This is a genomic window from Mesorhizobium robiniae (assembly GCF_040545535.1).
Classification (GTDB): domain Bacteria; phylum Pseudomonadota; class Alphaproteobacteria; order Rhizobiales; family Rhizobiaceae; genus Mesorhizobium; species Mesorhizobium robiniae.
This window is the reverse complement of sequence record NZ_JBEPMC010000002.1, coordinates 456,133-513,402: the sequence shown is the minus strand read 5'-3', so window position 1 is coordinate 513,402 and position 57,270 is coordinate 456,133. Positions and strand designations below refer to the sequence as shown.

50 protein-coding genes (2 of these 50 cut by a window edge) are annotated in these 57,270 nt (G+C 62.0%); 26 read left to right on the top strand and 24 right to left on the bottom strand.

Features of this window, described 5'->3' with window-relative positions; genetic code table 11:
• The 5 genes from truB to ABID19_RS06805 form a co-directional block, all read left to right on the top strand.
• Positions 1–432, top strand: the 3' end of a protein-coding gene (truB, locus tag ABID19_RS06825) for a tRNA pseudouridine(55) synthase TruB (protein WP_354489055.1). Its footprint begins 549 nt before the window's first position; only the last 432 of its 981 coding nucleotides appear in the window; its start codon lies beyond the left edge, outside the window; the stop codon is at positions 430–432.
• A 45-nt stretch (positions 433–477) separates the two neighbouring features.
• On the top strand, positions 478–1,572 hold the full coding sequence (gene corA, locus ABID19_RS06820) for a magnesium/cobalt transporter CorA (RefSeq protein ID WP_354489053.1): 1,095 nt from the start codon (positions 478–480) through the stop codon (positions 1,570–1,572).
• 183 nt (positions 1,573–1,755) lie between these two features.
• Positions 1,756–2,025 (top strand): 30S ribosomal protein S15, encoded by a 270-nt coding sequence (gene rpsO / locus ABID19_RS06815; RefSeq protein WP_006337962.1) that lies wholly within the window; start codon positions 1,756–1,758, stop codon positions 2,023–2,025.
• A gap of 414 nt (positions 2,026–2,439) precedes the next feature.
• Positions 2,440–4,587: a polyribonucleotide nucleotidyltransferase gene (gene pnp, locus ABID19_RS06810; RefSeq protein WP_354489049.1), complete on the top strand. Its 2,148-nt coding sequence runs from the start codon at positions 2,440–2,442 to the stop codon at positions 4,585–4,587.
• 91 nt (positions 4,588–4,678) lie between these two features.
• Entirely contained in the window at positions 4,679–5,692 is a 1,014-nt protein-coding gene (locus ABID19_RS06805) for a class I SAM-dependent methyltransferase (protein WP_354489047.1), read from the top strand.
• A gap of 40 nt (positions 5,693–5,732) precedes the next feature.
• Here ABID19_RS06805 and fabI read toward each other — a convergent pair whose 3' ends face one another.
• The 3 genes from fabI to fabA all read right to left on the bottom strand — a co-directional run bounded on the left by fabI (position 5,733) and on the right by fabA (position 8,425).
• Positions 5,733–6,545, bottom strand: coding sequence for an enoyl-ACP reductase FabI (fabI, locus tag ABID19_RS06800; RefSeq protein WP_354489045.1), 813 nt, complete (start codon positions 6,543–6,545; stop codon positions 5,733–5,735).
• Between the two features lie 28 nt (positions 6,546–6,573).
• A complete protein-coding gene (fabB, locus tag ABID19_RS06795; RefSeq protein WP_354489043.1) occupies positions 6,574–7,794 on the bottom strand; it encodes a beta-ketoacyl-ACP synthase I in 1,221 nt (406 codons plus the stop codon).
• Between the two features lie 112 nt (positions 7,795–7,906).
• On the bottom strand, positions 7,907–8,425 hold the full coding sequence (fabA, locus tag ABID19_RS06790; protein WP_352934021.1) for a 3-hydroxyacyl-[acyl-carrier-protein] dehydratase FabA: 519 nt from the start codon (positions 8,423–8,425) through the stop codon (positions 7,907–7,909).
• A 242-nt stretch (positions 8,426–8,667) separates the two neighbouring features.
• Here fabA and irrA point away from each other — a divergent pair, with 242 nt between their 5' ends.
• The gene (irrA, locus tag ABID19_RS06785; protein ID WP_006337949.1) at positions 8,668–9,099 is read left to right on the top strand and encodes an iron response transcriptional regulator IrrA; all 432 of its coding nucleotides are present in this window, start codon (positions 8,668–8,670) and stop codon (positions 9,097–9,099) included.
• A 66-nt stretch (positions 9,100–9,165) separates the two neighbouring features.
• On the opposite strand, the gene ABID19_RS06780 is transcribed toward irrA, so the two are convergent.
• The gene (locus ABID19_RS06780; RefSeq protein WP_354489041.1) at positions 9,166–9,723 is read right to left on the bottom strand and encodes an SH3 domain-containing protein; all 558 of its coding nucleotides are present in this window, start codon (positions 9,721–9,723) and stop codon (positions 9,166–9,168) included.
• A 157-nt stretch (positions 9,724–9,880) separates the two neighbouring features.
• On the opposite strand from ABID19_RS06780, the gene ABID19_RS06775 reads away from it, so the two are divergent.
• On the top strand, positions 9,881–10,882 hold the full coding sequence (locus ABID19_RS06775) for a 2-hydroxyacid dehydrogenase (protein WP_352934016.1): 1,002 nt from the start codon (positions 9,881–9,883) through the stop codon (positions 10,880–10,882).
• Between the two features lie 18 nt (positions 10,883–10,900).
• Here ABID19_RS06775 and ABID19_RS06770 read toward each other — a convergent pair whose 3' ends face one another.
• From ABID19_RS06770 to ABID19_RS06715, 12 genes are all read right to left on the bottom strand, one after another.
• Positions 10,901–11,383 (bottom strand): GNAT family N-acetyltransferase, encoded by a 483-nt coding sequence (locus ABID19_RS06770; RefSeq protein WP_435528696.1) that lies wholly within the window; start codon positions 11,381–11,383, stop codon positions 10,901–10,903.
• Positions 11,384–11,386: 3 nt separating this feature from the next.
• Positions 11,387–12,139: a molybdopterin-synthase adenylyltransferase MoeB gene (locus ABID19_RS06765; protein ID WP_354489040.1), complete on the bottom strand. Its 753-nt coding sequence runs from the start codon at positions 12,137–12,139 to the stop codon at positions 11,387–11,389.
• Positions 12,140–12,170: 31 nt separating this feature from the next.
• On the bottom strand, positions 12,171–13,346 hold the full coding sequence (recF, locus tag ABID19_RS06760; RefSeq protein WP_354489038.1) for a DNA replication/repair protein RecF: 1,176 nt from the start codon (positions 13,344–13,346) through the stop codon (positions 12,171–12,173).
• A gap of 25 nt (positions 13,347–13,371) precedes the next feature.
• A complete protein-coding gene (gene dnaN, locus ABID19_RS06755) occupies positions 13,372–14,490 on the bottom strand; it encodes a DNA polymerase III subunit beta (RefSeq protein ID WP_123146529.1) in 1,119 nt (372 codons plus the stop codon).
• A 295-nt stretch (positions 14,491–14,785) separates the two neighbouring features.
• On the bottom strand, positions 14,786–16,258 hold the full coding sequence (gene dnaA / locus ABID19_RS06750; protein WP_354489035.1) for a chromosomal replication initiator protein DnaA: 1,473 nt from the start codon (positions 16,256–16,258) through the stop codon (positions 14,786–14,788).
• Between the two features lie 912 nt (positions 16,259–17,170).
• Positions 17,171–17,437, bottom strand: coding sequence for a 30S ribosomal protein S20 (gene rpsT, locus ABID19_RS06745; RefSeq protein WP_023802137.1), 267 nt, complete (start codon positions 17,435–17,437; stop codon positions 17,171–17,173).
• Between the two features lie 180 nt (positions 17,438–17,617).
• Complete coding sequence (locus tag ABID19_RS06740; protein ID WP_354489032.1) at positions 17,618–18,391, bottom strand: enoyl-CoA hydratase; 774 nt, start codon at positions 18,389–18,391, stop codon at positions 17,618–17,620.
• 56 nt (positions 18,392–18,447) lie between these two features.
• The gene (gene mutM, locus ABID19_RS06735; protein ID WP_354489030.1) at positions 18,448–19,356 is read right to left on the bottom strand and encodes a bifunctional DNA-formamidopyrimidine glycosylase/DNA-(apurinic or apyrimidinic site) lyase; all 909 of its coding nucleotides are present in this window, start codon (positions 19,354–19,356) and stop codon (positions 18,448–18,450) included.
• Positions 19,340–20,587, bottom strand: a complete 1,248-nt coding sequence (locus ABID19_RS06730) for a phosphopentomutase (protein ID WP_354489028.1) — start codon at positions 20,585–20,587, stop codon at positions 19,340–19,342. Before ABID19_RS06730 ends, mutM begins: the two co-directional genes overlap by 17 nt.
• 301 nt (positions 20,588–20,888) lie before the next feature.
• Positions 20,889–21,509 carry a TadE/TadG family type IV pilus assembly protein gene (locus tag ABID19_RS06725; protein ID WP_354489026.1) on the bottom strand — a complete coding sequence of 207 codons (621 nt, stop codon included), beginning with the start codon at positions 21,507–21,509 and terminating at the stop codon, positions 20,889–20,891.
• 36 nt (positions 21,510–21,545) lie between these two features.
• Positions 21,546–22,109 carry a TadE/TadG family type IV pilus assembly protein gene (locus ABID19_RS06720; protein WP_354489024.1) on the bottom strand — a complete coding sequence of 188 codons (564 nt, stop codon included), beginning with the start codon at positions 22,107–22,109 and terminating at the stop codon, positions 21,546–21,548.
• Between the two features lie 151 nt (positions 22,110–22,260).
• Entirely contained in the window at positions 22,261–22,683 is a 423-nt protein-coding gene (locus ABID19_RS06715) for a pilus assembly protein N-terminal domain-containing protein (protein WP_352933982.1), read from the bottom strand.
• Positions 22,684–23,037: 354 nt separating this feature from the next.
• On the opposite strand from ABID19_RS06715, the gene ABID19_RS06710 reads away from it, so the two are divergent.
• From ABID19_RS06710 to ABID19_RS06670, 9 genes are all read left to right on the top strand, one after another.
• The gene (locus tag ABID19_RS06710; RefSeq protein WP_354489023.1) at positions 23,038–23,232 is read left to right on the top strand and encodes a Flp family type IVb pilin; all 195 of its coding nucleotides are present in this window, start codon (positions 23,038–23,040) and stop codon (positions 23,230–23,232) included.
• 154 nt (positions 23,233–23,386) lie between these two features.
• A complete protein-coding gene (locus ABID19_RS06705) occupies positions 23,387–23,905 on the top strand; it encodes an A24 family peptidase (protein WP_354489021.1) in 519 nt (172 codons plus the stop codon).
• A gap of 218 nt (positions 23,906–24,123) precedes the next feature.
• On the top strand, positions 24,124–24,933 hold the full coding sequence (gene cpaB / locus ABID19_RS06700) for a Flp pilus assembly protein CpaB (protein ID WP_354489019.1): 810 nt from the start codon (positions 24,124–24,126) through the stop codon (positions 24,931–24,933).
• Positions 24,930–26,459, top strand: coding sequence for a type II and III secretion system protein family protein (locus ABID19_RS06695; protein WP_354489017.1), 1,530 nt, complete (start codon positions 24,930–24,932; stop codon positions 26,457–26,459). Before cpaB ends, ABID19_RS06695 begins: the two co-directional genes overlap by 4 nt.
• A gap of 13 nt (positions 26,460–26,472) precedes the next feature.
• Positions 26,473–27,210: a CpaD family pilus assembly protein gene (locus tag ABID19_RS06690; protein ID WP_354489015.1), complete on the top strand. Its 738-nt coding sequence runs from the start codon at positions 26,473–26,475 to the stop codon at positions 27,208–27,210.
• Between the two features lie 34 nt (positions 27,211–27,244).
• Positions 27,245–28,528 (top strand): AAA family ATPase, encoded by a 1,284-nt coding sequence (locus tag ABID19_RS06685; RefSeq protein WP_354489013.1) that lies wholly within the window; start codon positions 27,245–27,247, stop codon positions 28,526–28,528.
• 29 nt (positions 28,529–28,557) lie between these two features.
• Positions 28,558–30,048 (top strand): CpaF family protein, encoded by a 1,491-nt coding sequence (locus tag ABID19_RS06680; RefSeq protein ID WP_352933960.1) that lies wholly within the window; start codon positions 28,558–28,560, stop codon positions 30,046–30,048.
• A 29-nt stretch (positions 30,049–30,077) separates the two neighbouring features.
• A complete protein-coding gene (locus tag ABID19_RS06675; RefSeq protein WP_354489011.1) occupies positions 30,078–31,091 on the top strand; it encodes a type II secretion system F family protein in 1,014 nt (337 codons plus the stop codon).
• 12 nt (positions 31,092–31,103) lie between these two features.
• Positions 31,104–32,120: a type II secretion system F family protein gene (locus ABID19_RS06670; RefSeq protein ID WP_352933954.1), complete on the top strand. Its 1,017-nt coding sequence runs from the start codon at positions 31,104–31,106 to the stop codon at positions 32,118–32,120.
• A 96-nt stretch (positions 32,121–32,216) separates the two neighbouring features.
• Here the strand turns inward: ABID19_RS06670 and ABID19_RS06665 are convergent, their stop codons facing one another.
• On the bottom strand, positions 32,217–33,038 hold the full coding sequence (locus ABID19_RS06665) for a tetratricopeptide repeat protein (protein ID WP_354489488.1): 822 nt from the start codon (positions 33,036–33,038) through the stop codon (positions 32,217–32,219).
• Between the two features lie 123 nt (positions 33,039–33,161).
• On the opposite strand from ABID19_RS06665, the gene ABID19_RS06660 reads away from it, so the two are divergent.
• From ABID19_RS06660 to pdeM, 5 genes are all read left to right on the top strand, one after another.
• A complete protein-coding gene (locus tag ABID19_RS06660; protein ID WP_354489009.1) occupies positions 33,162–34,526 on the top strand; it encodes a leucyl aminopeptidase family protein in 1,365 nt (454 codons plus the stop codon).
• Between the two features lie 70 nt (positions 34,527–34,596).
• On the top strand, positions 34,597–34,947 hold the full coding sequence (locus ABID19_RS06655) for a MarR family winged helix-turn-helix transcriptional regulator (protein ID WP_095487941.1): 351 nt from the start codon (positions 34,597–34,599) through the stop codon (positions 34,945–34,947).
• Between the two features lie 32 nt (positions 34,948–34,979).
• A complete protein-coding gene (locus ABID19_RS06650) occupies positions 34,980–35,840 on the top strand; it encodes a C40 family peptidase (RefSeq protein ID WP_354489007.1) in 861 nt (286 codons plus the stop codon).
• Between the two features lie 97 nt (positions 35,841–35,937).
• Positions 35,938–38,481 (top strand): ligase-associated DNA damage response DEXH box helicase, encoded by a 2,544-nt coding sequence (locus tag ABID19_RS06645; RefSeq protein ID WP_354489005.1) that lies wholly within the window; start codon positions 35,938–35,940, stop codon positions 38,479–38,481.
• Entirely contained in the window at positions 38,456–39,172 is a 717-nt protein-coding gene (pdeM, locus tag ABID19_RS06640) for a ligase-associated DNA damage response endonuclease PdeM (RefSeq protein ID WP_354489004.1), read from the top strand. The genes ABID19_RS06645 and pdeM overlap by 26 nt, the downstream gene beginning before the upstream one ends.
• A gap of 6 nt (positions 39,173–39,178) precedes the next feature.
• On the opposite strand, the gene ABID19_RS06635 is transcribed toward pdeM, so the two are convergent.
• The 3 genes from ABID19_RS06635 to ABID19_RS06625 are packed head-to-tail and all read right to left on the bottom strand — an operon-like array spanning position 39,179 to position 43,794.
• Positions 39,179–40,114, bottom strand: a complete 936-nt coding sequence (locus tag ABID19_RS06635) for a dimethyl sulfoxide reductase anchor subunit family protein (RefSeq protein ID WP_354489002.1) — start codon at positions 40,112–40,114, stop codon at positions 39,179–39,181.
• A 15-nt stretch (positions 40,115–40,129) separates the two neighbouring features.
• On the bottom strand, positions 40,130–40,864 hold the full coding sequence (locus ABID19_RS06630; RefSeq protein WP_354489001.1) for a 4Fe-4S dicluster domain-containing protein: 735 nt from the start codon (positions 40,862–40,864) through the stop codon (positions 40,130–40,132).
• Positions 40,861–43,794 (bottom strand): molybdopterin oxidoreductase family protein, encoded by a 2,934-nt coding sequence (locus ABID19_RS06625; RefSeq protein WP_354488999.1) that lies wholly within the window; start codon positions 43,792–43,794, stop codon positions 40,861–40,863. Before ABID19_RS06625 ends, ABID19_RS06630 begins: the two co-directional genes overlap by 4 nt.
• Positions 43,795–44,068: 274 nt before the next feature.
• On the opposite strand from ABID19_RS06625, the gene ABID19_RS06620 reads away from it, so the two are divergent.
• Entirely contained in the window at positions 44,069–44,971 is a 903-nt protein-coding gene (locus ABID19_RS06620) for a LysR substrate-binding domain-containing protein (protein WP_354488997.1), read from the top strand.
• Between the two features lie 6 nt (positions 44,972–44,977).
• Here the strand turns inward: ABID19_RS06620 and ABID19_RS06615 are convergent, their stop codons facing one another.
• The 4 genes from ABID19_RS06615 to ABID19_RS06600 form a co-directional block, all read right to left on the bottom strand.
• Positions 44,978–46,234 carry an Hsp70 family protein gene (locus ABID19_RS06615; protein ID WP_354488995.1) on the bottom strand — a complete coding sequence of 419 codons (1,257 nt, stop codon included), beginning with the start codon at positions 46,232–46,234 and terminating at the stop codon, positions 44,978–44,980.
• 107 nt (positions 46,235–46,341) lie between these two features.
• The gene (locus tag ABID19_RS06610; RefSeq protein WP_354488993.1) at positions 46,342–47,133 is read right to left on the bottom strand and encodes a TIGR02186 family protein; all 792 of its coding nucleotides are present in this window, start codon (positions 47,131–47,133) and stop codon (positions 46,342–46,344) included.
• Positions 47,133–48,056 (bottom strand): sulfite exporter TauE/SafE family protein, encoded by a 924-nt coding sequence (locus ABID19_RS06605; protein WP_352933918.1) that lies wholly within the window; start codon positions 48,054–48,056, stop codon positions 47,133–47,135. Before ABID19_RS06605 ends, ABID19_RS06610 begins: the two co-directional genes overlap by 1 nt.
• 192 nt (positions 48,057–48,248) lie before the next feature.
• Entirely contained in the window at positions 48,249–52,184 is a 3,936-nt protein-coding gene (locus tag ABID19_RS06600) for a peptidoglycan-binding protein (protein WP_354488991.1), read from the bottom strand.
• A gap of 488 nt (positions 52,185–52,672) precedes the next feature.
• Between ABID19_RS06600 and ABID19_RS06595 the strand changes: the two genes are divergently transcribed.
• The 4 genes from ABID19_RS06595 to ABID19_RS06580 all read left to right on the top strand — a co-directional run.
• The gene (locus ABID19_RS06595) at positions 52,673–53,134 is read left to right on the top strand and encodes a MerR family transcriptional regulator (protein ID WP_354489486.1); all 462 of its coding nucleotides are present in this window, start codon (positions 52,673–52,675) and stop codon (positions 53,132–53,134) included.
• 308 nt (positions 53,135–53,442) lie between these two features.
• Entirely contained in the window at positions 53,443–55,239 is a 1,797-nt protein-coding gene (locus ABID19_RS06590; protein ID WP_354488989.1) for an acyl-CoA dehydrogenase, read from the top strand.
• Positions 55,240–55,293: 54 nt separating this feature from the next.
• Complete coding sequence (locus ABID19_RS06585; RefSeq protein WP_354488987.1) at positions 55,294–56,466, top strand: acyl-CoA dehydrogenase family protein; 1,173 nt, start codon at positions 55,294–55,296, stop codon at positions 56,464–56,466.
• Positions 56,467–56,498: 32 nt separating this feature from the next.
• Positions 56,499–57,270 carry the 5' portion of an acetyl-CoA C-acetyltransferase gene (locus ABID19_RS06580; RefSeq protein WP_354488985.1) on the top strand. 437 nt of this gene lie beyond the right edge of the window, so 772 of the gene's 1,209 nt are visible here — the first part of the coding sequence; it begins with the start codon at positions 56,499–56,501; its stop codon lies beyond the right edge, outside the window.

The window sequence follows — 57,270 nt, the reverse complement described above, 5'->3', positions numbered from 1 at the left end:
CTGGCCCGCGACATGGGCCGCGACCTCGGCTGTTTCGGCCACATCGCCGAACTGCGCCGGATCGAGGTCGAGCCGTTCACGCAGGAAGACTTCGTCACCATCGCCGAGCTGGAAGCCGCCCGCTTTGGCGAACGGGGCGACGAGGATCCGGATACGGCCGATGACGCATCTGACGCTCCCGATCTGCCGGTCGATTTCGACGCCATCGATGCGCTTCTGGTCGATACATCAGCCGCGCTCGACTGCCTGCCGCAGATCGCGATCAGCGACGACGCGGCAACAAAAATCCGGCTCGGCAATCCGGTTATCATTCGTGGCCGCGACGCGCCGGTGGAAGCCGAGGAAGCCTGCGCCACGGCACGCGGCAAACTCGTCGCCATCGGCGCCATCGAGCAAGGCATGTTCAAGCCGAAGCGGGTCTTTGCCGGGTGAGCCCCCTCGTCTAATCTCGACGAGACTTAAACATCCGAGGGGCACATGGCAAAGGCCGAGACGATCAAGAAGCGGGCGCCGGTGACAGCACGGCGGCCGCCGGTCGGCGCATCGCCGGGCACGCTCATCGCCGACCCGGCCGCGCGGCGTAGCGAACTGCGACTGACACTGATGTCGCCCGACAAATTCGAGACAATCGACGATGCCAGCATCGACGACGTCAAAGCCAATTGCGACACGTGGCCGGTCATCTGGCTCGATTGCACCGGCCTCGCCAATATCCCGCTAATCGAGGAGATCGGCCGGATTTTCAGCCTACACCCGCTGGCGCTTGAAGACGTCGTCAACACCGGCCAGCGGCCGAAGGTGGACTTCTTCGAGGACCATGCCTTTGTCGTCGTCAGGATGATCGACGACGTCACCGCGCATCGTTACGAGCAAATCGCCGTCTTCTTCGGCAAGAACTTCGTCGTCACCTTCCAGGAGCGCGAAGGCGATCCGTTCGATCCCGTGCGCAAGCGCATCGAAAGCTCGATGCCCAATCGGTTGCGCGCACGCGGCGCAGACTATCTCGCCTATGCGCTGATCGACGCCATCGTCGACAGCTATTTCCCGCCGATCGAGACTGCCGGCGAATTGGTCGACAGCATCGAGGACCAGATGCTGCGCGCGGCGGACAAGCACCAGATGCGGCGGCTTCACGAGTTGCGGCGCGACGCCAATGTGCTGAAGGGAGTGCTTTGGCCGATGCGCGATGCGCTGGCGACGCTGATCCGCAACGATGTGCCTTATGTGAAGGCCGAAACCAAGGTCTTCCTGAACGACACGCTCGATCACTCGCTCAGGCTCATCGAACTGGTCGAAACCCAGCGCGACATGCTGACCGGCCTGATCGAAATGCACCTGTCGCTGAGTCAGGCGCGCACCAGCGACGTCATCAGCGTCCTGACGATCGTTTCGGCAATTTTCATCCCGCTCACCTTTCTCGTCGGCGTCTGGGGCATGAATTTCGATCCCGAAAGCTCGCCGTGGAACATGCCTGAATTGAAGGCCCAGTACGGCTACCCGGCGGCGCTCGTGTTCATGGCGCTTATCGCGCTCGGGCTTATCGCTTTCTTCAGATGGAAGAAGTGGTTATAGCCGAAGGGAAATCTTCGTTTGGGCATCAAAAAGCCGGCTTGTGAATTGGGCTGGTGTTTTTGCCTGAATTGCACTATATGCGCCGCAGCATCGTGCAATGACACGTTGCTTGTACCGGCCCCTGCTGGACGACATCCCGGCTGAGGGCGTCCCGTTTCCTCAAACAGATAAAGGAAAAACACGATGTCGATTACTGCCGAGCGCAAAAAAGAATTGATGGGTGAATTCGCAACCGCCAAGGGCGATACCGGGTCTCCGGAAGTCCAGGTGGCCATCCTTTCCGAGCGCATCAAGAACCTGACCGACCATTTCAAGGACCACAAGAAGGATAATCATTCCCGCCGTGGTCTGCTTGCTCTCGTCTCCCAGCGCCGCAGCCTGCTTGACTATCTCAAGCGCAAGGATGACGCGCGCTATCAGACGCTGATCGAGAAGCTCGGTCTGCGCCGTTGACGAATTGACCGGCGGGCTCTTTCGAGAGCCCGCCGGTCGCGCATTGGAGCATCGGATTTATCCGACGCTCCGATCAAGGAACAGGGCGCCGTGTGTCACCTGGACGCGCAGAGGGACGCTCTGAAAGTTTGAATTTGCGCATGGTGCCTTCCGAAGGCCGCGGCTTTCGGGATCATGCGTAAGGCCAGTTGAATCGATTGGCCAGACCCGGTTTCGAAATAGCACAGGGCCTTTCGAAACCGCCCATGGACGGTCATGGGGCAGGATTGCAGGACGCTCGCACGGCAATCGCGCCGGATTTACCTGAGCTTCCCGTTGTCTTGCCCGTGGCTGCCCGAGAAACGAAGCCAAGGGGGAAGGGGCATTCGCGCACGGTGAAACGGCGCGGCCCTTTCCGCATATAAAGGACAAGATATGTTCAATCACCACAAAGTGGAAATCGAATGGGGCGGTCGTCCGCTCATCCTCGAAACCGGCAAGATCGCGCGCCAGGCTGACGGCGCAGTGCTCGCCACCTACGGCGAAACCAAGGTTCTCGCCACCGTCGTTTCGATGAAGGAGCCGAAGCCCGGCCTCGATTTCTTCCCGCTGACCGTCAACTACCAGGAAAAGACCTATGCCGCCGGCAAGATCCCAGGCGGTTATTTCAAGCGCGAAGGTCGTCCGAGCGAGAAGGAGACGCTGGTCTCCCGCCTCATCGACCGCCCAATCCGCCCGCTCTTCGCCGACGGCTACAAGAACGACACGCAGATAGTCGTCACCGTCGTCCAGCACGACCTTGAGAACGATCCGGATATCCTGTCGATCGTCGCCACCTCGGCGGCCCTGACGCTGTCCGGCGTCCCCTTCATGGGCCCGATCGGCGGCGCCCGCGTCGGTTACATCAACGGCGAATATGTGCTCAATCCGCATGTCGACGAGATGCAGGAATCCAAGCTTGACCTGGTCGTCGCCGGCACTGCCGATGCTGTGCTGATGGTCGAGTCCGAAGCCAAGGAACTCGGCGAGGATCTGATGCTCGGCGCCGTCATGTTCGGCCATCGCGGCTTCCAGCCGGTAATCGACGCGATCATCAAGCTGGCCGAGGTTGCCGCCAAGGACCCGCGCGATTTTACCGCGCCGGACTATTCGGCGCTTGAAGCCGAGATGTTGAAGATCGTCGAAGGCGAGCTTCGCGATGCCTACAAGATCACCGACAAGCAGAAGCGCTACGCCGCCGTCGACGCCGTCAAGGCGAAGGTCAAGGCTGCGTTCGTACCTGCCGAAGGCGAGGAAGCAAAATACACGTCCGAACAGATCGGCACCGTATTCAAGGAGCTCCAGGCCAAGGTCGTGCGCTGGAACATCCTCGACACCGGTTCGCGCATCGACGGTCGCGACCTGAAGACGGTCCGCAAGATCGTCTCCGAAGTCGGCGTCCTGCCACGCACCCACGGCTCGGCGCTGTTCACCCGCGGCGAGACCCAGGCTCTGGTCGTTGCCACGCTCGGCACCGGCGAGGACGAGCAGTACGTCGATTCGCTGACCGGCATGTACAAGGAGAAGTTCCTCCTTCACTACAACTTCCCTCCCTATTCGGTCGGTGAAACCGGTCGCATGGGTTCGCCCGGCCGCCGCGAAATCGGCCACGGCAAGCTCGCCTGGCGCGCCATCCGGCCGATGCTGCCGAGCGCAGACCAGTTCCCCTACACGCTGCGCGTCGTCTCGGAGATCACCGAATCCAACGGTTCGTCGTCGATGGCCACCGTCTGTGGCACCTCGCTGGCGCTAATGGATGCCGGCGTGCCGCTGGCCAAGCCGGTCGCCGGCATCGCCATGGGTCTGATCAAGGAAGGCGAGCGCTTCGCGGTGCTCTCCGACATCCTCGGTGATGAGGATCACCTCGGCGACATGGACTTCAAGGTTGCCGGCACCGCCAATGGCATCACCTCGCTGCAGATGGACATCAAGATCGAGGGCATCACCGAGGAGATCATGAAGATCGCGCTGGACCAGGCCAAGGACGGCCGCCAGCATATTCTCGGCGAAATGGGCAATGCGCTCTCCGGCGCGCGTTCCGAACTCGGTGAGTTCGCGCCGCGCATCGAGGTCATGCATATCCCGACCGACAAGATCCGCGACGTGATCGGCTCGGGCGGCAAGGTCATCCGCGAGATCGTCGAAAAGACCGGCGCCAAGATCAACATCGAGGACGACGGCACGGTCAAGATCGCTTCGTCCAACGCCAAGGAGATCGAGGCGGCGAAGAAGTGGATCCACACCATCGTCGCCGAGCCGGAAGTCGGCGAGATCTACGAGGGCACGGTCGTCAAGACTGCGGACTTCGGCGCTTTCGTCAACTTCTTCGGTCCGCGTGACGGCCTCGTCCATATCTCGCAGCTCGCCAACGATCGCGTCGCCAAGACCTCCGACGTCGTCAAGGAAGGCGACAAGGTATGGGTCAAGCTGATGGGCTTCGACGAGCGCGGCAAGGTCCGCCTGTCGATGAAGGTCGTCGACCAGGCCACGGGCAAGGAAATCGCCCGCGACAAGAAGGCCGAAGGCGAAGAAGACGCCGCCTGAGCGATCTGACACTATAATCGAAGCGGGCGCGCCGACAGGGCGCGCCCGTTTTCATTTTCAAGACAAGCCAGCTGCATTTCGAGATCGAAAAATGTCCGCCGAGCCGCTGAAAACATTGTTCCACCCATTCGAGGCCGGGGCTGCCTCCGTGCCGCGTGAAGGCGAGCGCGTGCTCTTTCTGGGCGCTGAACCGGGTTTCCGCCTGCCCGAAAGCTTCGATGCAACACTGCATCTGGTGCAAGGCTTCCGCCCGCATTTTCGCACGCTGCAGAGGGCCGGCTTCACGGTCACGCCGCGCCTGGAGGGCGAAGGTTTCGATGCGGCACTGGTGCTTGCCGGCCGTCATCGCGGGCAAAACGAATTGCGCATCGCTGAGGCGATTGAGCGTGTGAGGCCGGGCGGATCGATTATCGTCGCTGGCGCCAAGGACGATGGCATTGCCAGCCTGCGCAAGCGCACCGACGAACTTGTGCCGCTCGATGGCCATTTGCCGAAACATCACGGCATCGCCTTCTGGTTCCGTCGGCCGGCCGATGCCGCGGCCGCTGCAGCACTTTACGCCGCCAATCCAGCCCTTCTGGTCGAGGGCCGTTTCCGCACCGCACCGGGCATGTTCTCTTTCGACAAGATCGATGCAGGTTCGAGATTGCTGGTGGACAATCTGCCCCGCGACCTGCGTGGCAATATTGCCGATTTCTGCGCCGGCTGGGGCTATGTGGCGGCCGAGGTCGCCGCCCGCTCACCCGGCATCTCGGCGCTCGATCTCTATGAGGCGGAGTTCGATGCGCTGGAGGCGGCGAAGGGCAATATCGGCAACACAGCGGCCGAACCAAATTTCTTCTGGATCGATCTTTTGAGCGAGCCGGTCGAGCGCCGCTATGACGCCATCGTCATGAACCCGCCCTTCCACCGCAGCCGCGCGGCAGAGCCGGAGATCGGCGCCGGTATGATCCGCGCAGCGGCGAAGGCGCTGAAGCCGGGTGGGCGGCTGTTCATGGTGGCGAACCGTCAGCTGCCCTACGAGCCGGTGCTGGCGGCCGCCTTCTCCAGCCATGCCGAGATCGCCCGAGACGGGATGTTCAAGATTCTCGCAGCGCGATGCTGAGGCGAAGTTTTACCGGACCAAGGCATCTTCTACGGCCGAATTATTCCCGGCCGTTGTCGGCCTGCTTCAACTCGTCAAGCGCCGGCATCGAGACAATGTGGTAGCCGGAATCGACATAGTGGATTTCGCCGGTGACGCCCGACGACAAGTCTGACAGGAGGTACAGCGCGGAACCACCAACTTCGTCGATGGTCACGGTACGGCGCAGCGGCGAGTTCCGCTGCTGGTAGGAAAACATGTGGCGTGCGTCGGAAATCCCGGCGCCGGCCAACGTCCGCACCGGTCCTGCCGATATGCCGTTCACCCTGATGCCGCGCGGGCCGTAGTCGTTGGCGAGATAGCGGACGCTGGCTTCCAGCCCGGCCTTGGCCACGCCCATGACGTTGTAGTTCGGCATGACGCGGACCGAACCCGCATAGGTCAGCGTGATCATCGAGCCGCTGTCCTTCATCAGCGTCGCGGCATGACGCGCGACCTCGGTGAAGGAGTAGCAGGAGATGACCATAGTGCGGACGAAATTGTCACGGCTGGTGTCGGCGTAAAGGCCCTTCAGCTCGTTCTTGTCGGAAAAACCGATGGCATGGACGACAAAGTCCAGCCCACCCCAGGCCTTGCCCAAGGTCTCGAAGGTAGCGGCAACCGATGCGCTGTCCTCGACATCGCAAGGCACCACCAGCGTGGAGCCGAGCTTATCGGCAAGCGGCTTGACCCGCCGCCCGAAGGCTTCGCCCTGATAGGTGAAGGCGAGTTCCGCCCCATGTTCGGACAGTTTCCGAGCGATCCCCCAGGCGATGGAATGGTCGTTGGCTACACCCATGACAAGCCCGCGCTTGCCCTTCATCAATCCGTCCATGGTTGGCAATCCTTAAAAAACGCGGGCCTTATGCGGAATAACGCTGGAAAATCAGCGTTGCGTTGGTGCCACCGAAGCCGAACGAATTGGACAAAACAGTGTCGATCCTCGCGTTGTCGATACGCTCCCGCACGATCGGCATGCCTTCGAATTCCGGATCGAGCTGCTCGATATGGGCGCTCTCGCCGATGAAGCCGCCTTGCATCATCAGGATCGAATAGATCGATTCCTGCACGCCGGCCGCACCCAGCGAATGGCCGGTCAGCGATTTTGTCGAGGTGATGAAAGGCATCTTTTCGCCGAACACCTCGCGGATCGCGCCCATTTCCCTGGAGTCACCGACCGGCGTCGAAGTGCCATGTGTGTTGATGTAGTCGACTGGCGAAGAGGTGGTCGCCAGCGCCTGCCGCATGCAGCGCACCGCACCTTCGCCGGAGGGCGCCACCATGTCATAGCCGTCCGAGGTAGCGCCATAGCCGACGATCTCGGCGTAGATCTTGGCGCCGCGTGCCTTGGCGTGCTCGAGCTCTTCCAGGACCAGAACACCGGCGCCGCCGGCAATGACGAAGCCATCGCGGTCGGCGTCATAGGCGCGCGAAGCGGCCGATGCCCTGTCGTTGAATTTGGACGACATGGCACCCATCGCGTCGAACAGGTCCGACATCGTCCAGTCGAGATCCTCATGGCCGCCGGCGAAGACCATGTCCTGCTTGCCCCACTGGATCAGTTCGTAGCCATTGCCGATGCAATGCGCCGAGGTCGAGCAGGCCGAAGAGATCGAATAGTTGACACCGTGGATCTTGAACCATGTGGCGAGCGTCGCCGAAGCGGTCGACGACATCGCCTTCGGCACGGCGAACGGGCCGATGCGCTTGGGGCTGCCGTTCTTGAGCGTGGTCTCGGCCGCTTCGACGATGGCTCGGGTCGATGGTCCGCCCGATCCCATGACGATGCCTGTGCGCTCATTGGTGATGTCGCTCTCGCCAAGTCCCGCGTCCGCGATCGCCTGGTCCATGGCGACATGGTTCCAGGCCGCACCCTGCGACAGGAAACGCATGGCGCGACGGTCGATCATCGCGGAGGGGTCGAGCGTCGGCGCTCCCCACACCTGGCAGCGGAAACCATGTTCTGCGAATGAATCGGAGAAGCTGATGCCGGACTTGGCATCGTGGAGCGAGGCCTGCACCTCGTTGGCATTGTTGCCGATCGACGACACGATGCCGAGGCCTGTCACTACGACCCGTCTCATTCGCAACTCCTTCCAGTGCATGAAACCTGTCGGACAAGGATCATGCGCAAATTAAAGTTCTACAGCTTCCTTTTGCGCGTCCCGTGGACTCGCGACGCTGTGGCGGCGCCGGTCAGGCGGCAGCCGATTGCTTGGACAGACCCACCTTTAGATCCGTTGCTGCGTATATGGGTTCGCCATCCGCCTTCAGCCAGCCATCGGCGATACCAAGCACCAACCGCCCGCGCATTACGCGCTTGAAGTCCACGCCATACTCCACCTTCTTGACCGACGGCGTCACCATTCCCTTGAACTTCACCTCGCCGGTCGACAGCGCCATTCCCTTGCCCGGCTCGCCGAGCCAGCCGAGGTAGAATCCCGTCAATTGCCACATGGCGTCGAGGCCCAGGCATCCCGGCATGATCGGATTGCCGATGAAATGGCAGGCGAAAAACCACAGGTCCGGCTTGATGTCGAATTCTGCGCGGATGAACCCCTTGTCGAAGGCACCGCCCGTCTCGCTGATTTCGGTGATGCGGTCGAACATCAGCATCGGCGGATAGGGGAGCTGGGCGTTTCCAGGTCCGAACAGCTCGCCGCGGGCGCAGGCAAGCAGTTCTTCGTAGCCGTAACTGGATTTCGAAACCGCCATCAATCTCTTCCCCGTAATCGTCCGGGCGGTAGTGCGCCCTTGTCGTTGGTTTCCTAACACAATCTATTTCAGGCCGGAAACCGGCGTTTGCGCTTAACCTGCCCGTCTGCCTGGGTCAATGCGCGCTATTGATCGTATTCGGCCGACAGAATATATGTCGGGGTGTGTCCAGTTTCGGCCAACGCTCGTTTTTTGCCATTCTGGGCATACGTTGGGGCGAAACTGTGAGCTTGGACGGATAGATGGATCTGGGCTGCCGGAAGGAAAACGTCGCTGTGGACAAGCGGGTTCGCGAAGCTGGCCTGAGGCCGACGCGTCAGCGCATTGCGCTGGCCGATCTGCTTTTCGCCAAGGGCGACCGCCATCTGTCGGCCGAGGAGCTGCATGAGGAGGCGATTGCCGCCGGCGTGCCGGTGTCGCTCGCCACCGTCTACAACGCCCTTCACCAATTCACGCAAGCGGGCCTTCTGCGCATCCTGGCCGTCGAGGGGTCGAAGACCTACTTCGACACCAACACCTCTGATCACCATCATTTCTACATTGAAGGCGAAAACAGGATCTTCGATATCGCCAGCGGTCCTGTGACGGTTTCCAACCTGCCGGAGCCGCCGGAAGGCATGGAGATCGCCAATGTCGATATCGTGGTGAGGCTGCGTCCCAAACGCTGCGATTGACCGGCGCTTCATTGGGCGAGATACTTCCCGGCCGCGGGATCATGATCCCGACCCGACGAGAAGAAGTCAGTTCTTGACCCGTTCGCCCGGATAGGCGCCCCAGACAAGCGACTGAGCCAGCCAACCGGTGTGGCCGTCGAAGGTCATTTCGCACCACTGGCCGTCACAGGACTTGATCGTGCCCATAACGCCCGGCTCGATGATCGCAACGATGCTGGCGTCCTTTTGCGGGTCGTCGAGAAGATTGATTCGGGCATCCTTGCCGCGCTGCCAGGGTGCCACGATCGCCGTGCGGCGGCCTGAAAGCAGCGACTGGTTGATCCAGCCTTCCGAGCCGTCGGCATCACGCACACGACGCCAGGTGTCGAATTCCTGGATGATCTCCATCGGTAGGCCGGGCTTCATGTACATCCAGTCGACGGAATAGTTGACGCCCGGTCCAACGCGGGAGTTGACGCGGGCCGATTTCAAGCTGACGAAACGCGGTAGCGGCAGGCCGCTCGGCCCGAGCGTGACACTCTGGGCGGGTGCTGCGGCATTCTGTGCCGCCGCATGCGGAGAACAAAGAAGGGCGCCGAGAAATGCTGCGCTGAGGGCCAGGCGGAGCGACGCGAAACCAGACACTTTCATTCCTTTCGGCGCCGGCTCATCGGCCTTGGCGCCCCTTTTTCTTTGTCTTCGGCGGAACCTCTTGTTACATGGAGAACTGGCACCGCGACCGGCCTCCAGTTTCGCCTGTCTTGGTTAAAGAGGTCTCAACGAGGTCGGGTTCGAGGAAACAATGGTAGGCAGAAAAAGGCCCCTCGTCGTCATCACACGCAAGCTGCCCGACCCGGTCGAGACCCGCATGCGTGAGCTGTTCGACGCCCGGCTGAATGTCGAAGACAGGCCGATGACGCAACCGGAACTGGTTGCGGCGGTCAAGGAAGCCGACGTGCTGGTGCCGACCATAACCGATCATATCGACGCAGCGCTGATCGCCCAGGCCGGCGACAACCTCAAGCTGATCGCCAATTTCGGCAACGGCGTCGACAAGATCGACGTGGCGGCGGCTGCGAAGAAGGGCATCACCGTCACCAACACGCCGAACGTGCTGACCGAAGATACAGCCGACATGACCATGGCGCTGATGCTAGCGGTGCCGCGCCGGTTGGCAGAAGGCGCCAACGTTCTGACCGGCGACAAGAAGTGGGCGGGCTGGTCGCCAACCTGGATGCTCGGCCGGCGCATCTGGGGCAAACGTCTCGGTATTGTCGGCATGGGCCGTATCGGCACCGCTGTCGCCCGGCGCGCCAAGGCTTTTGGGCTGTCGATCCACTACCACAACCGCCATCGCGTGCTGCCGGCGGTCGAGGACGAGTTGGAGGCGACCTACTGGGAAAGTCTCGACCAGATGCTTGCCCGCATGGACATCATCTCGGTCAATTGTCCGTCGACGCCGGCAACCTTCCATCTGCTCTCGGCGCGGCGGCTGGCGCTTCTGCAGCCGTCGGCTTACATCGTCAACACGGCGCGCGGCGACATCATCGACGAAGACTCTCTGGTCAAGCTGATCCAGGACGGCAAGATCGCCGGCGCCGGCCTCGACGTCTACGAGCATGAGCCAGCGCTGAACAGCAAATTGCTGAAGCTCGCCGCCAAGGGCAAGGTCGTGCTGTTGCCGCATATGGGATCGGCGACGCTCGAAGGCCGTATCGACATGGGCGAGAAGGTGATCATCAACATCCGCGCCTTCTTCGATGGCCACCGCCCGCCGGACCGTGTACTGCCGCTGCGGACGTGACTTAACGTCAGCGCAAACTTACGAAAGCACCTTGCGCATGGTGATCGAGGTCGGACGGTAGTAGCCCTTATGCGCCGTCCGCTCCGTTTCGCGAAAGCCGAGGCGGGCAAAGGCCGCGTGATTTGCGGTCAGTTCGACCCGCGTCTGAAGCTCGATAGCAGGCTTGCCGCGATGGCGGGCAAGATCCTCGACCGCCTGCATCAGCTGCCTGCCAATCCCTTGTTCCTGAAAGCCGGGTTCGACCGCGAGCTTTCCGACATAGAAATCATGGGCCCGTTCCAGAACGAAAACGCAGCCGACGACGCCGTCGCCGTTCAGCGCTGCAAAAGCCGTTTCTTGCCTGGCCTTGTCCCGGAGGTTTTCCACCGTGAGCCGATGCGCCGAGGATGGTGGATCGATGACGCCGTCCATCGAGGCGAAGGCGCGCATGATCAGCGCCAGCACCTCGTCCCAACGATCGAAATCGGCCGGAAGCTGCTCGACGGAAACCGGGCTGCCCAAGATCTAGTTTCTCTTGTAGCGGATCGTATCAAAGCGCGCCGTCAACGCATCGTAAAGCAGCAGCCGGCCGACCAGCGGCTCGCCGATGCCGGCAATCAGCTTGATCGCTTCCATCGCCTGCAGCGTGCCGACGACGCCGGTCAGCACGCCGAGCACGCCGGCCACAGCGCAGGACGGCACCAGGCCAGATGGCGGCGGCTCCGGAAAAAGATCGCGATAGCTTGGGTTCGGCCTGCCGTCCGCGCCGGTCTCGAACGGTTTCAGCACGGTTACCGAACCGTCGAAGCGGCCGACAGCGGCATGCACCAGCGGCCGCTTTTCGGCGGCGCAGGCATCGGCGACCGCATAGCGTGTTTCGAAATTGTCGGAACCGTCGACCACGATGTCGTAGAGGGCGACGAGGGCAGGGGCGTTGTCCGCCGTCAGCCTGAGATTGTGCAGTTCCACGGCTACGTTGGGATTGATGCGGGCGATTGCCGCTTTGGCACTGTCGGTTTTCGCCATGCCGACGGTGTCGGTGCCGTGGATCACCTGTCTTTGCAGGTTTGACAGCGAGACGCTGTCGTCGTCGATGATGCCGAGCGTGCCAACACCGGCGGCGGCAAGATATTCGAGCACCGGCGCTCCCAGCCCGCCGGCACCGATGACCAGGACCCGCGCACGCTTCAGACGCTGCTGGCCGGCGCCGCCGATTTCGGGCAGCACGATGTGGCGGGCGTAGCGTTCAAGCTCTTCGTCGGTGAGGGTGGTCGTCATTGCTAGACAATATAGCTGCCGAGATATCTTGTCAGGCGTCTTTGGTTGGCTCAACCGTACCATGATCGACCGTCAGGAACTGCGCGCGTCCTTTGAGACTGGAAAACAGCGCTGCATCGGTTCCGGTCATGAAAGCCTGGCAGTTCAGCTCTTCCAGGATCGAGAACAGCGCGGCACGCCGGCCGCTGTCGAGGTGTGCGGCTATCTCATCGAGCAGCAAGATCGGCGTCATGCCCGACATCTCGCCGGTCAGCCGGGCATGCGACAGGACCATGCCGACCAGCAGCGCTTTCTGCTCGCCGGTCGAACAAAGTTCAGCCGGCATCGCCTTGGGCCGGTGCCGCACCACGAGATCCGAACGGTGCGGGCCGTCGAGCGTGCGCCCGGCGGCGCGGTCGCGCTCGCGGCCCTCGGCAAGAGCGCGGCGGAACCGCTCCTCGACATCGACAGCTGCGGAAGTGGCGACTTCACTTTCCAATGCACCCGACAGGCCGATGTCGGCTTGCGGAAACGGACCGGCGCTTGGCAGCCTGTCGATCATCGCGGCAAGCAGGCGTACCAGTTCGGCACGCGCGGCGGCAATCGCCACACCGGTTTCGGCCATTTGCGCCTCGATCGCATCGAACCAGGCGCCGTCACGCGAGCCTTCGGCGAGCAAGCGATTTCGGCCGCGCATGGCTTTCTCGTAGTCGAGCGCGCGGTGGCCATGGCCGGGATCGATCGCCAGCACCTGCCGGTCGAGAAAACGCCGGCGGTCTGCGGCCGGCCCGGTGAACAGTGCATCCATCGCCGGTGTCAGCCAGACGACACGCAGCCATTCCAGCATGTCCTCCGCCGAGCGCGCTGCCGCGCCATTGATCCGCACCCGCCGGCCGCCCTCGCCGGCGGTGTCGCCGCCGGCAAAGCCGGTGCCGATCTCGACCGCGCCGTCCGGCCCATCGAGCCGGGCATGGAGGGCAAAGCCGCCGTCGCCTCCTTCGCGCGCCACATCGGCATAAGGTGCACGGCGCAGGCCGCGACCCGGTGTCAGCAGGGAAATCGCTTCGAGCAGATTGGTTTTGCCGGCGCCGTTGTCTCCGGAAAAAACCACGGCGCCAGGATCGAGATCGATCGACAGCGTTGCATAATTGCGGAAATTCGTAAGTGATAACTTACTTATGTGAGTCTGCTGCTGGTCGCGCTCAGCTTGCTTCGCAGCTCCGGTCATGACAGCAAGATGGCCTCGTTCAGGCCTATACCCGCATCGGCATCAGCACGTAGAGCGTGGTTTCATCGGCCATATCGTGGATCAACGTTGGCGAGCCGGCATCCGCCAGCATGAATTTCGCCTCAGTGCCGGTCAACTGGGCGGCGACATCGAGCAGATATTTGGCATTGAAGCCGATTTCAATCGCGTCGGACGAATAATCCGCAGCCAGTTCTTCGGTGGCGCTACCCGAATCCGGGTTGTTGACCGCAAGCGTGACCTGGCCTTCCCCAATCGAAAGCTTCACCGCCCGGCCACGTTCGGAAGAAATGGTCGAGACGCGGTCGACGGCGGCCGCGAAACTCTGACGGTCGATGATCAGCTTCTTATCGTTGCCGGTGGGGATGACCCGCTGATAGTCCGGGAAGGTGCCGTCGATCAGCTTCGACGTCAAAACGACGCTGCCGATGGTGAAGCGGATCTTGGTGTCGGACAATTCGGTGGTGACGGCGACATCGGGGTCATCGACCAGCTTTTGCAGCTCGCTGACCGTTTTGCGCGGAATGATGATGCCCGGCATGCCTTCGGACCCTGCCGGTGCGTCGATCTCGGCGCGCGCCAGCCGATGGCCGTCGGTCGCGACCGAGCGCAGCTTCAGCTTGCCGTCTGCGTCATGCGTGTGCAGATAGATACCGTTCAGGTAATAGCGTGTCTCTTCGGTGGAGATGGCGAACTGGGTCTTCTCGATCAGCCCCTTGAGCGCGACCGAATCGAGCCGGAAGATGTGCGAGAACGATCCGGCCGAAAGCTCGGGGAAATCGGATTGCGGCAGGCACTGGAGACGGAAGCTCGATCGGCCCGAGGTCACCGTCATGGCGTTGCCGTCCTCGTCGGTCTTCAGCATGACCTCCGCACCGTCGGCGAGTTTGCGCACGATGTCGTAGAGCAGATGCGCCGGAACTGTCGTCGCCCCGCCGCGCTCGACCTTGGCGGGCGTGGCTTCGGTCACCTCCAGATCGAGGTCGGTCGCCTTCATTTCGAGGGTGGCGCCTTCGGCGCTCAGCAGCACGTTCGACAGGATCGGTATGGTGTTGCGCCGCTCGACCACGCGATGAACGTGGTTGAGTGACTTCAGGAGATTTGACCGTTCCAGGATAACACGCATGACGAAACAGGCTCGCTTGAATGAATGAGCGGGTCTCCGGCAAGCGGCGCCCCGCGAAAGGTCTGAACAGGCTCAGAATCTGCACAAACTGACAGGAAAAAACCCGCAAACGCAAGCCCGCGCTGCCGGTTCGGGCCGGCTACATGGGCTTTTTGGGGATAAAGCTGGCGAAGCCCGCAAGCCAATGGTTGTCGACCAAAAGTGCGCAGCGGTTTTGGTCGAACGCCTATCCATAAAAACAAAAGTTTCAAGCGCGTCGCAGCTATCCAAACGCGACGCGCTTCGTCTTGGTGGGTCACGCCTGATCGTTGATCAGTCTTCTCAACAATTCGAGCTCCTGCGCCAGCGTGTTGTCGACGCCGGAAAGATCCTCGATCTTGCGCACGGCATGCAGCACCGTCGTGTGGTCGCGACCACCGAAACGCCGTCCGATCTCCGGCAAGGAACGCGGTGTCATTACCTTCGACAGGTACATCGCAACCTGCCGCGGCTTGACGATGGTGCGCGTGCGCCGGTTGGACAGAAGCTCTGTCTTCGACACATTGTAGTGGCGCGCGACGATGCGCTGGATGTCCTCGATGCGCACGCGCTTCGGCTCGCCCGAGCGATAAATGTGGCCGAGGATCTCGTCGATGCGGTCGATGGTGATCTGCGGTTCGAACGACTGGCGGAACAGAAGCTGGTTGAACGCACCCTCGAGTTCGCGGCCGCTGCCAGTCACCGTGCGAGCGACATGGTTGAGGATCTCCTCGGAGATGTCGAGCGATGCATCGTCGGCCTTGGCAGTTGCAAGGCGCAGCTTGAGCATGCCGATGCGCATGGCGAAGTCCGGCGCCGACATTTCGAGTGCGACGCCGCCGTTGAGGCGAGAGCGGACGCGAGGCTCCAGCGATTCCAGTTCCGACGGCGGCCGGTCGGCGGCAACCACCACCTGCTTGGCGCTGTCGAGCAGCATGTTGATAAGATGACAGAATTCATGCTGGATCGACTTACCTTGCAGGAACTGCATGTCGTCGATGATGAGGAGGTCGATGTCGCGCAGCTGTTCCTTCAGCGTCAGCGCGTTGTTGTCGCGGATCGCGGTGGCGAACCGCCACATGAAATATTCAGCCGTGAGATAGACGACGCGCGACTTTGGATTCTGCTTCAGTGATTCCGCCGCGATCGCCTGCAGCAGGTGCGTCTTGCCCAGCCCCACCGTCGCGTGAAGAAAGAGTGGATTGAAGCGCACGGCGCTCGACTGCGATTCCGCCACCGCCTTGGCTGCGGCGAAGGCCACCCGGTTCGATGGCCCCTCGATGAAGGAGCCGAACGTGTAACGCGGGTCAAGCGGCGAACCGAGCACATTGTGCCTGAACTCGGTCTCTGCAGGCATTCCGGGCCGAGGTGCCGGCATCCGCTCCACCCTGCCGGGGCCTGCTGTTCCCGCGGCCAGCGCCGTTTGCGCTTGCCGGGTCATTTTGCGCGCCGGGGCCATTTCGGGCTCGACGCCGTTGCGCCCCGGGCGGGTGGCGGTACGCACGACGATCTCGATCTTGAGGACTTCGGGGTCCTCGTGTTTCCACAACTCGGCGATGAGGTCTAGATAGTGGCCATTGATCCACGAGCGCAGGAAGGCAGTCGGCACCGAGATGCGGACAATGCCCCGGGATGCTTCCGCGACCTTCATGCGCCCGAACCAGCTCGAATAGACTTCGGTTCCCAGACGCGCCTTCAACTGGGCCTTGACCCGGTCGAACTTCTGTTCCGCCTCGTTGGAAGCCGACATTGTCTCCCCTCCGGTTAAGGTTCCAGGGAATGGGAGGTCGCCCGTAAGCTCCCTTTCGACGCCGCTCTGCATGATCGAGTTCCTTGTCCTTTTGTACCTTTTTCCGCCGGGGATACGCCTCCTGCATCCATGTTTCCGGCGACCGTGTCTTCGCTGCGACACCACTGCCGCCGCCGGCAGATGATGTCGCCTCGTTGTCAGGGGGTCGGCGCCGGCTCCTCAGAGCCAGCCCGTTTGGACATGTCGGGGCAATACAATGCCGTCCGGCGAAACGCCGGCGTCATTGAGCTGCCATACAATTACGCCAATCCCCTACCGTATCGAAAGACAAACCCAACCCGTACGCGGAAATGATCCACGTCATGAATTCTGCCATTTTTGCTGGCCGATTCAGGCTGGGTTAAGGGCCAACGGCCCGTCCCTCTCGATAGACCGACATTAACGAAATCGTTGTGGATAGGGCAAGGCCACGACTAACGGATTTTTAAGGAATGTGGTTAGCGCAGAGGGGTTCGGACCTTGCGTTGCACGGGTGTATTTTGACAAAGCCATTGTGATTCAAACCCTTTTCCGGCGAATATGAAAAAGCCCGCGTCGCGCGAAATTTTCTGAAATAATTTTCTTGACAGGCAATTGTCCCCCATCCCCCGCATGCGATGTGAACAAGTTGTGGACGGACCACAGATAACCATTTGAAAAATAATGGTAATTTTTGCCAGCAGATATTTAGGTTGCGGACGCTTTCAGCGGCCTCGAATATCAGCAGGCATGTATATGCCGGCAAAGCATTTCGAACACTGAAGTCCGCGCAGAGGTGTGGTTTGCGAGCATTCTTTTTAAGTACTTGCCGGCAAACGAAAAAACCCGGCGCGAGAGGCCGGGTTTGAAGAACACCAGTTCGGGAAAGCTATATTAGGCCGACAGCACCTTGAGCCGCTGGGCCAGGCGCGACACCTTGCGGGATGCCGTATTCTTATGCACCACGCCCTTGCTCGCGGCGCGCATCAACTCCGGCTCCGCCACTTTGAAAGCGGCCTGCGCGGCAGCCTTGTCGCCCGAGGCGAGCGCCTCTTCGACCTGGCGGATGTAGGTCCGCACGCGCGAGCGGCGGTTCTTGTTGATCGCCGTGCGACGGGCGATCTTGCGCGTTGCCTTTTTGGCCGAGGAGGTATTGGCCATGATGCCTCTCTTCTGATCTGGTGGCGCATGCGAGATGCCGCAGGGCGCAAAAAACAAACGGGCAGCCACAGGGCCGCCTCGGTTGGTGCGGCTTATAGTTCAGCTTTTCCGGCGCGTCAACGCTGCTTCGCCTTCTTTTTGGCTGCCGCTGTCGCTCGGGTCCAGCCGCTGCTGCACGATCTACCGATTCGCAAAATTCGGCTTCCGCTTCTCGGCAAAGGCCGCCATGCCTTCCTTCTGGTCGTCGAGCGCAAACAGCGAATGAAACAGCCGGCGCTCGAACCGCAGACCTTCGGCCAGTGTCGTTTCATAGGCGCGGTTGACGGCCTCTTTCGCCATCATCACCGACGGCAGCGAAAAATCGGCTATCTTGGCCGCCGCCTTCAACGCTTCGTCGATCAACTCGCCGGCAGGCACGACACGCGACACCAGGCCGCAACGCTCGGCCTCCGCCGCATCCATCATTCGCCCGGTCAGGCACATGTCCATCGCCTTCGACTTGCCGACGAAGCGGGTCAGGCGCTGCGATCCGCCCATACCCGGCATGACGCCGAGCGTGATCTCGGGCTGGCCGAACTTGGCGTTGTCGGCGGCAATGATGAAATCGCACATCATCGCCAGTTCGCAGCCGCCGCCGAGCGCATAGCCGGCCACAGCCGCGATAACAGGCTTGCGCGCGCGGGTGAACTCTTCCCACCCGACAAAGAAATCTTGCGCATAGGCGTCGGCAAAGGAGATCGCCTGCATTTCCTTGATGTCCGCACCCGCCGCGAAGGCCTTTTCGGAACCGGTGATGACCATCGCGCCGATGTCGGCATTCGCACAGAAGCCGTTCACGGCCGCGACCACTTCCGCCAGAACCTCGGAGTTCAACGCATTGAGCGCCTTCGGCCGGTTCAGCGTGATCAGCCCGACCTTGCCGCGGGCTTCCACGATGATCGTTTCATAGGCCATGACTGTATCTCCTCGCTCGGTCATCTAGCTTACATCCGGCGTGCAACTCTCGCGGTTCACACCTGACAGGTCCGGCAATAGAACGTGGAACGCCCGCTTTGCACGATGCGCTCTATGTGGCCGCCGCAGCCGTGCTTGGGGCAGGGTTCACCCTCGCGATCATAGACCGCGAAGGAATGCTGGAAATAGCCCAGCGATCCGTCGGTCTGCACATAATCGCGCAGCGACGATCCGCCGGCGGCGATCGCGTCGGCGATCACCGCGCGGATTGCTTCGGCCAAGGCGTCGCTCTGCTGTTTGGCAGTTTTTCCAGGCTTTGCGATGGTGCCCGCCTCGCGCAGCGGCGACAGGCCGGCACGCCACAGGGCCTCCGACACGTAGATATTGCCGAGCCCGGCGATCAGCCGCTGATCGAGAAGTGCTGCCTTCAGCGGCGCCCTCCGGCCCTTCAGCAGCGAGGCGAGCAGCCTGCCGTCCAACGCATTGCCTGTCGGCTCGACGCCCAGCCCCGCCAGCATCGGATGCGTGTCGGGCGCCCCTTCCGAAAACAGCATGAAGCCGAAACGGCGCGGGTCGTTGAAGATTACGCGCGATCGGCCGCCTCCGGGAGAAACGACATGGAAGACGACATGGTCGTGCACTGCGCTTTTCGAGCGCTCGTGATAAAACGCGCCCAACATTTCGCTGCTATCGGGCATTTCACTGTCATCAGACATTTCGATGCGGAACGAACCCGACATGCCGAGATGGCAGATCAGCACCGGACCGCCTTCCAGATGCATCGTCAAGTATTTGGCCCGGCGACCGAGCGCCGTAATCGTCTTGTCGGTCAGCCTCTCCAAGAATTTCGCGGGAAACGGAAAGCGCAAGTCGGGCCGGCGTGCCTCGACGCGGGCGATGCGGGCACCTTCCAGGACCGGCTGCAGGCCGCGCCGGACCGTTTCGACCTCAGGCAACTCGGGCATGGCCGCCTATCGTTGCGTAGAAGGAGATGCCATGGCGGCCGCGTGCCAGCCCGAGATGTTCGGCGACAGTTTCACCGATGTCGGCGAAGGTGGTTCTGAGGCCGATGTCGCCGCCAAAACCCGGTCCCGTGCCGATCACCGGAATGCGTTCGCGCGTATGATCGGTGCCGTGCCAGGTCGGATCGTTGCCATGGTCGGCGGTAAGGATGAGAAGATCGCCGCGCCTCAACCGTGCAAGCGCCTCCGGCAGCCGCCGGTCGAAGGCCTCGAGCGCGGCGGCATAGCCGGCAACGTCGCGCCGATGGCCGAACTCGGTGTCGAAATCGACGAAATTGGCAAAGACAAGATCCCCGTCGCCCGCATCATCCATCGCGCCGAGGGCCTTGTCGAACATCGCCATATTGCCGGCGGCTTTGCGCACTTCCGAAATGCCGCGATGGGCGAAGATGTCGCCGATCTTGCCGACCGCTATAACCCGGCCGCCGCGCGCCGTCAGCCGGTCGAGCAGGGTCGGTTCGGGCGGCGGCACCGAATAGTCCCGGCGATTGTGGGTCCGTTCGAAGCTGGCGGCGGTTTCGCCAATGAAAGGCCGCGCGATCACCCGTCCGACGTTCAGCGGATCGACCAGCCTGCGCACCACCTTGCAGAACGCGTAGAGCCGCTCCAGCCCGAAGTGGATTTCATGCGCGGCGATCTGCAGGACGGAGTCGACCGAAGTGTAGCAGATCGGTTTGCCGGTGCGGATATGGTCCTCGCCGAACCGCTCGATGATCTCGGTGCCCGGGGCATGGCAATTGCCGAGAATGCCCGGCACTCCTCCTTCGCGGATGATCGCTTCGGTCAGGTCGGCTGGAAAGGCGGGAACCGTGTTCGGGAAATAACCCCAGTCGAAGCGGACTGGTAAGGCAGCGATTTCCCAATGGCCCGATGGCGTGTCCTTACCGCTCGAAATCTCCTGCGCCGCGCCATGGAAGGCGGAGGCGAGCTTGGCCTTGCCGCCATTTTCGCCGCTTAATCCTATCGCGGTTTTCGCCGCGTGACCGAGACCGAGCGAGAGCATGTTGGGCACCGAAAGCGGCCCTTTGCGAAGCCCCTCGCGATCCGCCCGGCCATCCGCGCAGGCGCTGGCGATGTGTCCGAACGTGTTGGAACCGGCGTCGCCATAGCGCTCGGCGTCGGCCGCGCCGCCGATGCCGAAGGAATCGAGAACGAAAAGAAAGGCGCGCGCCATTGCAGGGCTTCATTATTGTTGTTTGTCTGCCCAGACATAGGGTTCCGCGCCGCCCTTGGCAATTCGGAACCAGACGGCTTGGCGCGATAGTTGAGATGTGGCGAAGTGCCGGCGTGGCATGATCGACAAAAAACAGCGGGGGGAGCACATGAGGCGTGCCTTGAAGGCCTCTGCGGCCATCATGACGATGCTGGGCGCGTCCGGCTTCGCCTTCGCCAGCCCGAAGGATTACGCGATGGCCGCGGCCATCGTGCGCCTGGTGTCAGCCATCGGCCATAGCAATGGAATCGGCGCGGTCGTTTCAGCAAGTGCTGCAGGGGATCGTCGGACTCCCGCGGGGCCTGAGAAAATAGGTTTCGCCCATCGATATCGAGCTGAAAGCCGAACTCAATCCAATCCGCTTCTCACTGTCCGCCGACCAGGTGATGATCGGTTCGTATGCAAGATTGCTTTCGACGCGAATGAGAAAGGTGCCCTCGATCTCAAGCGCCGGTGGAACCGTCGTGATGGATTTCTTGGCAGCGCCGGCGCTAAAAGCGCCGCCAACCATTTTGCGTGACCAAACGACCTTTACTTGCGGTGGCGTGTCGGGCGTGACCTCTATCGCCGTGATGGTGATTTCCGGGGTCGACCGGTTGTAGGGCCGAAGGGTGGAGTTGCCGATCTGCATGATCGCATCGAGTTCGGCTGCCTCGACGGTCCGCTGCTGGGTGACGAGATCTGCGACCATGCTGCCGATGCGACTGACCTTCTTGCTGGTCTCGATAGCTTGCGAGGCTTCCATGGTCATGAAGTACATGATCAACAGGACGGGTACGATAAAGGCAAACTCAATGGCCGCGACACCGCGGGCATCGCAGCAGAACCGGATGGCTTTCGTGCCAATCCCAACCGTCCCCAAATATGCCCCCACGCGCCCCATTCCCTCGTCCCTTCCCACTCACAAAACGATGCGGTTTCAGTTGTCGAACGGCTCGTTTTGCCAGGTCACCGATGTGAAATGCAGCGTTTTGCTGTCTTTCAGATTGGCCATCGACCTGGCCATGAAATCGGTGATGACGGGCCATTTGTAAAAAACCCGCAGCATGTTTATTGACTCCGCCAGACCCGGGGATACCGTAAAAGTCGCGGGGTCGGTGCCCGTCAGCACGATTTCTGGTTCGCGGTCCTGGATCTTGAAGCCCGCTTTGGCCGCATCGGCGAAGGTCGGATATTCGCGCAGATCCACCTCCAATCCGGGACAGCCTTTGGCGACCATGATCTCCAGCCGGCTGCAGATCATGGTCTTCAGCGTGGTCTCGTTCATGTCGGCCTGCCTTATCTGGCCCGTCCGCATCTGGCGCGCGACGTCGTCGGTGATGTTGGCCATCACCTCTTGCCCGGCAAATGAAATGCAGCTCTCCAGTATGGCAAAGACGAGGAGCGCAAACGGTACGGCAAGAAAGGCGAACTCCATGGCCGTGCTGCCGCGCCGATCGCCAAGGAATTGCACCGAAAAGCTTGCTCGTCGTGCCTTGCTCATGTCCCGTGCCTGCTGATCCTGAAGGGGTGTCGGCGGGAACATTAGCGGAAACCCATTGAAGTGCGGTTTGGATGATCGCTAAATTTGACGGAGTGCTTTTAACCGGCTGATAACGGAGCGGTATTTCAGCGGGGCGAAAACCGCCCAGTCGCTATCTGCCGGCGCTCATCTCGGCTTCGGAGGCCTTCTCCGCATCGCTTTTATACGAGCTTTCGCAATACGGCGTGCAGGACATGGTCTGTATTTCGGCACGCCGATAGATGCGTACCGACGACGCGTCCTGTCGCACCACGGTGATCTGCTCGTCAACGATCGGACGGCCCTCTTGATCGAGGACGACGAGGTTGGTGACACCAAAGCCTTTGCCGGTCAGCACGATCGTCGAAGCGTCCTGCACGGAGGCATCGGCGATCGCCGGATTGCCGACGACGATCGTATCGGCGGCCCGCGACAATTTGACGATCTTCGCCTGGTTCATCGTGACCTCGATGCCGGCGCCAGCCTTGGCCGGCAAAACGAAGGCCGCGGCCGCAAGAAGCGCGGCAATCGGAAGGGACGATCTCGGCCCGGTCATTCAAGCGCTCCACGGCGGCAAACTGCTCAACGGAACATGAACGAGATTGGTGAAGCAACAGTTAAGCGGGCGGCAACCCGCGATGATGTCGGGATCGGCGTCGTGATCGCCTCGATCGGGTCGTCCTTTGCCAAGTCGCCAAATTGCGCCTTTCGCGGCCGTTGATGCGCCTGTCGGGTCCATGAGGCGTCACTTAGATACGGTTAACCACGCAATGTCATCGAACCCCGAAAGGAATCGGTAAGACTGTTTATTAAGCCGATCGAAAGAGCTTCTCCATAGATTGGCAATATCCGATCAGCCGCCAAGAGAAGTTGACGGAATTGCTGTAACACGTGGAGTAGGAGCTCTCGAATGTCTAATCTCATTGCACGTTTTGTGAAGGACGAATCCGGCGCGACCGCTATCGAATACGGTCTGATCGCCGCTCTCATCGCACTCGCCATCATGGTCGGCGCCGGTGCGCTGGGCAATAGCATCAACCAGAAGTTCAACGTGATCGGCGAGTCGGTCAATGGCGTCAAAGTCCCCACACAGACGGCGCCGTAACAGATAGTGACGTCGGGTCTTTGTTGCATCAAGGGCCGCCTCATTGGCGGCCCTTGTTCATTGTGCCAGGCGATTTTGAATTCACGGCTCATCACTCGTTAATCGAACATGCCTAAGCTGACACCAAGACAGGCCGAATACAGGCGCCGCACCGATGCTTGAAGCTCTGATCTTCGTCGTCTTTCCGTTCTGCATGGTTTTTGCCGCGATCTCCGACATGCTGTCGATGACGATCGCCAATCGCGTGCCGGTTCTGCTTGTGGCCGTCTTTGCCCTGGTCGCGCCGTTGACGGGGATGGACTGGGCTACTTATGGCTGGCATTTTGCCGCCGGCGGCATGGTTCTCGCGGTGACGTTCGGTTTGTTCGCGCTCGGCGGCATGGGAGGCGGCGACGCCAAGCTGCTGGCCGCCACCGCCCTCTGGATGGGGCTCAATGTCCATCTCGTTCAATATCTTGTAGCCTCGGCCTTTATCGGTGGATTGCTGACGCTCGCCATCCTCGTCTATCGCAAATCCCCGCTTGCAGCCGTTACCAGCCATAATCCGTTCCTACGCCACTTCGCCGACGGGACGGCTGGCGTTCCCTATGGCATCGCGCTCGGCATTGGCGGCCTGCTCACCTTTCCGAATTCGCCATTGATGGCATGGGCACTCGCAAGGCTGGCGGCCTAGTTTCTCGCCGCCATACGTCCCCTCGTCAGACCTCCAGTATTCAAACTGACTTTGGAGCCTGCCGCTCGCCCGCATTTTCAGGGCCGGGGGCGATGCCTCAAATTTATGTAAACGTTAAATTAATCACGATCGTAAGCATTATATTAACCTTGTTTTGACGATTGCCGCTGCAAGGTCCGGCTTGGCTAGGTGGTTTGCCAAGTACGAGGTTCGGACAGATGCCAGCATCCCGACTGATCATACTGGGCGTGGCGGTGGCTGCGGCGGGTGGTGCAGGATACGTTGCGAAGAACATGGCGGTTCCGCCGCCTCAAATCGTCGATTCCGGCCCCCAGGCGCCGGCAATCGCGCTGCAGGACGTGCTTGTCCTGTCGGGTGACGTTCCGATGGGCAATCCGCTTGAGAACAATATCAGCTGGCAGTCCTGGCCGGCTGACGGCGTCAACGCGAATTTCATCACCCGCGCCGCGGAACCCGATGCGCTGGAGAAGCTGAAAGGCGGTGTCGCCCGTGTCGCGTTGTATGCCGGCGAGCCGTTGCGGCGCTCCAAGCTGATTGGCGAGGGACAAAGCTTCATGTCGTCGATCCTGCCTTCCGGCATGCGGGCCGTCGCCACAGCGGTATCGGCCGACACTTCGGCCGGCGGCTTCATTCTTCCCAACGATTTCGTCGACGTCATTATGACCCGCAGAGCAGACGCCGGTGGTGGCGGCAGCGGCTTTACGACCGAAACCATCCTCAAGAACATTCGCGTCCTGGCAATCGACCAGACGATCCAGGAGGACGAGGAAGGCAAGAGGACCAGGGTCGGCCAGACCGCCACGCTGGAGCTGACACCGCAGCAGGCGGAAATCATCACAGTCGCCCAGCAGATGGCGGATCGTCTGACATTGGCGCTGCGGTCGATCAGCGACACACAGGAGAAAAACCTGGGCGAAGCCGACTATCTCGTTTCCGGCAATGGGCGTCGCGGAACGGTACGATTGATCAAATCGGGCGAAGTTTCCGAAGTGGGGGCAAGGCAATGAGGCTAAACGCTGGACTGCCCGTCACCCTGGCTGCGGCAATAGGCCTGTTTGTCCTTGGAACGAGCGTGCCTGGTGTCGTCGACGCGAATGCGGCAGGCAAGAATGCCGAGGTCACGGCTTCGACCGCCACCCAGCGCGTCAAGCTCGGTCTCAACAAGTCGGTGGTCATCGATCTGCCGAGCGATGCCTATGATATTCTCGTCGCTAATCCGGCGGTCGCCGATGCGGTGACCCGTACCGCCAGGCGTATCTATCTGTTCGGAAAGGCAGTGGGCGACACCAACATTTTCGTCTTCGGCCCCAATGGCGAACAGATCGTCAGCCTGGATCTGGCGGTCGAACGCGACGTCGCCGGGCTGGAAGACTATATCCGACGCTTCATCCCGTCTTCGACCATCCAGGTCGAATTGCTGAACGACAACGTCGTCCTGACCGGAACCGTGGACACGCCCCTGGACGCCAAGCGCGCGGTCGATCTGGCTACCATTTTCGTGTCCGGCGGTGAAGCGACCACGGGACAATATTCGCAGACCGCCTCCGGCGGCTCGTCCGAAGGCGGTGTCGACATCGACAATCCGGATTCCGAGCGTCGTGTCAGTAAGATCGTCAACCTGCTGCAGATCATCGGCGACGACCAAGTGACGCTGAAGGTGACGGTTGCGGAAGTCAGCCGTTCGGTGATGAAGCAGCTCGGCGTCAACATGATTGGCGACGGCAGCAGCAACGGCATCAGCTGGGGCGCGGTAAGCGACAATTTCACCGGTTTAGGCAAGTCGCTGTCCAACTCGGGTCTCGCTATCGGCAGCTCGACGCTGCAGGCCTACATCAACGCCATGGAGCAGTCAGGCGTCATGAAAACCCTGGCCGAGCCAACATTGACGGCCGTATCCGGCGAGAAGGCGACCTTCAAAGTCGGCGGCGAATACAATATGGTGACTAGCGTCTCCCAAGCCGTATCAAACGATAACCAGACCGGTTTGAAGACGTATTCAGTCGAGAAGATCGAATATGGCATTGGCCTGGAATTCCAGCCGGTGGTGCTATCTCCTGGCCGCATCAGCCTGAAGGTCAGGACATCGGTTTCCGAGCCGACAACGGAGGGTTCAATATCTTTGTCCGAGGGCGTAACAAGCCCCGGCATGAATGCCCTCTCGCTCCGCAAACGCTTGGCCGACACGACGGTGGAACTGCCTTCGGGCGGCTCGATGATGATTGCCGGCCTTGTCCGCGACGATCTCAGGCAAGCCGTCAACGGCTTGCCTGGACTGACCAAGATTCCAGTGCTCGGTGCTCTCTTCCGCAGCAGGGATTTCGTCCGCAACGAGACCGAACTCGTCATCATCATCACGCCCTACCTGGTGAAGCCGGTGGCACGCAACGCTCTTGCCAAGCCGGACGACAATTTCAACGCTGCCAGCGATGGCGCAGGCATGTTCCTTGGTCGGGTCAATCGCGTCTACGGCACCATGCAGACCGACAAGCCCAACGGCCGCTATCACGGCGTCGTCGGCTTCATTTACAAGTAGCGGGGAAACGGACATGTCTCAGTCAGCGTTGAAGGCAAGGGCGATCACCGCAACGATGCCGTCGGGCCGTTCGCGGACCTATCGGCTAGCTATTCCGCTCCTGGCGATTGCGGTCGCGGCATTGCTTGCGGGCTGCGCCAAGCGGGACAGCATCACGGTTGGTGCCGTTCCGGACGACTATCGCACCACCCATCCGATCGTGATCGCTGAGAAGGTCCAGAAGATCGACCTTCCGGTCGGCGCCGGCGATCGCGGCATGACCGGTTCTCAGCGCGACACGCTTCTGGGTTTCCTGGACGACTACGACAAAAGCGCCGCTCCCGCCCTGACGATTTCGATCCCGAGGGGTTCGGCCAACGAGATTGCCGCCACCGCGGCCGGTCGCGATTTCGCCAAGCTTGCGATCGCCAGCGGCATCAGCCGGAACCGGATCATCATGACCACCTATCAGTCGGCTTCGGCCGAAGCGTCCGCGCCGATCCGCGTCGCCTTCGTCTCGGTGAAGGCGCAGACGGATGGATGCGGGCGCTGGCCCGAAGATCTGCTGGAGACGTCGGAAAACAAGCACTACGCCGATTTCGGCTGCTCCTATCAGAACAATCTTGCCGCCCAGATGGCCAACCCAGCTGATCTGATCGGACCGCGCAAGCAATCCGATATCGACGCGGAAAATCGCGGCGAGGTGATCGACGTCTATCGCCAGCGAGGCATTTCGGACGAGTTCCTCGGCAATTCGGAAGTTGAGTATTGAGCTTGAGCAGCCTAGGTCACGGAAAGAAATGACAATGAGCAATCTTGCCTACGACGCGGCGATAGACGGCAGCGAAACCTCGCTGCGGGACATGACCGCCATGCAGGCGTTGCGGCCGATTCCGCGCATTTCGATCCAGGCATTTTGCGAGACCGAGGGCGTCGCCAATCCGGTCGAGCGCGCCGGCGAAGATCGCCGCATGACCAAGACCCATCTGAAAGTCCATATGGGCGGCATCGCCACCGCCATCGAATTTTACCAGTCGGCGCCGACACCGAACCTGATCCTGCTGGAATCGCGCAGTGAGCCGACGCAATTGCTCGAGCAACTCACGCAACTCTCCGAATATTGCGATCCGACCTCGAAGGTCGTGGTCATCGGCCACTACAATGACGTCGGGCTTTACCGCGAGCTCATCCGGTCCGGCATTTCCGAATATGTCATCGCGCCGGTATCGATGGCCGATATTGTCAGCGTTATATCGTCGATTTTCGTTGATCCGGAAGCCGAGCCGATCGGCCGCTCGATCGCCTTCATCGGCGCCAAGGGTGGCGTCGGCTCCTCGACCATCGCCCACAATGTGGCCTGGGCGATGTCGTCCCTGTTCAAGTCCGAAGTGGTCGTCGCCGATCTCGACCTGGCGTTCGGGACGGCCAACATCAATTTCGATCAGGATCCGGCCCAAGGCATTGCCGAGGCCGTCTTCTCACCGGAGCGCGTCGACGAGGTCTATCTTGACCGGCTGCTTGCCCAGTGCGCCGAGCACCTGTCGCTGCTTGCAGCACCCTCAACGCTAGATCGGGTCTACGACTTCGATCCAGAAGCCTTCACGCAGCTTATCGACATGGCCCAGCGCAGCGTGCCGCTTCTGGTGCTCGACGTCCCGCATATCTGGACAGGCTGGACCAAGAACACGCTGACCAAAGCCGATGACATCGTGATCACGGCGACGCCGGAGCTGGCCAATCTGCGCAACACCAAGAATCTGGTCGACATGTTCAAACGGCTTCGCCCGAACGATCCGCCGCCCAAGCTGATCATCAATCAGGCGGGCGTGCCAAAGCGTCCGGAGATTGCCTCATCCGACTTCGCCGACTCGCTCGGCCTGTCGCCAATGTCGGTCATTCCATTCGAGCCGCTGCTGTTTGGAAATGCCGCCAACAACGGGCGCATGCTCGGCGAAATGGATGCGAGAAATCAGGTGGTTGGCACCATCAACGAGATCGCACACGTTTTGACTGGGCGCAGCGAAATCAAGGCAAGAAAGAAAGCGGGCCTCGGCAATCTCCTTGGCAAGCTTTCGCGCAGCAAGAAATGATGTTTCCGCGGCGGAATTGGTAGTCGATCATGTTTGGCAAAAGAGGTAGCGACGACGGCAGCCGGTTCACCCCGGAATTCCGTCAGCCGGCACCTGCGTCTGGCGCGCCGCCGGTAAGTCCTGCAGAAACGTCGGTTCTTGCCAGGCCCGCGCCGTTGCTCGGCGCGTCTGCCGCACCGCCTGCGCGCCGCGTCGTCGAGGCGCCGGAGCCGCCGAAAAGAATCCAGCGCGAAAAGAGCGAAACCTATTACGATACCAAGAGCCAGGTCTTCTCGGCGCTCATCGACACGATCGACCTGTCCCAACTCGCCAAGCTCGATCCCGAAAGCGCACGCGAGGAAATCCGCGACATCGTCAACGACATCATCGCGATCAAGAATTTCGCGATGTCGATTTCCGAGCAGGAAGAGCTGCTCGAGGATATCTGCAATGACGTCCTGGGTTACGGCCCGCTGGAGCCACTGCTCGCCCGCGACGACATCGCCGACATCATGGTCAACGGTTCCAAAGACGTCTACATCGAGGTCAACGGCAAGGTCGAGCAGACCGGCATTCGTTTTCGCGACAACCAGCAGCTGCTCAACATCTGTCAGCGCATCGTCAGCCAGGTTGGCCGCCGCGTCGACGAATCGAGCCCGATCTGCGACGCACGCCTTCCTGATGGCTCCCGCGTCAACGTCATTGCGCCGCCGCTCGCCCTCGACGGCGCCGCGCTCACAATCCGCAAGTTCAAGAAGGACAAGCTGACGCTCGATCAGCTGGTCAAGTTCGGCGCCATTTCGCCGCATGGCGCGGAGATTCTCAAGATCATCGGCCGCGTCCGCTGCAACATCGTCATTTCGGGCGGCACCGGGTCGGGTAAGACGACGCTGCTCAACTGCCTGACCAATTATATCGACCGCGACGAGCGCGTTATCACCTGCGAGGACTCGGCCGAGCTACAATTGCAGCAGCCGCATGTCGTGCGCTTGGAAACCCGCCCCCCAAACCTCGAAGGTGAGGGCGAGGTGACTATGCGCGATCTGGTCAAGAACTGCCTGCGCATGCGCCCCGAGCGCATCATCGTCGGCGAAGTGCGCGGACCTGAAGTGTTCGATCTTCTGCAGGCGATGAACACCGGCCATGACGGCTCGATGGGCACGATCCACTCGAACAGCCCGCGCGAATGCCTGAACCGTATCGAATCGATGATCGCAATGGGCGGCTATACGCTGCCGCAAAAAACCGTGCGTGAAATCGTAGTCGGTTCCGTCGATGTGATCATACAGGCCGCACGCCTGCGCGACGGATCGCGGCGCATCACCCACATCACCGAGGTGATCGGAATGGAGGGCGATGTCATCGTCACGCAGGACATCGTCCTCTACAACATAAAAGGTGAAGACGCGAACGGCAGGCTGCTGGGCGAGCACGTGTCGACAGGCATTGGTCGTCCGCATTTCTGGGAGCGCGCCCGCTACTATGGCGAGGAACAGCGCCTCGCCATTGCGCTCGAGGCGATGGAGAAACGCGCTGACTGATGCATTCGAAGGCGTAGGGGCTAAGATCGATGTTCGGAGTTGACGGCACCGTATTGGCGTTCGTCGTGCTCGCTGGCTTCAGCGCCGGCGCGGTCGCCTATGCTTTCCTGTTCAACCGGATCAGCACCGAGAAGCAAGTCGGAAGGCGGCTTGAAACGATCAAGACCGCAGAAACTGACGGTGCCGTCGTCAAGGCCTCGCGCGATCGCGTGGCGGAAGCGGCCAAGCGGCGCAAATCGGTCCAGGATTCGCTGAAGGAGCTCGAACAGAGGCAGAAAACCAGCCAGAGCATCGTTAAGAAGCCGCCACTCAAGGCCCAGATCCGTCAGGCGGGCATGAAGGTCTCGCTCGAGCGCTTCTATCTCTACTCGGCCGTCTGCGGCATCGTCCTGACATTTTTTGTTTATTTCATAGGTGCGCCGCTGCTTGTCTTGCCTTGTGTGCTGCTGGTCGGCGGCCTCGGCCTGCCGCGCTGGTTCGTCTCGTTTTGCCGAGCGCGCCGGATCAAGGCGTTCCTCAACGAATTTCCGAACGCGCTCGACATCATTGTTCGTGCTGTCAAATCAGGCTTGCCGATGAACGACGCCGTCCGCCTGATCGCCAACGAATCTCCCGAACCGGTCAAGTCCGAGTTTCGCCGCATCGTCGATTCGCAGCAGATGGGCCTGTCGATCCCCGATGCAAGCTTGCGCATGGCCGAGACGATGCCATGCTCGGAAGCGAGTTTCTTCGGCATCGTCATCCAGATCCAGTCCCAGGCAGGCGGCAATCTTTCCGAGGCGCTGGGCAATCTTTCGCGCGTGCTTCGTGATCGCAAGAAAATGAAGGCCAAGGTTCAGGCGCTGTCCATGGAAGCGAAGGCATCCGCCGTGATCATAGGCGCGTTGCCTTTCATCGTCGCCTTTCTCGTCTACCTGACGAGCCCGAACTACATCATGCCTCTGTTTACCACCAGCGTCGGCAATCTGATCCTCGGTTGCTCGGCGGTCTGGATGTCGATTGGCATCCTGGTGATGCGCAAGATGATGAACTTCGAAGTTTAGGACATCGAGCGCATGACTGAGAGCGTCATCAAAACCCTTACCGACCCGACATTCCTGATTGCCTTGCTAGTCGGCATCGCGGTGTTTGCGACTGTCTTCACGCTGCTGCCCGCGTTTGGCGGGAACCAGCTCAAGGCGCGCATGAAATCCGTGGCGCTGGAGCGCGAGGAATTGCGCGCCAAGCAGCGTGCGCGGCTTGCCGTCGAAGCCGATCGCCGCCGCAAGGGTCTGCGCGAGGAACAGTCGATCGGCATGCGCAATATTGTCGACCGGCTCGACCTGAGGCGAGCTCTCGCCGATGAGGGCACTTTGCAGAAACTCAAGGTGGCGGGCTTTCGCGGGCAGAATCCGCTGACGCGCTTCCTTTTCTTCCGCCTGGTTCTGCCCTTTGTCGGCTTCGCGCTGGCCGCAATGTACGTGTTCGTGGTCGGCGGATTGCCGGAGCAGCCGGTTCTGGTCAAATTATTCGTCTGCGTGGTCGTCGCCTATGCCGGTTTTTATGCGCCGGTGCTCTATGTCAATAACCGCGCCACCAAGCGCAAGCAGTCGATCCAGATGGCGTGGCCGGACGCACTCGATCTGATGCTGATCTGCGTTGAATCAGGCATGTCTGTGGAGGCGGCGTTTCGCAAGGTCGCCGACGAGATCGGCGCGCAATCGGTGGCACTTGCCGAAGAGTTCATCCTGACGAATGCCGAGCTTTCCTACTTGCAGGAACGCAAGCAGGCCTACGAAAACCTTGCAAGCCGTACCGGCCTGGAGTCGGTCAGGTCGGTGGCGCAGGCGCTGGTCCAGGCCGAGCGCTACGGCACGCCAGTGGCGCATGCGCTGCGCGTGCTTGCCAGCGAAAGCCGCGACATGCGCATGAACGCTGCCGAGAAGAAGGCCGCGGCCTTGCCGCCGAAGCTCACCGTGCCGATGATCCTGTTCTTCTTGCCGGTGCTGTTCGCCATCATTTTAGGCCCCGCAGGCATCCAGGTGAGCCAGCGCGGCATCTTCGGTGATCCGTCGACATCCAGCGGCCAATAGTCTCGCCAGGCGACAATACATGCGAAAGCCGCGGTGCTGATGCAACGCGGCTTTGGTATTCCGGCATGAGTAATGGCGGGACTGAGGCCGCCCGCTTCAATTGGTGGCAGGCTTTGCCTTGTCCTGGTCCTTGAGCTGGCTCCAGGCGTTCTGCTGGGCAAGCATCTGGCGAAGGTAAGCCACGTTCGCCTGCGCCTGCTCGGCCGAGAGCTCCTGCGAAGCGATCTTCTCGGCTTCGTCGAAGCGACCCTGCAGGCCGACGACCAGCGCCAGGTTCTGGCGCACGCGGCTGTCGGCATTCGGCTGCTGTGCGGCCGAACGCATATAGGTTTCGGCCGTGCGCAGATCGCCTTCCAACACGTAGGACATGCCGAGATTGGAAAGGATCGAAGGTTCGTTCGGCTTGAGGTCCAGCGCCTTGCGATAATGCTGGCGCGCTTCGTCTCTCTGGCCAAGCTGGTCGAGAATCGCGGCTTCCGCCGAGACCAGCTTCCAGTCGGGATATTCCGGCGTCTGTGCGCGCCGCACCGCGTCGAGCGCCGGCTCGAACTGTCCGTTGGCGGCGAGCGCCTTGCCATAGGCGGCGAGCACGTCGCGGTCCTTCGGCAGGGCGATCGCCAGCTTGCGCATCACGGCGAGCGACTGGTCGGCGTCGCCATCCATTTGCAGCGCCGCCGCATAGTTCGTCGCTATCCGTTTGTCACTGGGGTTCCTGGCGTAGGACTGACCGAGCGCTACTGTCGCATTGTGCAACTCGCCGGCCGACATGGTTTCCAGCGGTTTGCCGCTGGGGCGCGAGATAGAACCGGTCGTCAATTTGCTGGTTCCGCAGCCGGCGACGCTGGCCGCAAGCGCCACCACCAACGCCGTGGTAATCAGTCGCTTTCCTGTGGCACTCATCATGCGGTTGGTCGGCATCTGCACCAGGCCTCCATTCGTAGACGTGGCCATTGCGTGGCCATCTTTCCTCCCGCAGAAATATTCTGTTAACCCTAACGGACAGTTAAGAAGCGCCGACTCGGGAAAGCCGGAGACCATCGAATGCCTGTCGAATTCGTCGAGAAAGAACTTGAGACCGCGCTGCCGGTCCACCTGGTGGCGAAGGACAGTCTGGAGGCGGCTGGTCTTGCTTCGTCGACGCTCGCCTGGGCGAAAGCCAATGGCTTTTCCGGTGAGGCCGGCAGGACGCTGATAATACCCGGCGAAAATGGTGCCGTTGCCGGAGCACTGTTTGGCACGGGCGATAGCGAAGGCGCGCTTGCCCTCGGCGCGCTGGCGAGATTGTTGCCGGAGGGCGACTGGCATTTCGCCTCGGCACTTGCCGAGCCGGAACTTGCGGCCATCGCGCTGGCGCTCGGTGGTTATGTCTTTACCCGCTACGGCAAGAAACCCGGCAAGGCGCTGCGTTTTTCGCTGCCGTCCGGCGCTGAAGCGGCGCGTGTTCGCCGGATCGCCGATGGCGTCTTCCTGACGCGCGATCTGGTCAATACCCCGACCAGCGACATGGGACCGGACGAGCTGGAGAAGGCGGTCCGGATCTTGGCTGAAAAGCACAAGGCCGAAATGTCGGTGACCAAGGGACACGATCTGCTCACGAAGAATTTCCCTATGATCCATGCGGTCGGCCGCGCATCGGTCGCCGCGCCGCGTCTGATCGACATGATTTGGGGGCCGAAGAACGCTCCGAAGGTGACGCTGGTCGGCAAGGGCGTCTGCTTCGACACCGGTGGTCTCGACATCAAGCCGTCCTCGGGCATGCTCTTGATGAAGAAGGACATGGGTGGCGCCGCCAATGTCTTGGGCCTTGCCGCGATGATCATGGCCGCCGGGCTGAACGTCCGGCTGCGTGTATTGATCCCGGCGGTCGAGAATTCGATCGCCGGCAACGCCTTCCGGCCCGGCGACGTGTTGGTGAGCCGAAAGGGCATCACTGTCGAGATCGGCAACACCGACGCCGAAGGACGGCTGGTGCTGGCGGACGCCTTGGCGCTGGCCGACGACGACGAGCCGCAGCTGCTGATCGACATGGCGACCTTGACGGGGGCTGCGCGCGTCGCGCTCGGCCCCGACCTGCCGCCCTTCTACACCGGCGATGAAGCACTGGCGTCCGATCTGGCGGCGGCTTCCGCTGCGGTTGAGGATCCGCTATGGCGCATGCCGCTGTGGAAGCCTTATGACGCAAAGCTGTCCTCGAAGATCGCCGACATCAACAATGTCACGTCAGACGGTTTCGCCGGCTCGATCACGGCGGCGCTGTTCCTGAAGCGCTTCGTCGAGAAGACCGTGGGCTGGGCGCATTTCGACATCTTCGCCTGGAGCCCGTCCGATCGTCCGTACGGTCTCGCCGGCGGCGAGGCGCAAGGCATCCGGGCGCTGGAAAGGATCATTTCGAAGCGCTTCGCCTGAAGGTTGCCGTCCAACCAGAAATTCTCCAAACTGAAACGGAACCGAAACAATTTGCCGGCATGCTGGCTGGATGTCGATTTCCATGCGCCCGAGCCAAGCCTTGCGACTGTGGCAGCAAGTGATGCTGTCCCAGGTGCGCGACGACACGCCCGATCTCACCATGCGCCAGACGGCGATCCTATTCACCATCTATCTCGACCCGCCGCCCCACACGGTGCGCGGGCTCGCTGCCCGGCTCAATGTCACCAAGCCGGTGATCACCCGCGCGCTCGATACTATGGGAGCGCTGAAGCTGGTATCGCGCCATCGCGACGAGCTCGACAAGCGCAACGTGCTGGTCAAGCGCACCGTCGAAGGTGCTCTCTTTGTCGAGCGCTTCGGCGATGTTATCATCGCCAGAGCCCAGGAACTTCCCATCTGACCGAACCGCCCTTTCTGAACGAGTTGCCGATTTTGACCGCCAGGGACGCCCGCCTTCACGCCTTCCGTTCCGATCTCGCCGATGCCAGGCTGAAAGGCGAGATTGCTGCCGATCGCTTCGTCGCCGGGCGGCCGGCGCGCATATCAGCCTCCGTGGCCGATGTTCGCAGGGCTCCGCGCCCGGATGCCGGCGTCGATACCCAGCTTCTGTTCGGCGACGACGTCCTCGTCTTCGAAGACGTTGAGGGCTGGGCCTGGATACAGGCCGAGCGCGACGGCTATGTCGGCTATGTCGCCGACACCGTGCTGGGCAGTCGGGACCATGCGCCCGCCCATGTTGTCTCGGTGCCGCGCACTTTCCTCTATCCGGGACCGGATTTGCGGTTCCCGGCCAGCGGACAACTCTCGATGGGATCGGCGGTAACGGTGACGGGCGCGGCTGAAACACGCGGCACGCGCTATGCTCTGCTGCCATCCGGCGAGGCCGTCATATCTGGCCATCTCAGGCCTGTCGCCGAGGTTGCCCCCGACTACGTCACGGTTGCCGAGGCGTTTCTCGGCACGCCCTATCTGTGGGGCGGCGCCTCCGGCTTCGGCATCGATTGTTCCGGTCTCGTGCAACTCGCAATGCACATGGCCGGCAGGCAAGTGCTGCGCGACACCGACATGCAGGCGGCGACCATCGGTGAACCGCTCGACCCGGGCCCGGATTTTGCCGGATTGCAGCGCGGCGATTTGGTATTCTGGAAAGGCCATGTCGCTGTTATGACCGACCCAGAAACGATGATCCATGCCAACGGCCACACCATGCTAGTCTCGCGCGAAGGGTTCCGAGCAGCCGTCGCCCGTATCGGCTACCTCTATGGCGGGCCGACAGGATTTCGGCGACCCTAGCGCGAGAGCGGCTCTTCTCAGGCGAGAGGAAGGTGTTCGATCACCTTTTGTTCCGATTCTTCTTGGCGATTGCACGCCGCCGCGCTACCTCTGGCGCGTGACAGAGCAGCCGCGCCTTGCCGAACAGAATGCCGCCGTGCACTTGCCCGAGCCATTCCTCAGATGGTTCGCGCAAAAAGGCTGGTCGCCGCGTGCCCATCAGATCGAATTGCTGACGACTGCCCAAGCCGGGCAGTCGGTGCTGCTGATCGCACCGACCGGCGCCGGCAAGACGCTGGCAGGATTCCTGCCGTCGCTGACCGAGTTGGCAGGCCGGCCAAGGAAGAAACCCGGACAGGCGCGTCGCGGCATCCACACCCTCTACATCTCGCCCCTGAAGGCGCTTGCCGTCGACATCGAGCGCAATCTCGGCAAGCCGGTCGAAGAAATAGGTCTGCCTATCACGATCGAGACACGCACCGGCGACACGCCCGCGCATAAGCGCCAGCGGCAGAAGCTGGCGCCACCCGACATTCTCTTGACCACGCCCGAGCAACTGGCGTTGCTGATCGCGGCGCCCGACGCCAGGCGCTTCTTCGAGGACCTGCATTATGTCGTGCTCGACGAACTGCATTCGCTGGTGACGTCGAAACGCGGGCATCTCCTGTCGCTCGGTCTGGCCCGGCTGCGATCCTTTGTTCCGGGCTTGCAGACGATTGGCCTGTCCGCGACGGTCGCCGAGCCCGACGAATTGCGGCGCTGGCTGGTCAGCCAGAACCCACCCGGCGGCATGGCCGAATTGATCGTCGTGACGGGCGGCGCCAAGCCCGAGATCTCCATTCTCGACTCGGAAGAGCGTGTTCCTTGGGCTGGACATTCGGCCCGCTACGCGACGCCGGAGATCTATAGCGAGATCAAGCGACACAAGACGACCCTGCTGTTCGTCAACACACGCAGCCAGGCCGAGTTGCTGTTCCAGGAGTTGTGGCGGGTCAATGAAGACACATTACCGATCGCCCTGCATCACGGCTCGCTCGATGTCGCCCAGCGCCGGCGCGTCGAAAAAGCCATGGGCGAGAATGCGTTGCGCGCCATCGTCGCCACTTCGACGCTCGACCTCGGCATCGACTGGGGAGATGTCGACCTGGTTGTGCATGTCGGCGCACCGAAGGGTGCGAGCCGGCTGGCGCAGCGCATCGGCCGCGCCAATCACCGCATGGATGAGCCGTCCAAGGCGATCCTGATTCCGGCCAACCGCTTTGAGGTGCTGGAATGCCGGGCGGCGCTCGACGCCAATTATCTCGGCGCCCAGGACACGCCGCCGCTGGTCAACGGCGGGCTCGACGTGCTGGCGCAGCATGTGCTTGGTTGCGCCTGCGGCGCGCCATTCCATGCCGACGTGCTTTTTGAGGAAGTAAGAACAGCCGCGCCCTATGCCGAACTCGATCGGCCGACATTCGACCGCGTCGTCGATTTCGTCGCTACCGGCGGCTATGCGCTGAAGAACTATGAGCGCTACGCCCGTATCCGCCGGAACAAGGACGGGCTATGGCGCGTGTCCAATCCTCGGGTTGCTCAGCAGTATCGGCTGAATGTCGGCACCATCATCGAGGTGCCGGCGCTCAACGTGCGTTATACCAAGGCTGGCAGCAAGGGCTCTGCCTCGCGCGGCGGTCGCGTCCTCGGCAAGATCGAGGAGGCGTTCCTGGAAACGCTGACGCATGGCGACACATTCATGTTTGCCGGCAAAGTACTGCGCTTCGAAGGCATCCGCGAGAATGAGTGCTTCGTATCAAATGCACCTGGCAGCGACGCCAAGGTGCCATACTATGGCGGCGGCAAATTCCCGCTTTCGACCTACCTCGCCGAGCAGGTCCGCATCATGCTGGACGACCCGCAGCGCTGGAAGAAGCTGCCGGAACAGGTGGCCGACTGGCTACGCTTCCAGGCCGACAAATCGGTACTGCCGAAACGCGATGACCTGCTGATCGAGACCTTTCCGCGCGGCAACCGCTACTATCTGGTGGCCTATCCGTTCGAGGGCAGGCTGGCGCACCAGACGCTCGGCATGCTGCTCACCCGCCGTCTCGACAGGACGGGAGCCAGGCCGCTCGGCTTCGTCGCCACCGACTATGCACTTGCCATTTGGTCGCTTGCCGATATGGGCGGGATGTTCCGGGCGAAGAAACCTTCGCTCAGCGAACTTTTCGACCAGGACATGCTGGGCGATGACCTCGAAGCCTGGCTGGCCGGCAGCTGGCTCTTGAAGCGCACCTTCCGCAACTGCGCGCTGATCTCGGGGCTGATCGAAAAACGCCATCCGGGCCAGGAGAAGAGCGGCCGTCAGGTCACCGTGTCGACCGACCTCATTTACGACGTTCTGCGCAGTCATGAGCCCGACCACATCCTGTTGCAGGCGACGCGTGCCGATGCGGCCACGGGTCTGCTGGATGTCAGCAGACTTGCCGAGATGCTCTCGCGCATCCAGGGACGAATCGTGCATAAGAATCTCGAACAGATCTCGCCGCTCGCCGTGCCGATTATGCTCGAAATCGGTAAGATGCCGGTGCATGGCGAGGCCGATGATACACTGCTGATGGATGCGGCAACGTTGGTCGAGGAGGCCATGGGACGAAATGATGCTTGCGCTGGCCATGACTGAGTCCGTGACGGATACCCACTACATCGGTATCGCCGGCGAGCGCCCGATCTGCGATCGGCGCGGCGTGCTCTACTTCCCCGAGCTTCGGCTTTTGGCCGTGTCCGACCTGCATCTGGAAAAGGGCTCGTCGCTGGCACGACGCGGTACGTTGATCCCGCCTTATGATACCGGTGCGACGTTGCTGCGGCTGCAGGCGGTGATTGCCGATTATCAGCCGGCTATCGTCATCAGCCTGGGCGATAGCTTTCATGATGGCGGCGGCGCGGCGCGCATGCATTCGAGCTTCCGCGAACGGTTGGAGGGGCTGATGGCCGGCCGCGACTGGTTCTGGGTCGCCGGCAATCACGACCCGGACGCGCCGGCCGACCTGCCCGGCGAGACGGTGCGCGAGCTGGCTATCGGCTCACTCGTATTCCGGCATGAGCCTTCGGCAGTGAGGGTGGAGGGCGAGGTCGCCGGCCATCTGCACCCTTGCGCCCGCATCGTGCAGCAAGGCCGCTCGGTGCGGCGGCGCTGCTTTGCCGGCGACGGTGGCCGCATGATCATGCCGGCCTTCGGCGCCTATACCGGCTCGCTCAATGTGCTCGACCGCGCCTATGCCGGGCTATTCCGTCGCGAAACGCTGATGGCCTACATGCTCGGCGCGGAGCGCATTTTCGCCATTTCCCACGCGATGCTAAGGCCTGGCTGAGCAGCTCTACCGACCGTAATAAAGGGCGACAGTGTGCTTCGCCTCGGCGAAGAACAGCCAGCGTTCGACCAGCATGCCGGCGAATTGGGCGATTGCGGCGAGTGCCGACAGCACCGCCGCATACGGCCACGGGAGGGCGACAGCGGCAATCAGCAACAAGGCGGGCAGGGCGAAGGCCAGCGCTTGCGTGATCCGGCGCAATCGCGTCTTGTGCTTGCGCGCAATGCGAAAACCCATTTCCTTGAGCAGGTAGTTTTCCTCGGTGTGCGGCCATTCCATTGACCGCACCGTCCCGCCGGCAAGTCCGGTCGCGGTGTTGGCATTGGTCGGAATTTCCAGCCTGTCATTGTATCGCCAGGTTGCCAGCTTCCAGCCCCAGCCGAACAAGGTCAGCAGCATGCAACCTGCAAGAACGGTGGTCGATCCAAGGGCGAAACCCTGCAGCAGCGCGCTGAGAAGCACGCTGCCGCTCATCGCCGAAAAGATCAGGTAGCCGGGCAGAGTGAAGCGGCTGTGCCACTGGGCGATAGGCTTCAGCGAGGCGTAGATCATTCCTGTGGTGCAGACGGTGACGACTGCGCCGATAGCCGCCAGCAACCCGGCTACGGCCACCCAGCCGTTCGTGCGGCCAAGGACCACCCAGCCTATGGCGAACAGTCCTGCCGGCACGAAGGTCGCGACCGACGCCACGCCTTCGCGTGACAACCATGAGCTGCGCCATTGCGAAAACGCGCGCCAGGCGCGTTCGGGCCGACCGAGATGGCCAGCCGATGACAACAGGCCGGCTGAGATCAGACCGAGCGCCAGCCCCATGCCGACCAGGCCGAGCCAGAAGTAGGGCGGGACAAATCCTTGTCCCGCCAGCACGCCGAGCAACGCGAGCAGGCCGTAACCGGCGCCCGTGGCGGTGGTGAAAAAGACGACGGAGAAGGCTGGATGCATGAGGCTGGTTGCTGGTCAGTTCGAAAGCATGCGGTCGACCCAGCCGAGGAAACCACCTTCAGCCCGCACCGCTTCGAGCGCCGGTGCCGGCACCGATGCGGCACGTCTGGTATGGGCGCGCGGCGGCAAATATTTGTTGGTCGGGTGATAGCCGAGTTCGGGCATCAGGTCGACGCCGCCGCGCTCAGTCACCAGTTGCGAGATCGCCGACGCCGGGTCGCCGAGATCGCCGAAATGCCGCGCGCTGGTTGGACAGGCGGCGACGCAGGCCGGCACGCGATCTTCTTCAGCCAGATTGTCGTTGTAGATGCGGTCGACGCATAGCGTGCATTTCTTCATCACGCCGACATCGGTGTCGAATTCGCGCGCGCCATAGGGGCAGGCCCAGCTGCACAATTTGCAGCCGATGCACTTGTCCTCGTCGACCAGCACGATGCCGTCCGAGGCCCGCTTGTAGGAGGCTCCGGTCGGGCAGACGGTGACGCAGGCCGGTGTCTCGCAATGCAGACAGGAGCGCGGGAAATTGACCGTGCGGCCGCCCATCTCCGTCATGTGCTCATAGCTGTGCACGCGGTTGAACCAGACCCCGTCGGCATTGCCGCCATAAGGGTCGATGTCGGTCAGCGGTGCCATGTGGCCGCCGGTGTTCCATTCCTTGCAGGCGGTGACGCAGGCCTGGCAGCCGACGCAGGTGTCGAGGTCGATGACGAGGCCGAGCTTCTTGTCGGTATGGGTGGGAAGGCAGGTCATGATCTGGAAGCTTCTCTTTCCCGGCGGAACTCGGCGCCGAAACTGAGCTTGTCGGGCGAGGGTTCGAAATGCGGTGGCTGTCGGAAGCGCTCGAACTGCGGCTCGGTGAAGCCGGCTTCCTCTGCCGCGCATTTGACGATGCGCACGCGCAGGTCGAACCATGCTGCCTGGCCGGTGACCGGATCGGAGTTCGAATAGCGCTTGCCGTTCGCATCGGCAGAGGTCTGGTCGCCGATGATATGGTTGAGCAGGAAGCCGCGGTTGCTCTCGGCGGCGTCGTCCTTGAGCCCCCAACTGCCGCGCCGTTTGCCGATGGCGTTCCAGGTCCACACCGTATCCGCGTTGACGCCGTCGACCAGCTTGATCTGGCCTTTGACCTTGCCGTTGATACTCTCGATCCACACCCAGTCGTCGTCGACAAGACCGAGGTCAGCGGCGGTTCGGTCGTGCACGAACAGCCTGTTTTGGCTGGTGATCTGTCTGAGCCAGGCGTTCTGCGACCCCCAGGAATGATACATGTGCATTGGCCGCTGCGTCAGCGCATGCAGCGGATAGTTCTCCAGGTCGACAGCCGCTTCCTCGAACGGCGCATACCAGAACGGCAGCGGGTCCATATAAGTCTCGATGCGGCTGCGCTCCGCCTCCGGCGGCAGCACCCGCCCATGGCCGCGCGCGGCAAGGCGAAACCGCTGGATCGGTTCCGAATAGAGCTGGAAGACGATCGGCTCGGCTTTCGGGATGAAGCCCATGTTCTCGGCGAAGTCGAGATAGGAGCGGTTGGCCATCTTGTAATAACGTTGGTCGTCCGCAAAATCATGATGCCAGAAGCCGCCATTGTCGATGTAGCGCTGCAATTGGTCAGGATTGGGCTCGCCCCTGCCGATCGAGGCGCCGTTCTTGCCGCGCCAGCCGGCGAGCGGGCCGATGCCCGGCGTGCGCTGATGATTGACGATGTAATCGGCGTAGTCGCGGTATTTGGCCGAGCCGTCGTCGTCGACGAAACCGGGCAGGCCGAGCCGCGCGCCGAGCTCGATCAGCACCGACTGGAACGGCCTGACGTCTCGATCGGGCTCGACCACGGGATGACGGATGGCGTCACCCGGCCCGTCGGCATGGCTGATCGGCCGGTCGAGCAGGCTGATGCAGTCATGCCTTTCGAGATAGGTGGTGTCGGGAAGCACGAGATCGGCAAACGGCACGGTCTCGGAATAATAGGCGTCGGAATAGATGATGAAGGGGATCTTGTAGTTTCCGGCCTCGTCGCTGTCGGTCAGCATCGCCATCGTCTCGACGGTGTTCATCGACGAGTTCCAGGCCATGTTGGACATGTACATCATCAGCGTGTCGATAGGGTAGGGATCGCCGGCCCAGGCGTTGCGGATGACCGTGTGCATGAGCCCGTGGGCGGCAAGCGGCGCGTCCCAGGAATAGGCCTTGTCGATACGGATCGGCGTCCCTGCGTCATCGACCAGCAGATCGTCCGGTCCGCAGACGAAGCCAAGCGGCATGCCTTCGAGCGGCGTCATCGGTCTGACGTCCTTGCCTGCCGGCTTCGGCCCCGGCGGCGCCGACCTGGGATAGGGCGGCTTGAAGCGAAACCCGCCCGGCACGTCCACCGTGCCGAGAAGCACCTGGAGCAGGTGGATGGCGCGGCAGGTGTGAAACCCGTTCGAATGGGCCGAGATGCCGCGCATCGCATGCATCGACACCGGCCGGCCCTTGATCGTCTCGTGCCGGCGGCCGGCCCAGTCGGTCCACGCTATTGGCAGTTCGATTGCTTGCTCAAAAGCGACATGAGCGAGCTCCGCAGCAACGCGTCGGATCGTGTCGACTGGAACGCCGCAGCGCTCCGCAACCGCGTCCGGTGAATAACTCTCGTCCAGGTAGCGGTTGGCGATAAGCTGGAACACCGGCACGCAGCGGCGGCCATCGATCTGGAAGTTGCCGGTCAGCGCCGGCTTTGCATCGGCATAGGTGGCGTTGACGGGCACTTTCGCCATCCTGTCCCAGGCCAGCGGATTGCCGTCACTGTCGCGTGCGAACAGCCCGTCATCGGCAGCGCCCGGGTCCTGAATGACCAGGACATGGGCGTTGGTGTAGCGCAGCAAATAATCGAGATCGACGCGGCCGGCCTTCAGCAATTCGTGGATGAGGGCGAAAACGAACAGGCCATCGGTGCCGGGCTGGATGCCGATCCAGTCATCGGCGATGGCATTGTAGCCGGTGCGACACGGATTGATCGAGACGACCTTGGCGCCGCGCGTCTTGAGCTTGCCGAGGCCGATCTTGATCGGATTGGAATCATGGTCTTCTGCAACGCCGAACAGCATGAAGTATTTGGTGTTGTCCCAGTCAGGCTCACCAAACTCCCAGAACGAGCCGCCGATCGTGTAGAGGCCGCCGGCCGCCATGTTGACCGAGCAGAATCCGCCATGGGCGGCGAAATTCGGCGTGCCGAACTGGCTCGCCCACCAGCCGGTCAGCGATTGCGACTGATCGCGCCCGGTGAAGAAGGCGAGTTCCTTCGGATCGGTGCGGCGGATCCTTGAAAGACGTTCTGTCGCGATGGAAAATGCTTCCTCCCATTCGATCTCGCGAAACTCTCCCGAGCCACGCGCACCTGTGCGCAACAATGGCTTCTTCAACCGGGCCGGACTGTAGTGCTGCATGATGCCGGCGCTGCCCTTGCCGCACAGCACGCCGCGATTGACCGGATGGTCCTTGTTGCCGTTGATGTAGCGGACCTTGCCGTCCTTGATGTGGACGTCGATGCCGCAGCGGCAGGCGCACATGTAGCAGGTTGTCTTGGCGATGCTGTCGGAGACGTCGGGCGAGGTGTCGACACCGTCGCCCTCGTCCGGCGCGCGCGTATCGGCAAGCGACCGTTGGGACGGTGCGGAATTGGCGCCGCGCGGCGCTCCGTTCTTCATGATCTACTTTTGCGGTCCGAGTGTTTGGCTCGCGTTTTTGGCCCGGGGCCGCGCATATAATGCTCTTCCGGATGATAGCCGTCGCTGGAGAGCCGCCGCCGCAAGCCGCGCGTCCAATGGGCTAACAGGGATTTGAACCGCCCGATCACTTTCTGCCCTTTGCGGATTAGCCGCGATATTTTTCCAATTTCTCGCAAAAACTTAGAACAAAACGATCGATCCGTCTAACAAGTTGCTCTTGTAATTCCAATCGAATTTCTTTCTTAATTCGCTCATGACCCTAGACCAATTGCGGATATTCGTTGCTGTCGCCGAACGGGGACACATGACCAAGGCGGCGGAGCTACTGGGCATTTCCCAGTCGGCGGCGTCGGCCGCCATCCGCTCGCTCGAACAACAGCACGGCGTCCAGCTGTTCAACCGGGTTGGCCGCAACATTGAGCTGGCGCAGACCGGCCGCCGGTTCCTGCCCGAGGCCAAGGCCGTGCTCGAACGAGCGGCGGCCGCTAACAATGTGCTGGAGCACGTCTCGCAAACGATATCAGGCAGCCTTTCGATCGCCGCCAGCCAGACCATCGCCAGCTATTGGCTGCCGCGCCGGCTGGCCACCTTCCACGAGGCCTATCCCGCAGTCAGGCTGAGCGTGACCATCGGCAACACCAGGCAGGTCGAGACCAACGTCCTGGACGGCACCGCGGATTTTGGCCTGGTCGAGGGGCGAACCGAATCCGACATATTGCGGCGTGCCAAGGTCGATGTGGATCGCCTGATGCTGGTCGTGGCGCATTCGCATCCAGAGATTGCTGAAGTCTCGCGCGGGCATCCCGACATCAGGGAGCTCCGTTGGATCATCAGGGAAGGCGGGTCGGGCACGCGCGAGGTGCTGGAAGATCTTGCCCGCCGTGAGGGAATCTCGTTCGCGGACCTCAGGATATTCCTGGTGCTGCCAAGCAACGAGGCGGTCCGTCAGGCGGTCGAGGCCGGCGCCGGCGCCACCATCATTTCGGAGCTTGTCGTCGCGCGCGCGGTAGCCGAGCGCAGCTTGCGGTCCGTGCCGATCGATCTGCCGAAGCGCGATTTCGCCATGATCACGCATCGTGACCGGCAGGCAAGCCTAGCCCAGATGGCCCTCAAGGCACATCTGGGTGAGAAGGCCGACGAGACCGTCCGGGGATAAGCTGGATCAGCCGAATTTCCGCTGCGCATCGAGCGCCAGCCCAAGCCCGACCGATCCGAACATGTCGCCTTCGATAACGGACGCCTGCGGCACCAAGGCGAGTATCTGTTGCCTCGCCAGAGGGATGGCGGTCGATCCGCCGGTCAGGAATACCGCGGTCATGTCGGACGGTTTCACCTGCGCGTCGCGGATAGTCTCGTCAACCGTTGCGGCAACCCGTTCGATGTCCCTGGCGATCGTGCCCTCAAGCCCGGTGCGTGAAATTTCTGCCGCGAACTTCGCTCCGGGCAACGCAACCGCGACCTGTGCCGACAATTGCTCCGTCAGCTCGATCTTGGCCTTTTCAACCAAAGCGGCCAGCGCGTGCCCGAAACGATGCTCGACGATATGGATGAAACGGTCGACCAGGTCGGCGCGTTCCGCTTCGTAGCGGATCTGGCGCAGATGAGTCATCGCCCGGGCGGTGTAGACGAGATTGATGCGCTGCCAAGTCGCCAGATCGATGAAGTAGCTAGCCGGCAAGTTTCGTTTGCCGTCCTTGGTCGGCGAGAGATAGCCGAGTTGCGGCATCACATGGGCGATGCTCAACAGCCGGTCGAAGTCGGTGCCGCCGATGTGGATGCCTCGGCTCGCCAGAATGTCGTCTTTGCGATCGAGAGAGCGGGCGCGCTGCGGCGAGACCCGCACGATCGAGAAATCGGACGTGCCGCCGCCCATGTCGACGATCAGCGCCAGTTCTTCTCGCGTGACCTTCTGCTCGTAGTCGAGCGCCGCCGCGATCGGCTCGAACTGGAAGGCGATATGCTTGAAGCCCTGGGCGCGGGCTGCGTTTTCGAGTTCACCTTCGGCCTTGGCATCGGCCTCGGCATCGTCGTCGACGAACTGCACCGGCCGGCCGAGCACCACGCTCTCGACCACGTCGCCGGCATTCTCTTCCAGCTTTTTTCTGAGATGGCCGACGAACAGACCGATGATCTCGGTAAAGGCGATCGACCGGGCCCTGATCCGCGTCTTTTCATGGACAAGCGAACTGCCGAGCACGCTCTTCAGCGAGCGCATCAGCCGGCCTTCGATGCTGTCGGTGTAGTCGGCAATGGCGCGGCGGCCGAAATAGGTGCGGTTGTCCTCGAAGTTGAAGAACACGGCGCTGGGCAGCGTGACCTGGTCGTCTTCCAACGCCACGAGCCGCGGCTGCCCGTTCCTGATCACGCCCACGGTGGAATTCGAAGTGCCGAAGTCGATACCGCCGAATGCTGGTCGCATCGCGAATTCCTATATTTTTGAATCGGGAGCAGCAGCTCGACTCCGGCCGGGCCGGGGCGCGGTCTAACCCACGAACGCAAAAAGGGGAACCAACTTTTGGAAAGGATCTAATCTTTCCGGAAGACGAGCCTTCCGAGCCAGCCCGTCAGCATGGCCAGCGACACGGCGAATATGCCGTAAAGGAAAGAATAATCATGGGCGATGCGGAAGATCGACTGTTCGAAACCGGATTTGCGGATTTCGAGCTGGGCGGAGCTTTCCTTAATGAACAGGCCGCTCTTGAACAGGAACGCGCGTGCCTTGTGGGTGCCGACCGGAACATTGGGGGCGAGTCTCACGGTGGCGCGGAACAGGTTCTGCGACAGGAACTGCACGCCGCCGACATTCTCGCTATAGAGCCCGGTCGCCGTTTTGCGCTCGCGCAGCGCTGCGGTGAATTCCTGGATCGTCGCCGGGCTGTCGCCATCGTCGGCCGGCTGCATGTAGAGGTTGGCGGCGCCGAGCGACAGTTGCTTGTAGCTGTTGGGGTCGGTGACGTCCTGCAGCGGGCGCGTTGTCGCCACCGAATATGACACTGGCACATTTTCGAAGGTCTCGGACTCCAGATTGATCCAGATGCCGAGCACCCGGTCCTTGCGGCGCACGACCACTGGCCGCGCCGGCCCTTCCAGCACGACGATGATGTCGTAGCGACCCTGGCGTGCCACACGTGGATCGGCATTTTCCAATGAGCCGAAGATGGTGAGGTCGGCACCGGAAAAGCCGGCGGTGATCGAGACATGGTCGGTGGACAGGCCGATCTGAATGTTTTCGGTAGCTGGCGTCTGCGCTTTTCCTGGTGACATGGCGGCGAACAGCGACAGCGAGACAACGGCCAAGAACGCCCTCAAGCCCGCCATCAGGTCAGATCCACGCCGGACAGGGAATAGACATTGGGCGGCGTCACGAACAGATCGATGGCAAGGCGGATGGCGACCGCCAGCACCAGCAGTGCCAGCAACGCCCTGAGCTGCTCACCACGCAGCCTTTGACCGGCCTTGGCGCCGTATTGTGCGCCGGCGACGCCGCCCGCCATCAACAGGAAGGCGAGCATGACGTCGACCGTCTGGTTGGTCGTGGCATGGACCAGAGTGGTGTAGGCCGAGGTGAAGATGATCTGGAACAGCGAAGTGCCGATGACGACATTGGTCGGCACTTTCAAAAGATAGATCAACGCCGGCACCATGATGAAGCCGCCGCCGACGCCCATGATCGATGACAGGAAGCCAATGCCGGCGCCTAGGCCGAGCACCGGGATGATGCTGACGAAGAGTTTCGAGGCCCTGAACCGCATCTTCAGCGGCAAGCGGTGGATCCAGTTGTGCTGGCCGGATTTCTTCAGCACCGGTGCCGCGCCGCTGCGGGTGGCGCGTAACGCATTGACGCTCTCGACCAGCATCAGCCCACCGACGGTTCCAAGCAGTACGACATAGAGCAGCGAGATGAACAGATCGAGCTGGCCGAGCCGGCGCAAGAAGCCAAAGACAAAGATGCCTCCGGTTGAGCCGACGATGCCGCCTGCCAAAAGCACACCGCCGAGCTTGAAGTCGAGCGTGCCGCGCTTCACGTGCGACAATGCGCCGGAGAACGAGGAGGCGATAACCTGGTTGGCGCCGGTGGCGACCGCGATCGCCGGTGGTATGTTGTAGAAGATCAGCAGCGGCGTGATTAGGAAGCCGCCGCCCACTCCGAACATGCCCGACAGGAAGCCCACTGCCGCACCCATGGCCAGCAGCACGAAGATGTTGACGGAAATTTCCGCGATCGGGAGATAGATGCCCACCCGTCAGTCTCGATCAGTTTGCCTCTCGGCGAATGCAACCGTTGCGGGCATTTTTGCGCCAAAAAGCTAAATTGTTCTTGCGCTGGCAGGACGGCGAAGTCAAACCCCGCCGTACAGCCGAAACAAAAAACAACTCAATCAGTTAACAGGCAAATGTGTGGCAAGGGCATCGTGTAAACGACGCATCTGCCGTTATTTGCGCGCAAGCAGCGCCTTGACCAGCTTTTCGTCGACCGTACCGGTCGCCTTCATGTCGTTGTCGGTCTGGAAAGCCATGATGGCGTCCTTGGTTTTCTGGCCCATCACGCCATCGGCATTGCCGGCCTCATAGCCGTTCTTATTGAGGATACGTTGGATGTTCTGAACGGCCTTCTTCATGTCGACGCTGGCGGTCGTCTGCGGCGTGCCGTCCTGCCACGATTCGGGAATGTCGGCCGAATTGGCCGCAGGATCGAGCGGCTTCGCCTTCCACAGTTCGGTCGCGCCGCGCGCACGTTCGAGTTGATCGGGCCTGAGCGCCTTGGCGATCTCGTCACGCTTTGCCGCCGCATCCTTGTCGCCGGTCTTGGCGACGAGCGCGAACCATTTGTAGGATTCTTCGAGATTCTGCTTCATGCCGACGCCCTTCGCCGCCAGGATGCCGAGATTGAACTGGCTGTCCTTGACGCCGAGATCGGCGGCGGCCTGGAACCAGTGCGCGGCCGAATCATTGTCGGTCACGCCGTCCGCCGCCATAGCGAACAGCACGGCGAGATTGTGCATGGCGCTGGCGTTGCCCTGCTCGGCGGCGAGCTGGTACCAGGTCTTCGCTTTCTTGATGTCGCGCGCGACGCCGATGCCCTTCTCATAGAAATTGCCGATGCGGTATTCCGCCGGTGCGAAGCCGAGTTCGGCTGATCTCTCGTACCATTTGGCGGCCGCTGCCATGTCTTGCTTGACGCCGCGCGATTCGGCGTAACGCGAGCCGATTTCGAACAGCGCCTTGGCGTCGCTGTCGGCCGCTGCGTCACGCAATGCAGCCGGACCGGCATCGGCTGGGATGTCGATCTTGGCAGTGGGCGCGGCCGTCGAAGCATCCGCGGGCGTGACCGTGCCGGTCCTCTCCTGGGTCGCCGGCGTGGCGACCAGCGCTGTAGCCATTGGCGCGGTGTTTGAAGGCGCAGGGGCCCCAGGTGTCGATGCTGCTGCGTCTGCCGGATCGGGCGATGCAGCTGAAGCCATGGGCGCAGGAACAGGCTCGGTCTCGGGTCCGGTGTCCATCGGCGTTTCGGCGCCCGACGGCGCGGCGAGGGCGGTCCGGGCTGGGATATCGTCCTCGGCTATCGGTTCGGAAGGCTCCGCCTGCCGGACGACGCGGTCCGGCGCACTGTCCTGCACGACAGTTTGTGCGTCCGTCTTCGGCTCGCTGGCAGTACCGGCCGACGCGGTTTCCGCTGGCTGCGCGGCCACGATCGACACCGCATCGTTGCCGGCCACTTCGATGGGATCGGAGAAAAAGGCCTTGCCCAGCTGCAGGCCGGCAAGCGCCAGCATGACCGCGGCGGCGGCCATCAGGATCGGCTTGCGCCGCGCCTTGAGCAGGTCGCCGATCCTGAGCGCCTTCACCGGGCCGCTTGTCGTCGATTGCCGCTTGAGAGCCTCGGCCTCGGCAGCGGCCGCTTGCGCTGCGCGCCTGGCCGCGGCGATGAAGTCGGATTTCGATGCATCGGCATTGCCGGTCCTGACCGGCGGTCCGCGTTCGTCGCGTACACGTTTCATGATGGCGTTCAGATCGGGTGGGCCGGAGCCGGGCTCCAGCGGCCGGTTGGCAATCTTCGGATCCAGGGGTTCGTCGAGATCGGCACTCGGTATCTCGACTTCAGGAGCGGAGCCGGAAAGCGGTGGAACGTCTGGCTCTTTCTTGCCTTTGAAGGCGCGTGCCAGTCCGCCGAGCATCGACTTCCGGCCGCCGGTCTGCTCGCGTCTGTCCGTGATCGTGTCCGAGCCAAGCGCCGCCATTGCCGCGGCCGCAGCGGCTTCGGCCGGTGTGCGCGTGCCCGGTTCGCTACGCGAGCCTGGCTCATTGCGCATGATGGCAGCGGCACGACTGTCGAGGTCGGCCATGTCGCCCGTCAGCGGCAATGGCTGGTCGATATCCATCGATGGCGCGTCCCGGACCGCGATCTTGGAGGCTCGTGCCGCCCGCGCGCGCTCTGGCGCGGCAGCCTTCGTAAACTCGCTCGCGGCTTCGGTCGGTTCGCCGGTCTCTAGCGAACCCAGTCGGTCAACGATTTTGAGCAGCGTGTCGTGGATAGCCTCGAAGGTCCTCGAATTGCGCTCGTCGGAACGGCGCGTCAGGGCTTCGAGCGTCTTCAGATCCTGGGCGAGGCCAGAAACGGCCGTCGTGTTGGCACTGGAGCCGGCCAGCGAACGCACAGCGCTCTCGGCTGCTTCGCGCGCCGCGCTGAGGATGGAATCGCGGGTGCCAGCCAGCGACTTTTCGATTTCGTTGAGACGCGGGCTGATGTCCTCGAATTCCGGCAGTGGCGTGCCGGGCTTCGAAAGATGCGCCGACAGACCCGCAACCTGCGCTTCCAGGCTGCGGATCAGGGCCGGGTCGATGCCGGCGACTTGCGCCGCGGATGAATCCAGCCGGCTTGAAATGTCTTCGAGCCGGCTTTCCAGGCCACGAATCGCCGCTTCGCCTGCGAGATCGGGAACGCGCGTCTCCATGCGCTTGGCCAGCGCATCGAAGCGGGCGTCGATGGCGTCCATGATGCCGGACCCTTCGATCTGCGGCATGCGTTGGTCCAGCCTGTCGGCGACTTCGTCGAGCCGGCGCTCGAGATCGCGAAACAGCATGTTGCCTTGTTCGATCGCGTCGCCGTGGCGGCGCTCCATCATGCCGGACAGCACGTCGAAACGCTGTTCCAGCCCCTGGAAGATGTAATCGGCGTCCGGCATGGCAGGCGCGCGGTCGATCTTGTCGGCGATGAGCGCGATCTGCCTGTCGAGACGCTCCATCGCCTGTTCCGGCAGCTTGGCCCTGCCGGCGAGCTCGTCCACCCGGCTCGACAGCATATTGAGGCGGTCGATGACCTCGCCATCGGGGTGAACCTGCGTAACTTCCTCGATCTGTTGGGCAAGCGAGGCAATCCGCGTCTCGATGCGTTCGAAGAGTTCGGGATCGAATGAATTGGACTGCGCGGCGACCGTCGAGGCGACGATGGCGCGGGATATTTCGTCCAGCCGCTCGTCGATCATGCCGAATGTGCCGCTGCCGCGGCTGTCCTGCTGCCTGGCGAAATGATCGACGGCGCCGGCAAGAGTGCGGACCTTCTCTTCAAGCGACCGCAACGACAGCGATTCCGGCAGATTGTTGACGGCATTGCTGATCTGTTCGAGCCGGTCGGTCAGCATCGCAAGGCCGGGTGCATCGGACCGCTTGCGCTGATCGGCATCGACACGATCCTCGAACGCGGTCCAGCGGCGGTCGAAATCGTCCCAGCGGCGGCCGACCGCCTGCACGCTCTCCTCGCGCGCCAGCGTGTCGAGCGCGGCCTTGACCTGCTCCAACTCGAGCCGGAGCATGTTGACGCTTCTGTCGTCGCTCTTTTCGGCCAGAGTCTGGATCGCGCCGGAAAGCCGCTCGAACTCGACGGCCAGCTCGGCGCTGCCTTTGCCGCCGCCAGACTGGCCGCCCGGCTGATTGCTTGCCTGAAAAGCCCGCTCGATGTCCCTGCGCAGCGCCTCGAATTCGCGCTGCAGGCCGGTGGTCATCTGGTGGCGCAGTTCCTCGCGCAAGCCGCGCAATTCTCCGGCGATCTTGCCGACCACGGCAACGCTGTCTTCTTGGCCGCGCACGCGGTCGATGTCGCGGGCGATCGCCTGGTAATTCTGGTCGAAAGCAGCCGGCGCCGGGCTATGCGGCGGCTGCGCGGGGCGCGGATCATCATAGGGCCGTGCGCTGGCATAGCGCGGCTCCGCGCCCGGCCGGCGCGGATCGGGACGCTCGCTCATGTCCTCGCGCGTCCGCTCCAGCCGCTGCTCCAGGGTTTCCAGGGAGCGGTTGAGCTGTTCAAGCGTGGTGTGCGGCCTGCGCTGCCTGCCGGCGTTGAGTGTATCGAGATAGGACCGCTTGCTGTTCATCGATGCGCCCGTTCAGAATTACTGGTCCGTCTAATCTCTGGCTTATGACCAGTTTCCCAAGTCCTGCCGGAAACGAAGGCGGCCGCGGCTTTGCTGCGGTGGAAGGCGATCTTCCCGGGTTTCACCCGCGCTCCGAAAAACCGTGAAAAATTCGCTACAGGATAAACACGGGTCACCGACATGCGCACATTTCGCCCAACGTGGTAAACAACGCGTTAACCAAGCTTAAGAAGTTGCAACGTTGTGTTGGTGGACCCCTAAAGCGCCGAGCTGTTGCGCTGGCGGATGCGGCATAAAGTTCCGCCCATACAACACCCTTGCGTCGTGAGGCGGCTATCGATATAGAATTGACGTAAACGTAAAGGTGCACAGACCGTGCCGTTTGCGATTTGTTTGTTGAAACCACGACTGGAAGCATGCCCCTGCTTCCACTCAGGCGACGCTTGGTCCGGGACCGCGGCGCCACCAGACGGGGAAAGCCAGTGACCATGAAACTTGTTTCGCCCGGCGAAGCCGCGGCCAATACCAATGACATGTCTGATCAAGCCCGCGAGGATTTTGTCCGCATCGGCGAGATGGCCAAGAAATACGGAGTAACGCTGCGCACGCTGCGTTTCTACGAGGACAAGGGCCTCCTCAATCCGCAGCGCGACGGCTCGACCCGTCTTTACACGCGCCGCGACAAGGCGCGTCTGAAGCTGATCCTGCTCGGTCGCAAGGTCGGGTTTTCGCTGCGCGACGTCAAGCAGATGATGGACCTTTATGACCCGACCGGTTCCAACACCAAGCAGTTGCGGCTGGCGCTCGACAAGTCGGAGAAGCAGCTTGCCCGCTTGCAGAAGCAGCGGGCGTTGATCGACGACGCCATCAACGAGTTGAGCAACTCGATGGCGGCAGTGCGTCAGATGCTAAGCGAACGTTCCGCGCTCCAGGCCAGCGCCGCCAGATAGTTCGGCTTCGCCGGCTTCCGGCAACGTCCTTCTGGCGAGTGAGAGCCGCGCGGCCTTGGCTGCGAGGCTGTTTCCGCTGTCTCCCGGCCGCGTTGGAAGAATACGTTCCAATCGTTGCCACTGGCTTCAATGGCGTAGCACCGCTACGCTCACGGGCGAGACGCCGGGAAAATTTGCCGCAGCAAAAGATTGACGTTTACGCAAACGTCAACTTTTGCTATTCCGAGCCCAGTAGTGCTCCGCATGCTGTCCCCGACATGATTTTGGGGCCTGATTTCGGGGCTAAGGCCGCATGGTGGAGGAAACGCATGCCGATCTACAGGGCGCCGGTCCAGGACACGCTGTTCGTGCTGAACGAGGTGCTTGGGTACCAACGCTACTCCAATCTTTCCGGATTTTCCGACGCGACGCCGGATGTGGTCGAAGCCATCCTCGCCGAGGGCGCCAAGCTCGCCGAAAACGTCATGCAACCGCTCAACCGCGTCGGCGACATGGAGGGTTGCGTGCGCCATGACGACGGTTTGGTGACGACGCCGAAAGGCTTCAAGGAAGCCTTCGACCAGTACCGCGAGGGCGGTTGGATGGGGCTGGCCGCACCGGTCGAATTTGGCGGCCAGGGCCTGCCCTACGCGGTGCATACGGCTGTTTCCGAGTATATGATTTCGGCCAACATGTCGCTGATGATGTATCCCGGCCTAACGCAGGGCGCGATCGCGGCCATCATTACCCATGGCACCGACGAGCAGAAGGCGACATGGCTGCCAAAGCTGGTCGAAGGCGTCTGGACCGGCACTATGAACCTGACCGAACCGCATTGCGGTACCGATCTCGGGCTGCTGCGCAGCAAGGCGGTTCCCAACGGCGACGGCACCTACAGGATTTCAGGCCAGAAGATCTTCATCTCGGCCGGCGAGCACGACATGTCCGCCAACATCGTCCACCTGGTGCTCGCCCGCATCGAGGGCGCACCGGAGGGCGTGAAAGGCATCTCGCTGTTCATCGTACCGAAATTCAAGCTCGATGCAGCAGGCAATCCGGGTGAGAAGAACACCGTCTCCTGCGGCTCGATTGAAGAGAAGATGGGCATCCATGGCAATTCGACCTGCGTCATGAACTATGACGAGGCGCAAGGGGTGCTGCTCGGCCAGGCCAATGGCGGGCTGAAGGCCATGTTCACGATGATGAACGAGGCCCGGCTCGGCGTTGGCCTGCAAGGGCTTTCGCTGTCGGAGGTCGCATATCAGAACGCTGTATCTTACGCCAAGGATCGCCTGCAGGGTCGCTCGCTGTCCGGGCCGAAGGCGCCGGACAAGAAAGCCGACCCGATTATCGTTCATCCCGATATCCGCCGCAGCCTGATGACGATGAAGGCCTTCAACGAGGCCGGTCGCGCCCTGGCGCTGTGGACGGCGATCAAGTCGGACATTGCCCACCGCTCGGACGACGACAACGACCGCCAGGCTGCCGACGACTACACCGGGTTGATGACGCCGGTGATCAAGGGCGTGCTCACCGACAAGGGCTTCGACCACGCTGTGATGGCGCAGCAAGTGTTCGGCGGCCACGGCTATATCGAAGAGCACGGCATGAGCCAGTTCGTGCGCGATGCCCGAATCGCGATGATTTATGAGGGCGCCAACGGCATCCAGGCGCTCGACCTCGTCGGCCGCAAGCTCGGCCTGAATGGCGGTCGCGCCGTGCAGGCCTTCTTCAAGGAGGTCGGCGAATTCTGCGAGGAAAACCGCGCTGATGAGAAGATGGCGCCCTTCACCAAGGCGCTGAAGAAGGGTCTCAACGATCTGCAGGCGGCGACGATGTGGCTGATGCAGAACGGCATGGCCAAGCCCGACAACGCCGGTGCCGCCTCGACCGACTACATGCATCTCTTCGGCCTTGTGGCGCTGGGCTACATGTGGGCGCAGATGGCCAAGGCAGCCGGGGCGAAATTGGCGAATGGTGCCGATAGTTCTTCGGCCTTCTACGACAGCAAGCTGGTGACGGCGCGCTTCTTCATGGAGCGGATCATGCCGGAGACGTCGGCGCATCTCGCCCGCATCTCCAGCGGCGCCGATACGTTGATGGCACTGCCGGCGGAAGCGTTCTAAGTTCGACGGGGTCGGTACATCAGGCCCTTAATCTGTCGATACGCGGAGGAAATCGTGGCGACAAATCCTGCCGAAGTGCTTGCTTTACCCAAACCCGCCTGGGCTGCGGACGAGGTCGGCATGCTCTACGACATGGCGCACCGCTTCATGTCGGAAGAGATCGCGCCGCGCTATGACGAGTTCGAGAAGAATGAGATGGTCGACCGCGAGTGCTGGCTAAAGGCGGGTGCGGCCGGCCTGCTCTGCGCATCGATGCCGGAGGAATATGGGGGTTCGGGCGGGACATTCGCGCATGAGAGCGCCATCATCGAGGCGATCGGTCATGTCGGCGTCGACGGTTTTGGCATCGGCCTGCACAATTCGATCGTCGCCCCTTACATCCTCCACTACGGTTCGGAAGAGCAGAAGAAGAAGTGGCTGCCGAAACTGGCGACCGGAGAGCTGATCGGCGCCATCGCCATGACCGAGCCCGGCGCCGGCTCCGACCTGCAGGGCGTCAAGACGCGAGCCGAGAAGGATGGCAACCAGTACAAGGTCAACGGCTCGAAGACTTTCATCACCAATGGCCAGCTCGCCAACTTCATCATCGTCGTTACCAAGACCGACCCGGACAAGGGCGCCAAGGGAACTTCGCTGATCGTCGTCGAGACCGACGAGGTGGAAGGGTTCGAGCGCGGCCGCAACCTCGACAAGATCGGGCTCAAGGCCAACGACACGTCGGAACTGTTCTTCAACGATATGCGCGTGCCGACCTCCAATCTGCTCGGCCACGAGGAAGGCCAGGGCTTTGTTCAGCTGATGCAGCAATTGCCGCAGGAGCGGCTGCAGATCGGCACCGGCGCTATTGCGATGGTCGAGCGGGCGCTGGCGTTGACCATCGATTACGTCAAGGAGCGCAAGGCCTTCGGCAAGGCGATCATCGATTTCCAGAATACCCAGTTCAAGCTGGCCGAACTGAAGACCGAGGCGACCATCGGCCGCGTCTTCTACAATGACTGCGTCGCCCGCCACATCGATGGCGGCCTCGACCCGGTCACGGCCTCGATGGCCAAATACTGGCTTTCCGACCTGCAGGGAAAAGTCGTCGACGAATGCCTTCAATTGCATGGCGGCTATGGCTACATGAATGAGTACCCGATCGCCCGTATGTTCCGCGACGCCCGCGTCCAGCGCATCTACGGCGGCACCAACGAGATCATGAAATTGCTGATCGGGCGCTCTCTCTGAGCGACTTTTCAGCAAACCCAAGGAGCAGGAAAATGGCCGAAGCTTACGTCTATGACGCCGTGCGCACGCCGCGCGGCAGGGGCAAGAAGGATGGCTCGCTGCACGAAGTGCCGGCGGTGCGGCTCGGCGCCAAGGTGCTCGAAGCGATCCGCGACCGCAACGGGCTGGACACCGGCTCCGTCGACGACATCATCTTCGGCTGCGTCGATCCGGTCGGTGAGGCCGGTTCTGTCATTCCGCGCGCTGCCGCCTTCGAGGCCGGCTATGCGACCACGGCGCCCGGCATGCAGATCTCACGCTTCTGCGCCTCGGGCCTGGACGCCATCAATTTCGGCGCCGCCAAGATCGCGCAAGGTGCCGACGAGATCGTGATTGCCGGCGGCGTCGAATCGATGTCGCGCGTCGGCATGGGCGCATCCGGCGGCGCCTGGTTCATGGACCCTTCGGTTGGCCTGCCAGGCTGGTTCGTTCCGCAAGGCATTTCGGCCGATCTGATCGCCACCAAATACGGCTTTTCGCGCGACGACGTCGACGCCTATGCGGTCGAGAGCCAGAAGCGCGCCGCCAAGGCCTGGGGCGAGGGCCGCTTCAAGAATTCGGTGATCTCGATCAAGGACCAGAATGGTCTGACCATCCTCGACCATGACGAGCATATGCGGCCTTCGACCGACATGCAGTCGCTGGCGGCACTCAACCCGTCCTTCGTCATGCCCGGCGAAATGGGCGGCTTCGATGCCGTCGCGGTGCAGAAGCACCCCGAGGTGGAGGAGGTCAACCACGTCCATCACGCCGGCAATTCGTCTG

What these genes read in the sequence shown, in the direction of transcription:
- ABID19_RS06695 (WP_354489017.1), top strand. Translation starts at nt 24,930, where the DNA reads ATGAGGCTAAACGCTGGACTGCCCGTCACCCTGGCTGCGGCAATAGGC.
- ABID19_RS06720 (WP_354489024.1), bottom strand. Translation starts at nt 22,109, where the DNA reads ATGAGCAAGGCACGACGAGCAAGCTTTTCGGTGCAATTCCTTGGCGAT.
- ABID19_RS06710 (WP_354489023.1), top strand. Translation starts at nt 23,038, where the DNA reads ATGTCTAATCTCATTGCACGTTTTGTGAAGGACGAATCCGGCGCGACC.
- ABID19_RS06680 (WP_352933960.1), top strand. Translation starts at nt 28,558, where the DNA reads ATGTTTGGCAAAAGAGGTAGCGACGACGGCAGCCGGTTCACCCCGGAA.
- rpsO (WP_006337962.1), top strand. Translation starts at nt 1,756, where the DNA reads ATGTCGATTACTGCCGAGCGCAAAAAAGAATTGATGGGTGAATTCGCA.
- ABID19_RS06740 (WP_354489032.1), bottom strand. Translation starts at nt 18,391, where the DNA reads ATGGCCTATGAAACGATCATCGTGGAAGCCCGCGGCAAGGTCGGGCTG.
- ABID19_RS06705 (WP_354489021.1), top strand. Translation starts at nt 23,387, where the DNA reads ATGCTTGAAGCTCTGATCTTCGTCGTCTTTCCGTTCTGCATGGTTTTT.
- ABID19_RS06730 (WP_354489028.1), bottom strand. Translation starts at nt 20,587, where the DNA reads ATGGCGCGCGCCTTTCTTTTCGTTCTCGATTCCTTCGGCATCGGCGGC.
- ABID19_RS06670 (WP_352933954.1), top strand. Translation starts at nt 31,104, where the DNA reads ATGACTGAGAGCGTCATCAAAACCCTTACCGACCCGACATTCCTGATT.
- cpaB (WP_354489019.1), top strand. Translation starts at nt 24,124, where the DNA reads ATGCCAGCATCCCGACTGATCATACTGGGCGTGGCGGTGGCTGCGGCG.
- ABID19_RS06775 (WP_352934016.1), top strand. Translation starts at nt 9,881, where the DNA reads ATGGTAGGCAGAAAAAGGCCCCTCGTCGTCATCACACGCAAGCTGCCC.
- recF (WP_354489038.1), bottom strand. Translation starts at nt 13,346, where the DNA reads ATGACCGGAGCTGCGAAGCAAGCTGAGCGCGACCAGCAGCAGACTCAC.
- irrA (WP_006337949.1), top strand. Translation starts at nt 8,668, where the DNA reads ATGGATCTGGGCTGCCGGAAGGAAAACGTCGCTGTGGACAAGCGGGTT.
- fabI (WP_354489045.1), bottom strand. Translation starts at nt 6,545, where the DNA reads ATGGACGGATTGATGAAGGGCAAGCGCGGGCTTGTCATGGGTGTAGCC.
- mutM (WP_354489030.1), bottom strand. Translation starts at nt 19,356, where the DNA reads ATGCCCGAGTTGCCTGAGGTCGAAACGGTCCGGCGCGGCCTGCAGCCG.
- dnaA (WP_354489035.1), bottom strand. Translation starts at nt 16,258, where the DNA reads ATGTCGGCTTCCAACGAGGCGGAACAGAAGTTCGACCGGGTCAAGGCC.
- rpsT (WP_023802137.1), bottom strand. Translation starts at nt 17,437, where the DNA reads ATGGCCAATACCTCCTCGGCCAAAAAGGCAACGCGCAAGATCGCCCGT.
- ABID19_RS06595 (WP_354489486.1), top strand. Translation starts at nt 52,673, where the DNA reads ATGAAACTTGTTTCGCCCGGCGAAGCCGCGGCCAATACCAATGACATG.
- ABID19_RS06615 (WP_354488995.1), bottom strand. Translation starts at nt 46,234, where the DNA reads ATGCGACCAGCATTCGGCGGTATCGACTTCGGCACTTCGAATTCCACC.
- ABID19_RS06620 (WP_354488997.1), top strand. Translation starts at nt 44,069, where the DNA reads ATGACCCTAGACCAATTGCGGATATTCGTTGCTGTCGCCGAACGGGGA.
- ABID19_RS06590 (WP_354488989.1), top strand. Translation starts at nt 53,443, where the DNA reads ATGCCGATCTACAGGGCGCCGGTCCAGGACACGCTGTTCGTGCTGAAC.
- ABID19_RS06765 (WP_354489040.1), bottom strand. Translation starts at nt 12,139, where the DNA reads ATGACGACCACCCTCACCGACGAAGAGCTTGAACGCTACGCCCGCCAC.
- fabB (WP_354489043.1), bottom strand. Translation starts at nt 7,794, where the DNA reads ATGAGACGGGTCGTAGTGACAGGCCTCGGCATCGTGTCGTCGATCGGC.
- pnp (WP_354489049.1), top strand. Translation starts at nt 2,440, where the DNA reads ATGTTCAATCACCACAAAGTGGAAATCGAATGGGGCGGTCGTCCGCTC.
- ABID19_RS06690 (WP_354489015.1), top strand. Translation starts at nt 26,473, where the DNA reads ATGTCTCAGTCAGCGTTGAAGGCAAGGGCGATCACCGCAACGATGCCG.
- pdeM (WP_354489004.1), top strand. Translation starts at nt 38,456, where the DNA reads ATGATGCTTGCGCTGGCCATGACTGAGTCCGTGACGGATACCCACTAC.
- ABID19_RS06660 (WP_354489009.1), top strand. Translation starts at nt 33,162, where the DNA reads ATGCCTGTCGAATTCGTCGAGAAAGAACTTGAGACCGCGCTGCCGGTC.
- ABID19_RS06600 (WP_354488991.1), bottom strand. Translation starts at nt 52,184, where the DNA reads ATGAACAGCAAGCGGTCCTATCTCGATACACTCAACGCCGGCAGGCAG.
- ABID19_RS06805 (WP_354489047.1), top strand. Translation starts at nt 4,679, where the DNA reads ATGTCCGCCGAGCCGCTGAAAACATTGTTCCACCCATTCGAGGCCGGG.
- ABID19_RS06635 (WP_354489002.1), bottom strand. Translation starts at nt 40,114, where the DNA reads ATGCATCCAGCCTTCTCCGTCGTCTTTTTCACCACCGCCACGGGCGCC.
- ABID19_RS06725 (WP_354489026.1), bottom strand. Translation starts at nt 21,509, where the DNA reads ATGGGGCGCGTGGGGGCATATTTGGGGACGGTTGGGATTGGCACGAAA.
- ABID19_RS06685 (WP_354489013.1), top strand. Translation starts at nt 27,245, where the DNA reads ATGAGCAATCTTGCCTACGACGCGGCGATAGACGGCAGCGAAACCTCG.
- corA (WP_354489053.1), top strand. Translation starts at nt 478, where the DNA reads ATGGCAAAGGCCGAGACGATCAAGAAGCGGGCGCCGGTGACAGCACGG.
- ABID19_RS06665 (WP_354489488.1), bottom strand. Translation starts at nt 33,038, where the DNA reads ATGCCGACCAACCGCATGATGAGTGCCACAGGAAAGCGACTGATTACC.
- fabA (WP_352934021.1), bottom strand. Translation starts at nt 8,425, where the DNA reads ATGGCGGTTTCGAAATCCAGTTACGGCTACGAAGAACTGCTTGCCTGC.
- ABID19_RS06625 (WP_354488999.1), bottom strand. Translation starts at nt 43,794, where the DNA reads ATGAAGAACGGAGCGCCGCGCGGCGCCAATTCCGCACCGTCCCAACGG.
- ABID19_RS06675 (WP_354489011.1), top strand. Translation starts at nt 30,078, where the DNA reads ATGTTCGGAGTTGACGGCACCGTATTGGCGTTCGTCGTGCTCGCTGGC.
- ABID19_RS06630 (WP_354489001.1), bottom strand. Translation starts at nt 40,864, where the DNA reads ATGACCTGCCTTCCCACCCATACCGACAAGAAGCTCGGCCTCGTCATC.
- dnaN (WP_123146529.1), bottom strand. Translation starts at nt 14,490, where the DNA reads ATGCGTGTTATCCTGGAACGGTCAAATCTCCTGAAGTCACTCAACCAC.
- ABID19_RS06655 (WP_095487941.1), top strand. Translation starts at nt 34,597, where the DNA reads ATGTCGATTTCCATGCGCCCGAGCCAAGCCTTGCGACTGTGGCAGCAA.
- ABID19_RS06715 (WP_352933982.1), bottom strand. Translation starts at nt 22,683, where the DNA reads ATGACCGGGCCGAGATCGTCCCTTCCGATTGCCGCGCTTCTTGCGGCC.
- ABID19_RS06610 (WP_354488993.1), bottom strand. Translation starts at nt 47,133, where the DNA reads ATGGCGGGCTTGAGGGCGTTCTTGGCCGTTGTCTCGCTGTCGCTGTTC.